This is a genomic window from Rhodothermales bacterium (assembly GCA_040221055.1).
GTDB lineage: Bacteria > Bacteroidota > Rhodothermia > Rhodothermales > UBA10348 > 1-14-0-65-60-17.
Window position 1 is genome coordinate 57,672 of sequence record JAVJVN010000016.1, and the last position, 57,671, is coordinate 115,342.

50 protein-coding genes and 4 tRNA genes (2 of these 54 cut by a window edge) are annotated in these 57,671 nt (G+C 63.5%); 26 read left to right on the top strand and 28 right to left on the bottom strand.

What is annotated here, in order from left to right; genetic code table 11:
• The 3 genes from RIE53_10615 to RIE53_10625 form a co-directional block, all read left to right on the top strand.
• A protein-coding gene (locus tag RIE53_10615) for an ATP-binding protein (GenBank protein MEQ9105140.1) crosses the window boundary here: on the top strand, positions 1-2,491 show its 3' portion. The gene continues 1,679 nt to the left of window position 1, outside the view; 2,491 of the gene's 4,170 nt are visible here — the last part of the coding sequence; the start codon falls outside the window, past its left edge; the stop codon is at positions 2,489-2,491.
• Entirely contained in the window at positions 2,488-3,645 is a 1,158-nt protein-coding gene (locus RIE53_10620; GenBank protein MEQ9105141.1) for a hybrid sensor histidine kinase/response regulator, read from the top strand. The genes RIE53_10615 and RIE53_10620 overlap by 4 nt, the downstream gene beginning before the upstream one ends.
• Positions 3,646-3,954: 309 nt before the next feature.
• Positions 3,955-4,749 carry a GntR family transcriptional regulator gene (locus RIE53_10625; GenBank protein ID MEQ9105142.1) on the top strand — a complete coding sequence of 265 codons (795 nt, stop codon included), beginning with the start codon at positions 3,955-3,957 and terminating at the stop codon, positions 4,747-4,749.
• Between the two features lie 7 nt (positions 4,750-4,756).
• Here the strand turns inward: RIE53_10625 and RIE53_10630 are convergent, their stop codons facing one another.
• Positions 4,757-6,061, bottom strand: coding sequence for a molybdopterin molybdotransferase MoeA (locus tag RIE53_10630; GenBank protein MEQ9105143.1), 1,305 nt, complete (start codon positions 6,059-6,061; stop codon positions 4,757-4,759).
• A 78-nt stretch (positions 6,062-6,139) separates the two neighbouring features.
• On the opposite strand from RIE53_10630, the gene RIE53_10635 reads away from it, so the two are divergent.
• Both RIE53_10635 and RIE53_10640 read left to right on the top strand, forming a co-directional pair.
• Positions 6,140-7,414, top strand: coding sequence for a glucose-6-phosphate isomerase (locus tag RIE53_10635; GenBank protein MEQ9105144.1), 1,275 nt, complete (start codon positions 6,140-6,142; stop codon positions 7,412-7,414).
• A 396-nt stretch (positions 7,415-7,810) separates the two neighbouring features.
• Positions 7,811-8,650: a universal stress protein gene (locus RIE53_10640; GenBank protein MEQ9105145.1), complete on the top strand. Its 840-nt coding sequence runs from the start codon at positions 7,811-7,813 to the stop codon at positions 8,648-8,650.
• Here RIE53_10640 and RIE53_10645 read toward each other — a convergent pair.
• Positions 8,644-10,914: a DNA internalization-related competence protein ComEC/Rec2 gene (locus RIE53_10645; GenBank protein ID MEQ9105146.1), complete on the bottom strand. Its 2,271-nt coding sequence runs from the start codon at positions 10,912-10,914 to the stop codon at positions 8,644-8,646. The two genes, RIE53_10640 and RIE53_10645, sit on opposite strands and share 7 nt — an antisense overlap.
• Positions 10,915-11,105: 191 nt before the next feature.
• On the opposite strand from RIE53_10645, the gene nusB reads away from it, so the two are divergent.
• Positions 11,106-11,561, top strand: coding sequence for a transcription antitermination factor NusB (gene nusB / locus RIE53_10650; GenBank protein ID MEQ9105147.1), 456 nt, complete (start codon positions 11,106-11,108; stop codon positions 11,559-11,561).
• 5 nt (positions 11,562-11,566) lie between these two features.
• Positions 11,567-12,223, top strand: a complete 657-nt coding sequence (locus RIE53_10655) for a metallophosphoesterase family protein (protein MEQ9105148.1) — start codon at positions 11,567-11,569, stop codon at positions 12,221-12,223.
• Positions 12,224-12,241: 18 nt separating this feature from the next.
• On the opposite strand, the gene RIE53_10660 is transcribed toward RIE53_10655, so the two are convergent.
• Complete coding sequence (locus tag RIE53_10660) at positions 12,242-12,751, bottom strand: hypothetical protein (protein MEQ9105149.1); 510 nt, start codon at positions 12,749-12,751, stop codon at positions 12,242-12,244.
• 197 nt (positions 12,752-12,948) lie between these two features.
• On the opposite strand from RIE53_10660, the gene ychF reads away from it, so the two are divergent.
• Complete coding sequence (ychF, locus tag RIE53_10665; GenBank protein MEQ9105150.1) at positions 12,949-14,043, top strand: redox-regulated ATPase YchF; 1,095 nt, start codon at positions 12,949-12,951, stop codon at positions 14,041-14,043.
• On the opposite strand, the gene RIE53_10670 is transcribed toward ychF, so the two are convergent.
• A complete protein-coding gene (locus RIE53_10670; GenBank protein ID MEQ9105151.1) occupies positions 14,033-14,602 on the bottom strand; it encodes a hypothetical protein in 570 nt (189 codons plus the stop codon). The genes ychF and RIE53_10670 overlap by 11 nt on opposite strands.
• A 224-nt stretch (positions 14,603-14,826) precedes the next feature.
• Here RIE53_10670 and RIE53_10675 point away from each other — a divergent pair, with 224 nt between their 5' ends.
• The 9 genes from RIE53_10675 (at position 14,827) to RIE53_10715 (ending at position 19,206) form a co-directional block, all read left to right on the top strand.
• On the top strand, positions 14,827-15,663 hold the full coding sequence (locus tag RIE53_10675; protein ID MEQ9105152.1) for a hypothetical protein: 837 nt from the start codon (positions 14,827-14,829) through the stop codon (positions 15,661-15,663).
• Positions 15,664-15,709: 46 nt separating this feature from the next.
• The gene (locus RIE53_10680) at positions 15,710-16,924 is read left to right on the top strand and encodes an ABC transporter permease (protein ID MEQ9105153.1); all 1,215 of its coding nucleotides are present in this window, start codon (positions 15,710-15,712) and stop codon (positions 16,922-16,924) included.
• Positions 16,925-17,059: 135 nt separating this feature from the next.
• On the top strand, positions 17,060-17,296 hold the full coding sequence (gene rpmB / locus RIE53_10685; protein ID MEQ9105154.1) for a 50S ribosomal protein L28: 237 nt from the start codon (positions 17,060-17,062) through the stop codon (positions 17,294-17,296).
• A gap of 10 nt (positions 17,297-17,306) precedes the next feature.
• On the top strand, positions 17,307-17,477 hold the full coding sequence (gene rpmG / locus RIE53_10690; protein MEQ9105155.1) for a 50S ribosomal protein L33: 171 nt from the start codon (positions 17,307-17,309) through the stop codon (positions 17,475-17,477).
• A 12-nt stretch (positions 17,478-17,489) separates the two neighbouring features.
• Complete coding sequence (locus tag RIE53_10695) at positions 17,490-17,666, top strand: hypothetical protein (protein MEQ9105156.1); 177 nt, start codon at positions 17,490-17,492, stop codon at positions 17,664-17,666.
• Positions 17,667-17,679: 13 nt separating this feature from the next.
• A tRNA-Pro gene (locus RIE53_10700) sits at positions 17,680-17,757 on the top strand.
• A gap of 20 nt (positions 17,758-17,777) precedes the next feature.
• Positions 17,778-17,851 (top strand) — tRNA-Arg (locus RIE53_10705).
• Between the two features lie 15 nt (positions 17,852-17,866).
• A tRNA-Cys gene (locus RIE53_10710) sits at positions 17,867-17,940 on the top strand.
• 267 nt (positions 17,941-18,207) lie between these two features.
• The gene (locus RIE53_10715) at positions 18,208-19,206 is read left to right on the top strand and encodes an acetamidase/formamidase family protein (protein MEQ9105157.1); all 999 of its coding nucleotides are present in this window, start codon (positions 18,208-18,210) and stop codon (positions 19,204-19,206) included.
• A 135-nt stretch (positions 19,207-19,341) separates the two neighbouring features.
• Here RIE53_10715 and RIE53_10720 read toward each other — a convergent pair whose 3' ends face one another.
• Entirely contained in the window at positions 19,342-19,761 is a 420-nt protein-coding gene (locus RIE53_10720; GenBank protein MEQ9105158.1) for a hypothetical protein, read from the bottom strand.
• A 113-nt stretch (positions 19,762-19,874) separates the two neighbouring features.
• Here RIE53_10720 and RIE53_10725 point away from each other — a divergent pair, with 113 nt between their 5' ends.
• A complete protein-coding gene (locus RIE53_10725; GenBank protein MEQ9105159.1) occupies positions 19,875-20,255 on the top strand; it encodes a helix-turn-helix domain-containing protein in 381 nt (126 codons plus the stop codon).
• 2 nt (positions 20,256-20,257) lie between these two features.
• On the opposite strand, the gene RIE53_10730 is transcribed toward RIE53_10725, so the two are convergent.
• Entirely contained in the window at positions 20,258-21,181 is a 924-nt protein-coding gene (locus RIE53_10730) for a serine hydrolase (protein ID MEQ9105160.1), read from the bottom strand.
• A gap of 53 nt (positions 21,182-21,234) precedes the next feature.
• Here RIE53_10730 and RIE53_10735 point away from each other — a divergent pair, with 53 nt between their 5' ends.
• Positions 21,235-22,311 carry a response regulator gene (locus tag RIE53_10735; protein MEQ9105161.1) on the top strand — a complete coding sequence of 359 codons (1,077 nt, stop codon included), beginning with the start codon at positions 21,235-21,237 and terminating at the stop codon, positions 22,309-22,311.
• Here the strand turns inward: RIE53_10735 and RIE53_10740 are convergent.
• Genes RIE53_10740 through RIE53_10760 form a run of 5 tightly spaced genes read right to left on the bottom strand, consistent with a single transcriptional unit; the run spans position 22,301 to position 30,788 of the window.
• Complete coding sequence (locus tag RIE53_10740; protein MEQ9105162.1) at positions 22,301-23,533, bottom strand: T9SS type A sorting domain-containing protein; 1,233 nt, start codon at positions 23,531-23,533, stop codon at positions 22,301-22,303. The genes RIE53_10735 and RIE53_10740 overlap by 11 nt on opposite strands.
• Positions 23,526-24,626, bottom strand: a complete 1,101-nt coding sequence (locus RIE53_10745) for a hybrid sensor histidine kinase/response regulator (GenBank protein MEQ9105163.1) — start codon at positions 24,624-24,626, stop codon at positions 23,526-23,528. Before RIE53_10745 ends, RIE53_10740 begins: the two co-directional genes overlap by 8 nt.
• A gap of 4 nt (positions 24,627-24,630) precedes the next feature.
• Complete coding sequence (locus RIE53_10750) at positions 24,631-26,868, bottom strand: ATP-dependent Clp protease ATP-binding subunit (protein MEQ9105164.1); 2,238 nt, start codon at positions 26,866-26,868, stop codon at positions 24,631-24,633.
• Positions 26,861-29,221 (bottom strand): protein kinase, encoded by a 2,361-nt coding sequence (locus RIE53_10755; protein MEQ9105165.1) that lies wholly within the window; start codon positions 29,219-29,221, stop codon positions 26,861-26,863. Before RIE53_10755 ends, RIE53_10750 begins: the two co-directional genes overlap by 8 nt.
• A complete protein-coding gene (locus RIE53_10760) occupies positions 29,205-30,788 on the bottom strand; it encodes a response regulator (GenBank protein MEQ9105166.1) in 1,584 nt (527 codons plus the stop codon). Before RIE53_10760 ends, RIE53_10755 begins: the two co-directional genes overlap by 17 nt.
• 140 nt (positions 30,789-30,928) lie before the next feature.
• On the opposite strand from RIE53_10760, the gene RIE53_10765 reads away from it, so the two are divergent.
• Positions 30,929-32,314 (top strand): deoxyribodipyrimidine photo-lyase, encoded by a 1,386-nt coding sequence (locus tag RIE53_10765; protein ID MEQ9105167.1) that lies wholly within the window; start codon positions 30,929-30,931, stop codon positions 32,312-32,314.
• 2 nt (positions 32,315-32,316) lie between these two features.
• On the opposite strand, the gene RIE53_10770 is transcribed toward RIE53_10765, so the two are convergent.
• A complete protein-coding gene (locus RIE53_10770; GenBank protein ID MEQ9105168.1) occupies positions 32,317-36,327 on the bottom strand; it encodes a S8 family peptidase in 4,011 nt (1,336 codons plus the stop codon).
• Positions 36,328-36,645: 318 nt separating this feature from the next.
• Between RIE53_10770 and RIE53_10775 the strand changes: the two genes are divergently transcribed.
• A complete protein-coding gene (locus RIE53_10775) occupies positions 36,646-37,371 on the top strand; it encodes a TerC family protein (GenBank protein ID MEQ9105169.1) in 726 nt (241 codons plus the stop codon).
• A 5-nt stretch (positions 37,372-37,376) separates the two neighbouring features.
• Here RIE53_10775 and RIE53_10780 read toward each other — a convergent pair whose 3' ends face one another.
• The 14 genes from RIE53_10780 to rplM form a co-directional block, all read right to left on the bottom strand.
• Complete coding sequence (locus RIE53_10780) at positions 37,377-38,573, bottom strand: PP2C family protein-serine/threonine phosphatase (protein ID MEQ9105170.1); 1,197 nt, start codon at positions 38,571-38,573, stop codon at positions 37,377-37,379.
• A 69-nt stretch (positions 38,574-38,642) separates the two neighbouring features.
• Positions 38,643-40,133, bottom strand: coding sequence for a replicative DNA helicase (gene dnaB / locus RIE53_10785; protein MEQ9105171.1), 1,491 nt, complete (start codon positions 40,131-40,133; stop codon positions 38,643-38,645).
• The gene (locus RIE53_10790) at positions 40,130-40,984 is read right to left on the bottom strand and encodes a uracil-DNA glycosylase (GenBank protein ID MEQ9105172.1); all 855 of its coding nucleotides are present in this window, start codon (positions 40,982-40,984) and stop codon (positions 40,130-40,132) included. The genes dnaB and RIE53_10790 overlap by 4 nt, the downstream gene beginning before the upstream one ends.
• 50 nt (positions 40,985-41,034) lie before the next feature.
• Entirely contained in the window at positions 41,035-42,252 is a 1,218-nt protein-coding gene (gene coaBC / locus RIE53_10795) for a bifunctional phosphopantothenoylcysteine decarboxylase/phosphopantothenate--cysteine ligase CoaBC (protein MEQ9105173.1), read from the bottom strand.
• Positions 42,249-42,806, bottom strand: coding sequence for a guanylate kinase (gene gmk / locus RIE53_10800; protein ID MEQ9105174.1), 558 nt, complete (start codon positions 42,804-42,806; stop codon positions 42,249-42,251). Before gmk ends, coaBC begins: the two co-directional genes overlap by 4 nt.
• Positions 42,807-42,822: 16 nt before the next feature.
• Complete coding sequence (locus RIE53_10805; protein ID MEQ9105175.1) at positions 42,823-43,704, bottom strand: YicC/YloC family endoribonuclease; 882 nt, start codon at positions 43,702-43,704, stop codon at positions 42,823-42,825.
• 87 nt (positions 43,705-43,791) lie between these two features.
• Positions 43,792-46,746 carry a VCBS repeat-containing protein gene (locus tag RIE53_10810; protein MEQ9105176.1) on the bottom strand — a complete coding sequence of 985 codons (2,955 nt, stop codon included), beginning with the start codon at positions 46,744-46,746 and terminating at the stop codon, positions 43,792-43,794.
• Between the two features lie 291 nt (positions 46,747-47,037).
• A tRNA-Ser gene (locus RIE53_10815) sits at positions 47,038-47,127 on the bottom strand.
• An 18-nt stretch (positions 47,128-47,145) separates the two neighbouring features.
• The gene (frr, locus tag RIE53_10820; GenBank protein MEQ9105177.1) at positions 47,146-47,715 is read right to left on the bottom strand and encodes a ribosome recycling factor; all 570 of its coding nucleotides are present in this window, start codon (positions 47,713-47,715) and stop codon (positions 47,146-47,148) included.
• Complete coding sequence (gene pyrH / locus RIE53_10825) at positions 47,712-48,446, bottom strand: UMP kinase (protein ID MEQ9105178.1); 735 nt, start codon at positions 48,444-48,446, stop codon at positions 47,712-47,714. Before pyrH ends, frr begins: the two co-directional genes overlap by 4 nt.
• Positions 48,446-49,276, bottom strand: coding sequence for a translation elongation factor Ts (gene tsf, locus RIE53_10830; GenBank protein MEQ9105179.1), 831 nt, complete (start codon positions 49,274-49,276; stop codon positions 48,446-48,448). The genes pyrH and tsf overlap by 1 nt, the downstream gene beginning before the upstream one ends.
• 39 nt (positions 49,277-49,315) lie before the next feature.
• A complete protein-coding gene (rpsB, locus tag RIE53_10835) occupies positions 49,316-50,164 on the bottom strand; it encodes a 30S ribosomal protein S2 (GenBank protein MEQ9105180.1) in 849 nt (282 codons plus the stop codon).
• Positions 50,165-50,315: 151 nt separating this feature from the next.
• A complete protein-coding gene (rpsI, locus tag RIE53_10840; protein MEQ9105181.1) occupies positions 50,316-50,717 on the bottom strand; it encodes a 30S ribosomal protein S9 in 402 nt (133 codons plus the stop codon).
• Positions 50,718-50,732: 15 nt separating this feature from the next.
• Positions 50,733-51,176 carry a 50S ribosomal protein L13 gene (gene rplM, locus RIE53_10845; protein MEQ9105182.1) on the bottom strand — a complete coding sequence of 148 codons (444 nt, stop codon included), beginning with the start codon at positions 51,174-51,176 and terminating at the stop codon, positions 50,733-50,735.
• A 352-nt stretch (positions 51,177-51,528) separates the two neighbouring features.
• On the opposite strand from rplM, the gene RIE53_10850 reads away from it, so the two are divergent.
• Both RIE53_10850 and RIE53_10855 read left to right on the top strand, forming a co-directional pair.
• Positions 51,529-52,167 carry a sigma-70 family RNA polymerase sigma factor gene (locus tag RIE53_10850; GenBank protein ID MEQ9105183.1) on the top strand — a complete coding sequence of 213 codons (639 nt, stop codon included), beginning with the start codon at positions 51,529-51,531 and terminating at the stop codon, positions 52,165-52,167.
• Between the two features lie 57 nt (positions 52,168-52,224).
• On the top strand, positions 52,225-53,040 hold the full coding sequence (locus tag RIE53_10855; GenBank protein MEQ9105184.1) for a hypothetical protein: 816 nt from the start codon (positions 52,225-52,227) through the stop codon (positions 53,038-53,040).
• On the opposite strand, the gene dnaN is transcribed toward RIE53_10855, so the two are convergent.
• Together dnaN and dnaA are read right to left on the bottom strand one after the other, a co-directional pair.
• Entirely contained in the window at positions 53,037-54,158 is a 1,122-nt protein-coding gene (dnaN, locus tag RIE53_10860; GenBank protein ID MEQ9105185.1) for a DNA polymerase III subunit beta, read from the bottom strand. The two genes, RIE53_10855 and dnaN, sit on opposite strands and share 4 nt — an antisense overlap.
• A gap of 56 nt (positions 54,159-54,214) precedes the next feature.
• Positions 54,215-55,669, bottom strand: coding sequence for a chromosomal replication initiator protein DnaA (gene dnaA, locus RIE53_10865; protein ID MEQ9105186.1), 1,455 nt, complete (start codon positions 55,667-55,669; stop codon positions 54,215-54,217).
• Positions 55,670-56,194: 525 nt separating this feature from the next.
• Between dnaA and RIE53_10870 the strand changes: the two genes are divergently transcribed.
• The 3 genes in view from RIE53_10870 to plsX are tightly spaced (at most 27 nt apart) and all read left to right on the top strand, a layout consistent with a single transcriptional unit that may run on beyond the window.
• Positions 56,195-56,692, top strand: coding sequence for a DUF177 domain-containing protein (locus tag RIE53_10870; GenBank protein MEQ9105187.1), 498 nt, complete (start codon positions 56,195-56,197; stop codon positions 56,690-56,692).
• Positions 56,693-56,708: 16 nt separating this feature from the next.
• Positions 56,709-56,900: a 50S ribosomal protein L32 gene (gene rpmF / locus RIE53_10875; protein ID MEQ9105188.1), complete on the top strand. Its 192-nt coding sequence runs from the start codon at positions 56,709-56,711 to the stop codon at positions 56,898-56,900.
• A gap of 27 nt (positions 56,901-56,927) precedes the next feature.
• Positions 56,928-57,671: the 5' portion of a phosphate acyltransferase PlsX gene (plsX, locus tag RIE53_10880; protein ID MEQ9105189.1), read on the top strand. 264 nt of this gene lie beyond the right edge of the window; 744 of the gene's 1,008 nt are visible here — the first part of the coding sequence; the start codon lies at positions 56,928-56,930; its stop codon lies off the right edge, out of view.

Here is a 57,671-nt window from a genome sequence, read left to right on the forward strand (position 1 = left end):
CATCCGCTTCGTGGGCACCGACGACACGGGAGCGCGCTGGGTGTTTTCCGATTCCTTCACCGGGCGGATCCGGATGGAGCCCGACGGCACGCCCCGCATGGAGCGATTCGACGATCTTGAGCGGCTTTCCGACGCACGCATAAAGAACCTCTTCTGCGACGTTCTGGACGGCTGCTGGATTGCCACCGACCGAGGCCTGTTCCACTTCAATCCGGCCGGGTCCCGGCCGACACCGGACACGAGGGCCCCGCTCATCCGGCAGGTCGCCACGGGACAACGCATCCTGTTCGGGGGCATGACGGCCGCTGCGGACTCGCTTCCCTCGTTCGTGCTCCCCATCGAGGAGAACGGGTTCCGCGTCTCGTTCGCTGCGCCCAACTTCGACCAGATTGCCGATGTCCGCTACCAGACCCGCCTGGTCGGAGCCGATGCCGACTGGTCCGAGTGGTCGTTGAACCCGGCCGTCTCCTATACGGGACTCCAGGAGGATGTCTACACCTTCCAGGTGCGGGCCAGCGGCGCCCGCGGCGGGACGAGCGGAATCACCTCCATCCAGGTGGAAATCCTGCCTCCGTGGTACCGGACCCTGTGGGCGTTCGCCCTCTACGGCCTCTTCCTGAGTACGACCATCATCCTGGCGGGTCGGGCCCTGGCCGGTATCCATGTACGCCGGCTGGAAGCCTCCAACCGGCGCCTGGAAGAGCGGTTGGGCGCCCAGGCTGGAGCCGTTGAGCAACAACGGCGCGAACTGGCCGGCCGCAATGAACTCCTCACGCAGTACAACGCGGAGGTCCAGCAGCATCAGCGCCAGCTCGAAATCCGGTTCGAGGAACTGCGCAAGTCCAAGTCCCGCATAGAGGAACAGGCATCCCAGCTGGCGGCCAAGAACCAGGAACTGGAAATCCAGCGGCGCGAGGTGGAGCGCCAGCGGAAACTGCTGACCCGCGCCAACGAGGCCCTGGAGCTCAGCTCCGAGCGGGCCGAGCGCTTTGCCATCGCCGCCGAGCAGGCCACCCAGTCGAAAAGCCGCTTCCTGGCCAACATGAGCCACGAAATCCGGACGCCCATGAACGCCATCCTGGGATTCACGGAATTGCTGTCCAACCGCGTTTCCGATCCCGAACAGAAACGCTACGTGGAGCACATCCTGACGTCGGGCCAATCCCTGTTGACCCTCATCAACGACATCCTGGACCTGTCCAAGGTGGAAGCCGGGAAGATCGACATCGATCCGGGCCCCACCGACATGGCGCGCCTGGTCGGTGACATGGACGTGATGTTCCGCCAGAAGGCCACGGACAAGGGCATCGGACTCGAGCTGGACATCGGCAGCACGGTCCCCGGGACGGTCCTCATGGACGAGCACCGGGTACGCCAGGTCCTCATCAACCTGGTCGGCAACGCCATCAAGTTCACTGCCAAGGGCCAGGTCACCCTCCGGTTGCACGCCAGGCGGGCCGGTCCGGAGCAGTGCGCGCTCCGGCTGGACGTGGAGGATACCGGAATCGGGATCCCGGACGACCAGATCGGTACCATCTTCGGTGCCTTCGACCAGGTGTCCGGACAGTCCTCGGCGGAATACGGCGGTACGGGCCTCGGGCTGGCCATTTCAAAGCGACTGGTCGAGTTGATGGGGGGTCAGATCGGCGTGAAGAGCCGTGTGGGCAAGGGATCCGTCTTCTCGGTGGTGTTTCCGGCGGTGCCGATCCTGGCCGATGGGCAGGCCCGCGGGGCCGCCTCCGACCCCACGTCCCGGTCCCGCTTCCTTCCGGCCACCCTGCTCGTGGCCGATGACCAGTCCGCCAATCGGGAGCTCATCCGGGGCATGCTCGAAGGGTTCGATCTGACCATCCTGGAGGCCGCCGACGGGAACGATGTGCTGGAACTGTTGGCGTCGAAACGACCCGATATCATCCTGTTGGATGCAAAGATGCCCGGCATGGACGGCATGGAGACCGCGCGGCGCATCCGAAGCGCCCCGGCGTGCGCCGACATCCCGATCGTGGCCATTTCGGCGGCGGTCATGAGCCAGGAGGTTGATGCCCTGCGCCAGATGGCCGATGCGTATCTCCCGAAACCCATTACCCGTGCCGATCTCATTGCGACCCTGGCCCGCTTCCTGGCACAGGAAATCGTGGAGCTGGCTGACAAGGCTCCTCCCGGGAAGGAGCACGTTGACGCGGCAGGAACGCCCGCGCTCGGCGCAGGCTCGGCGGCCGCGGGACCGGCGCCCCTGAAGGACCGTTTCCCGGAACTCCACCGCGCCCTTTCGGACCTCCAGCCGGAGTGGGCCGACGTCCACGACCGACTGACCATCAACGACGTGGAAGCCTTTGCCGCGAAGGTGGAGGAACTGGCCGCCACGCACGGTCACGACGGGCTGGGCGATTGGGCCCGCAGCCTGGGCGCTGCCGCCACGGACTTCGACCTGGATGCCATGGGCCGACGGCTCGCCGAGTTCCCGGATTTCATTGACGCGAAGACGACATGACCAAGCCGACAGCGAATCCGAATCCCGGCCACATCCTGATTGTGGACGATACGCAGAAGAACATCCAGGTGTTGGGCTCCATATTGCGCCAGGAGGGCTATGCCATCAACGTGGCCACGAACGGGCGTCAGGCCCTTGAGTCCCTGGCGCGCATCCATCCGGACCTGATCCTGTTGGACGTGATGATGCCGGAAATGGATGGATTCGAAACGTGCCGGCATCTGAAGGAAGATCCGTCCACGGCGGATATTCCGGTCATTTTCCTGACGGCCAAGGTGGAAACGGCCGACCTCGTGCGCGGGTTTGAACTGGGTGCCGTCGACTATGTGACGAAGCCCTTCAACGCCACCGAATTGCTGCGACGGGTGGAAACGCATTTGATGGTGGCCCGGCTCCGCCGCGAGCTCCAGGGGCGGGTGGACAGCCTGCAACAGGCACTCGAGGAAATCGAGCGCATGCAACGCGAGCAGGATGCGTTCCTGCGGCACGAAGTGAACAATGCCGTGGGGCCGATATCCGGATACGCCTACCTGCTGGAAGAGCAGGCCGGTGCCGCCCTGTCCGATCAGCAGAAGGACTGGCTCTCGAGGATCCGCACCGGAACGACCTCCATCCAGTCGCTGCTGGAAGACATGCGGCGCCTGCAGACGTTCGAGCGGCAGGACGTCGCGCTCGATCGACGCCCGGTGGACCTCGGGGAGGTGCTCGGTGATGTGGTCCGGGACCTGGTGTCGGCCCGGCGCCGGGAGCAGTCACGCCCCGTCGAGGTGCAGGTGGACATGCCCGATGACGCCGTGCGCGTGCAGGCCGATCCGTCGTTCCTGCCCGGCGTGTTCACCAATCTGGTGAAGAATGCCATGGAGCATGTGGACGGGGAGGGGACGGGCGACGGCGAAGGGTCGGCCCGGGTCCGCGTCCAACTCTCGGTGGAAGACGGCTATGCCGTCGTGCGCGTCCGGAACGGGGGAGCGCCCGTGTCGGCGGAGTGCCTGCCCACGTTTTTCGACAAATTCAACTCCACCAAGAGCGACCGCGGGGGCACGGGCCTCGGTACGTCCTATGCCGCCCTGGTGACGCGCGCACATGGGGGACGGATCGAGGTCGCTTCAAACGCGACAGACGGCACGACCGTCACGGTCCGGTTGCCGCTCTGAGATTCCTCCGGGGCCGACAAAAAAGGCCCGGAAGGCGCAACCTGACCTTCCGGACCCTGTTTCGGGTGCGCCCGGGAGTCTTTACAATTTGTAACCTGGCAGGTTACATTTAAGAACTCCTGATCACCCCGACCTGTGCCATCGCGCACGGCCTACTTGTAATTACAAGTGGGCGCGTTGGCGAACCATCGGGCCGGATCCTTGATCCAATGCCATGTAAGCCCCGCATGGTGTGTCGGGCGGGCCCTGACGCCGGATCCTTATGCCGGGTTGCTTGTACTGACAAGCAGAGCCAAACCCATTCCACTCATGAGCAGCGTCCACATGGCGGGCAAGCCCCGCCACGAAACCGTCAGTACCTGGATTCGATCGAAAATTGAAGCCGGAGAGTGGACGGAAGATCATCAACTGCCTTCGGAGAGTCAGCTCGGAAAGCAATTCGACGTGAGTCGAATTACCGTGCGACGGGCCCTGCAGACCCTGGAAGCGGACAATCTGATTTATCGCCGACAGGGACTCGGCTCTTTCGTCAAGGACAACCGGATCCATCAGGGGCTCGTTCGCCTGACGGACTTCGTTGAGGACATGGAAGCGGCGGGCCTGGTCCCTGCCAGCCGCATCCTGCACTACGAGCAGGAAACGGCATCGACCCGGATTTCCGAACAACTGGAAATCGAGAACGACAGTCCCGTCATGCGCATAGACCGGCTCCGGACCGGTGACGGCGAACCGATGGCTTTCGACCGTACCTGGCTGCCCATGTTCTACGCGCAGTTGCTGTCGGACTTCGACATGGAAAAGGAGACCATTTTCACGGTGCTGGAACGGGAATACGACATCTGTGTCTGTCGTGGCCGTTTCCGTATTGAAGCGGTCAACGCGCCCAATGATGTTGCCCAGTTCCTGGATGTCCCCTGGGGCCGGGCGCTGCTCGTGATCGAGCGGACCTCCTACACGGAACAGAATCGTCCCATCTACTACCAGCAGCGGTTCTACCGCAGCGACCGGGTTGCCTACGACATCGAGTTGAAGCGATCCCGGAACGGATCGGCCCTGTCACCGGGGTTGCCCCTCACGGAATTCGAGCCCGTATTCAAGAAGTAGGGCCTGTTCAGACGACCGGGATCGCCCACGGCAGCCACTGGATGGAAACCTTCCATCCGGCAGCGGGAGCGGCGACCCCCTCGGGAACGTGCACCACGCAGTTGGCCTGCAGTACGGATCCGTACAGGTTGGACCCCTGGGCTCCTGTGGTGCGCACACGCCATCCTTCGTCACCGGGCCGCGCCACACCGCGCACGAACGTGTGCAGTCCTTCCGGCTTCCGGATGTCCTCCTCCAGGATGGCCGTCACCAGACCCTCACCGGCGGACCAGTCCGCGGGCGTCCGGCCGGCCATCGTTTCCATGAGAGGGCGGACATACATCTCGAACCCCATGGCGGCGCTTACCGGATTGCCCGGCAGGCCGAAGACGTGGCAATGGCCCGCACGGCCATACAACAGGGGTTTTCCGGGTCGTTGGCGCACTTTCCAGAACAGGAGTTCGACGCCGGCCGCGCGCAGCGCGTCCTGCACGTGATCGTGGGCGCCCATGCTGACGCCGCCCGAAAGAACGACGACATCCGCCCGGCGCACGGCCTCTGCGACCTGTCCGGTGAGCGCCTCCAGGTCATCCGGCACGTGCGTCCACGCCCGCCCGTCGCCCGCGAGTCGTCCTCCCGCCAGCAGCGCCTGGGCCGCCAGGCCTGGCCCGTTCGTATTGCGCACCTGTCCGAACACCGGGTCCGACGCCGGATCCACGATTTCATCTCCCGTCGAGACGATCCTGACGCGGGGTTGGAACTGCACGGCCAACCGGTCTACGCCGAGTCCGGCCAGGACGCCCACCACCGGCGGTGTGATCACGGTCCCGGCGCGCAGCACCCGCTGCCCCGCGCGCACGTCCTCGGCCGCCGGGCGCACATGTTTGCCCGCCTCAATGCCGCGGTCCACGATGACGGACCCGTCGACGGAGGCCCAGCCCTCTTCATCGTTTCCTTCCACCTTGGTCCACTCGACCGGTACCACGGCATTGGCGCCCACCGGCACCGGCGCCCCGGTCATGATCCGCACGGCCTCGCCGGCCGTGAGTGGCCGGGCCGTCGGTCGTCCGGCCGCCGCATGCGACACCACCCGCAGCACGCCGCCATCCGGTCCCAGGTCCTCATGACGGACCGCGTATCCATCCATGGCCGAACTCGCGAAATCCGGGACATCGACCGTAGCTACCACATCCCGCGAAATCCGCCGCCCCAGAATGCCGTGCAGTTGGTCTGCATCGAGCCAGGCGCCCGGCTCCAGCCATTCATCATCTCGCTTGCGGACATCGTCCAGGACCAGGCGCAGGGCGGGCCCCACGGACAGGAACGTTCTCATTTCTGACGGTATTTCGTACTACTTTGGCATGCTCCGACTCCCGGGCATACGCACCAGTTTACAACCCTGCTCCGCACCATGCTTTCCTTCGATTTCACGGGCAGCAACGCCCACCTGCCGGAACCGGATCGCCAGCGCATGCTGCCCCGTGCCCGGGCCGCCCATCGCGCCCTGCTCCAGGGGACCGGCGCCGGTCCCGAGTGGCTGGGATGGCGACGCCTGCTGGCCGAGCCCGACGATGCCCTGCTGGACCAGGTCGAACAGGTGGCCCTCGAAATCCGTGAGCGGGCCGATGTGCTGGTCTGTATCGGAATCGGGGGATCCTACCTCGGCGCCGATGCCGTCATCCAGGCCCTGACGCCCGCCTTTCCGGACGCCGGACGGACACCCGTCGTTTTTGCAGGCCATCACCTGTCCACGGAATACCTGGCCGGCCTGCTGGAATGGCTGAAGGGCAAGTCGGTCTATGTGAACGTAATCTCGAAGAGCGGCACCACGCTCGAGCCCGCCCTGGCCTTCCGGTTCATCCGCGCGTTCATGGAGGAGACGTTCGAGGATGCCGATCGCCGCATTATTGCCACGACCGATGCCCACCACGGTGCCCTGCGCACGCTCGCATCGGAAAAAGGCTACCGCACATTCACCATTCCGGGCGACGTAGGGGGCCGGTTCTCGGCCCTGACGCCCGTCGGCCTGTTGCCGATGGCCGCGGCCGGCATCGATATCCGAACGCTGTTCTACGGATCGGTCACGATGATGCGCACGTTGGCATCGGAGGACGACAATCCCGCCCTGGAATATGCCATGCGCCGTTGGCTGCTGCATGAGGCGGGCTATACGACCGAGGTGCTTTCGGTGATGGATCCCCGAATGACGCGGATGGGGGCCTGGTGGCAACAACTCTTCGGGGAATCGGAGGGCAAGAACCATCAGGGACTGTTCCCCTCGGTCTGCACCTTCACGACCGACCTCCACTCCGTGGGTCAGTTCATCCAGGAGGGGCGGCGTACGCTCATCGAAACCTTCCTGACGGTGGAGTCGGGCTCGTCAACGCTCCGTGTGCCGGGTGATCCGGCCGATCTGGACGGGCTTTCGTACCTGGAGGGCCGCAGGATGCGGGACGTCAACCGCGCCGCATTCGAGGGTACGCTGAAGGCCCATATCGCCGGCGGCGTTCCCGTCACCCATATCGGGATGCCGGCCGTGAGTGCCGAGTCCATTGGCCAACTCATGTACTTCTTCGAACACGCCATTGCCGTCATGGGGTATTTGCTTGGCGTCAATCCGTTCGATCAACCGGGGGTCGAAGCCTACAAGAAAGAGATGTTCACCGCGTTGGGCAAACCGTGTTGAAACCGCGTTGGTAATTGGTGGGAGATGGGATTCCCGGCGTACGGTTGTTGGAAACCACCGACCTTCGCACAATCCATGAGACGGCTTTCCACGGACAACCCGGATGGAGTTTCCAACAAGCCCCCGGCAACGCCTGTTGAAAGATCCGGGACAACGGGAAGGAACCCGTTCCATCCATGCACAGCGGCATCCGTCAAGTCCGTTGACAACTTCCGTTGGCACCGGGTGAAGCTGTGGATGGAGGAAACGTTTCCACATATCCACAGGCCCTACTACAACTATCCTTTCCAATAAATTTCCAATCAATACTCGGAAAGCGTGTGGACAGTCTGTTTGGCAGGACCCTTCGGATTGTATACTTTCACCATCTGCAATCCCACATTCGTCCTGCCTGCCATGATCAAACGCATCCTGGTTGCCCTTGATGTCGATTCCGACACTCCTACCGCCACCAAATACGCCATTGACATCGCAAAACGCTCCGGTGCACGCCTGACCGGATTGGCCGTCGTGGACATGGGGGGCATTGAATCCACCAGCCGGGGCGGCGGCATCGGATCCATGTACTACATGGAAAAACTGCGGGAGAAGCTGACGGAAGAGACCCGTCAGAAGGCCCGTTCCCTCCTGGAGTCGTTCCGGAAGACCGTGGATGCCGCAGGATGTGAGCATGTGGAAACCGTCGCCGAAGGCGTCCCTTTCCAGCGCATTGTGGAGGACATGAAGTACCACGACCTGTTGGTCATCGGGAAGGATCCCCACTTTTTCTATGCGCACCCGAAGCAGGATACGAACACCCTGGCTCACGTCATCGAGTCCACCATCGGCCCCACACTGGTGATTCCGAAGACGTACCGGCCCATCAAGAAGGTGCTTTTTGCGACGGACGGGTGCAATCCGTCCGCGCGGGCGCTTCGACGCTTCATCCATCTTGCGCCATTCGGACCCGACATCGAGTTGACCGTGCTGCACGTGGACGATGAGGATCCGACGGACAGCGACCTGTACCTGACGCTGGCCAAGGATTATCTGTCGGCCCACGGCTTTGCGGCCAACGTGCTGCGGATGCAGGAGCGGGATGTGGATACGTGCATCCTGACGCAGGCCAAGGCCATGGGTGCCGATTTGATTGTGGCGGGAGCCAAGACGAAGCGGTCGCTGCGAAGCCTGCACCTGGGCAAGTCCACGGAGCATTTGCTGAAGGGCGCGCCGGTTGCGGTATTCATTGATCACTGATCCGGTGGTGAAATCCACGCGCCGTCGCTGAACGTAACGTGGACCCGGGCTCCTGAGCGGGCCCATCGGTCAACGACGGACGGGTCGGGATGCGCGAACCGGTTGTTCCTGCCGGCGCTGATGAGGGTGGTGGCAGCCGATGCGTGCGCGATCAGTTCCGGCGTGCTGCTGGTGGCCGAACCGTGATGGCCCGCCTTGACGACATCCACGTCCAACATCGGGCCCATGTGACGGACCAGGCTCCGCTCGGCGGGTGCCTCGGTGTCTCCGAGGAAAAGCCATGAACGGCGTCCGACCTGGAGGCGCAGGACGACGGAGTCGTTGTTCGCGTCGCGTATCGGGTGCCGTGCCGGGCCGAGCACGTATAATCGTGCGCCAGGGCCCACGTCCACGGTATCGCCCCGCCGGAGGGTGTGTTGGGATGCGAACGTCTGAACGGGCAGGAGATGCGCCAGGCGCGGCGTGCCCCCGGTATGATCGGCGTGTTCGTGGGAATGGATGAGCCCGTCGATGCGTCGCCGCCCCCATCCCGTGATGTGTGCCGCCACGGTTTCCCCCGACCGGTTCGATGGGCCGGAATCGATGACGAGGGTACGTCCCGGGAGCATGATGATGGATGCATCGCCCTGCCCCACATGAAGTTGCTGCACGATGGGGGGATGCTGGCGGGGCGTCAGGACAAGCAGCAGGATGCTCACCCATATCCCGATCGTGGACCGGCGAGTCCGGGCACGCGGCGGTCCCGGACGCAGCGCCCACAACCCCATCCACGGGAGCAGCAAGAGCGGAGTGAAGACCCCGGGCGGGGCTGACCAGCGCGTCCAATCCGGCCACGAGGATCCGAACCGCGCCATGGCATGGAGTGTGGCCGCCAGGGCTTCCGTCAGCAACACGGACAGGGGTCCCGGATCCACGAGCGCGGAGAGGGAGGTCAGGAGCATGGGGGCCATGAGGGGTACGGCCAATGGGCTCAGGGCGGCGCCGGCAGCCGGGCTCTGGCCGAAGCTCAGTACGAGTACCGGCGCCGTCCCGAGCCACGCCGCTGCCGTGACGACGAGCGCCGAGGCCGCCGGCCGCCTGCGGAGCCGGGACAGCCACGGCAGAACCAGGAGGATGGCGCCGACCGCGCTGAAGGACAGCTGCCACCCGACCGAGCGCCACGCGGTCGGCGTCATGAACAGGGAGAGCAGTATGGCCCAGGCAAACGCAATCCGCGGTGAGGGCTTGCGGCGGAAGGCGCCCGATACCAGCAGCGCCGCTCCCATGATGGCTGCCCGTTCCACCGACGGAGCAGGCCCCATCCACCAACTGAGCCCGACCAGTCCGACGGCCGCCATGGTTCCCGTGACGGCGCGGCGGACGCCCTCGGCCACCTTGACGCGGCGCAGTACCATGCGGAGGGCCGCCACCAGTGCCAATGCCACAAAGCCGACATGCAGTCCCGATACGGCCAGTACATGGGCCAGGCCCGAATCCGCGAAGGTGGCCTGCACCTCCTCCGGAATGTGCGACCGGTCTCCCAGCCAGAGCGCGCGGGCCAGGGCGCGGCTGAGGGGTGTGGCCAGCGTGCGGTCGAAGGTATTGGCCGCCTGCCGGTGGAGGTGCATCCGGACCGTCTGAATCCTGCCGGCGCCATGGATGGAATACAGGCCGGTGACCTCGTCAATGACCCCCACGGCGCCCAGGCCCCGCAGCCAGGACGCCTCGTCGAAATCGAACGGGTTCAGGGGATGCGCGGCGGCCCGGAGACGGCCACGCACGACCACCCGGCTCCCGGCGGCAAAGATCGGGAGGGTATGGGAAGAGGAGGGAATGCTTCGGGCCGGGGCGGGGTAGGGCTGTGGCAGGCGGACCAGCACACAGGCCTTCCGGCGGCAGAGCAGGAATCCGCTCCCGCCGCCCGTCACCCGCTCCACGGATCCCTCGACCACCTGCAGGCGCGGCTCCTGCCGGAACGGGGCGGGAGTCGCCCCGGAATGGAAGCATCCCAGGACAAATCCGGTCAGGGCCATGACCGCCACGCCCAGCAACGGAAGGAGAGTGTGAGCGCCCGTTGCAGGACCTTGTGGATGGGTAGAGCCGGGGCGCTGGCGGCGAAGAGCCAGTACCAGCCCCAGCACCGCCCATCCGGTGCCCAGCGCGAGGACAGGGACGGCACCCGTACCCGTCCACACCAGCCTGCCGGATGAACCCCCCAGAACCAGACCCCCGCTGACGACGAGTGGAAGCCACGTGTGGGGCGCAATGCGGGGAACGAGTGGCATGACGGGTGGGCCTGCTCGGGTCGGTATACTGACGGTAGACCCGCGCCGCTGTCCGGCATAACGCATCCACCGGGCCAGGACGTGTCAGTCGTGTAAAGGAACCCTTCATGAATCCGGGAACGCCGATTGCATGGCAGCCGGAAACCGCCCTATCCTGTGATTCTGTTTTTTGACGAACACGGTGTCCACCCATGAGTACGCGACGCGAAGCGCGTGAGCGCGTCATGCAGGCGGTTTACGCATTCACGGTAGGCGTGGACAATGCGGATCACGTCATCAAGACCATCATCGATGGGCAGATGGATGACCGCGAGGGCATTGCATTCGCCACGAAACTCTTTCTCCGGACCCTCGACGCCACCGATGAGACCAACGCGCTGCTTGAGAAATACACGCAGAACTGGGACATTTCCCGGATTGCCCTGGTCGACCGCATCGTACTGCGGATAGCCATTGTCGAATTGAAGTACTTCCCGGACATCCCGCCCAAAGTGACCATCAACGAGGCCATTGAAGTCGCCAAGCGCTACTCCACGGAACGTTCCGGTCAGTTCGTCAACGGCATCCTGGACGCCATCCTGGCGGACCTGAAGGCCGAAGGGCAGCTCAAGAAATCCGGCCGCGGCCTTATCGGGCTGGAGGGCTGACCGGCATGGGATTGATAGCCATCGGTGACATCCACGGTTGCGCACGGTCCCTGAAGGCCCTCCTCACGCAGCTCGACGTCCAGCCTGACGACCACCTGGTATTCGTGGGCGACTACATCGACCGGGGGCCGGATTCGAAAGCGGTCATCGACCACTTGCTGGAGCTCCGGAAAACCATCACGTGCACGTTCCTCCGGGGCAATCACGAGGACCTGTTCCTGGGGTGGTTGGACCGCGACGAATATGAGTTGTTCGCCATCAACGGGGGAACGACCACGCTGGAAAGCTACCGGGACGACACCGGGACGATTGTCATCCCCGATGAACACATCGCGTTCATCCGGGAAACGGATTTGTGGTACGAGACCGACGAATTCGTGTTTGTCCATGCCGGACTCAATCCCACCATGTCGGTGGCCCAGAACCTGGAACTGGCCGATCCCCAGGTGTTCATGTGGGAACGGTCCCACATGAAAACGGACATGCTCCTGTGGGAAAAGACCGTTGTCTGCGGGCATACCCCGGTCAGTATGCCCATCAACCGGGAGCGGCTCATCAACATCGACACGGGGTGCGTCTTCCACGCGAATTCCGCGCTGGGTATGCTGACGGCGGTGCGTCTTCCGGAGCGCGACTTCGAACAGGTCCCGTTCTCGGGCTGAGGGCAGGCCGTAAGCACCCTACAACGGCAGCCAGAGTCCCATCCGGAACGAGGGCCCCACGGTCCCCAACTCCGCAAACCACACGCGGCCGGGCCGCGTGGCGCTCTTCCAGGGCCGGGCATGGGTAATCCGGACGGCCGGTTCCAGCAGCAGCGCGAAACGGTTGTTGCGGGCCACAAGGTCATCCCGGGTGGAAAACGAAACGGCGGGGCCGGCGCGCAGCGCCACGTCCACGTCGAAACCACGGTACGGCACGTTTCCGATGGTGCGTTCAATCCCGTAGACCCGCACGGCCACGCCCACCAGCAGGGCAACGCGTGATTGGTCCTCGCTCTTGCGGAACAGCGGCTCGATATCCCCGATGAAATGCACCTCCCGGGTGAACATGCGTCCGGCCATCACCCCGCCCACCGCGACGCCCTCTCCGCCCAGCACGGCGGGCCCCACCTGCACGAAGGTCCCCTCCGGAGCCCGGCTCAGTCCGAGGGACGTGGTCTGGGCGTGGACGCCCGGCGCCAGGGCAGACAAGAGGGCGAGCCACCCGAGCAGGGCCGCGCAGATATACGCGCAAAAGGCCAGGCAAAAGGCCGCGCACCGGGTCCTCACCGCCACGTGGTCCTGAACGCATTTTTTGTGCAGTTGAAACAAAGTTGACCTTTCATGCTTGATGCGGGCGGCCCGAAACACACAAGAATCCGCCCCGCTTTCCCCTACCAACGTTCATCATGGCACTCCGTTGCGGAATCGTCGGCCTACCCAATGTCGGCAAATCCACGCTCTTCAATGCGCTCAGCCAGGCCGGCGCTGAATCGGCAAACTATCCATTCTGCACGATAGAACCGAATGTCGGCATGGTCCCGGTGCGCGACGAGCGCCTGGAGCGGTTGGGAGAGATCAACAAGTCGGTGAAGATCGTCGCCACGACCATCGAGTTCGTGGACATTGCCGGTCTTGTGGCCGGAGCATCGAAGGGCGAGGGCCTGGGCAACCAGTTCCTGGGCCATATCCGCGAAGTGGATGCCATCGTGCACGTGGTCCGCTGCTTTGAGGACGACAACGTGGTCCACGTGTCCGGCCGGGTGGATCCGGCTTCCGATATCGAGGTCATCGAAACGGAACTCCTGCTGAAGGATATCGAGGCGGTCCAGAAGCGCATTGAGCGCACCATGAAAGTGGCCCGCAGCGGGGACAAGAAGGCCAAGGAAGAGCTGGCGTTCTACGAGCGGCTCCTGGACTTCCTGTCGGACGGAAAGGCCGTACGCACGTTGCAGACCACGGACGCCGAGGCCGAATGGCTGGCGTCGCTGTTCCTGCTCACCGCCAAGCCTGTGCTGTACGCGGCCAACGTGAGCGAGGACGACATCCACACCGGCAACGCCCATGTGGAGAAGGTCCGGGAGATTGCCGCCGCCGAGGGTGCGGGCGTGGTCATCGTATCGGCCGAACTGGAGTCCCAGATGGCCGAGCTCGACGATACCGAGCGGGCGGAATTCCTGGCGGACCTGGGCTTGGACAAGGGCGGCCTCGAGCGACTCGTCGTAGCGGCCTATGACCTGCTCGGGCTCATCACCTATTTCACCTCCGGTCCGAAAGAGACGCGTGCGTGGACGATTGCCCGGGGAACGAAGGCCCCGCAGGCCGCCGGTGCCATCCACAGCGACTTCGAGCGGGGCTTCATCCGCGCCGAAACCATTGCCTACGACGACTATGTGCGGCTCGGCGGTGAATCCAAGGCACGCGAAGCAGGCGTCCTCCGGTCCGAAGGCAAGGAATACACGGTGAAGGACGGCGACGTCATCCTGTTCCGCTTCAACGTATAAGGCGTCCGAAGTAGACCAGGATCATGGGCGTCATGAGGACCTGGTCGGGCGGCTTTATGCTGCGCTCCAGAAGCTCGACGGGTTCGTGGAACCGGGATATCCGGAATCCGATGCGAACCCCCTGCGAGGCGCCCTCGAGTTCGCCGAAATTGGCGCCGATGGATGCACTGGCGGACAATCCGGGTACAGCCCGCCCGCGGGTGACCCCGGACAAGGCGCCGTAGGTGCGCTCCCCGCTGTCGAAGGTGCCGTTGTTGTTGTCGTCCCCGAAATACGGGTAGACCCAGCCCAGTACCGGACCCGCCGAAACGTGGAAGAAGGGCCGGAAGTTGTCCTCGATGCGGGAACGGAACAGGCGCCGCTCCAGGCCCAGCTGCAGGGGAATTTCCAGGAGATAGTTCGCCTTGTTGGGGACGTCCTGGCGGCCGAACCGGTCGAAGAAGGCGACCTCCCGCTCGTCCTTCGTGTTCGATACGTTTACTTCGACGGTGAAGACCTGGTCGTCCCGGAGCAGTCGCCGCACGTATCCCCCGAGTCCGAAACCGGAATTGGTCAGCATGACCTGGGCACCGATTCCCCGGGGGGCTTCCTGGTGGCCCGGCTCACGCTCCTGAGCGTGTGCCAGGGGCGCGACGAAGGCAAGGGCAACACATGCCACCCCGAGTACTCGTCGATATGCCGCGCACGCATCCATTTCCGGCACAAACCCGGCAGGCACCGGTATTGTTCGGGTAACGCCGTACTTTCGCATCCTCCGAAGATTCCACCCGACCGGCTCATCCCATGCCATCCATTCCGCGCCTGCCCCAGATCTTGCCTCTGCTCCCCTTCCTGTTCCTGGCGGCTTGCACGTCCCCGTCCACCGAGACGCCACCTGCGGGCGTGACCATGGACCTGCCGCCGCTCGAGACGCAGGCCGACTCGCTGGCCATGGATGTTTTCCATGCGGTCGGCGGGCCCGATGCCTGGTCCCGCGTCCGGTACATCCGGTTCGACTTCGGCCGGGCGGCCGATTCCACGCGCACCGTGTTCCGCAGCCATCTCTGGGACCGGTTCACGGGCGACTACCGGGTGGAGCGCGATGTGGAAGGCGGCCGGGAGGTTGTTTTATTCAACGTGAATACACAGGAGGGATCGGCCTTTGTGGACGGCCAGGCGGTCGCCGCCGATACGCTGGCCGATTACGTGTCCCGGGCGTATGGCGCCTACATCAACGATACGTACTGGCTTTTGGCGCCCATCAAATTGCTGGATCCGGGTGTTTCACGGAGTTTTGTGCCCGACTCGTCGGACGCGGAATTTGCCGTCATCAAGACCACCTACGACAATGTGGGCCTGACGCCGGGCGACCAGTTCTGGTTCTGGATTGAACGGGAGTCGCGCATGCTGGATATGTGGGGATACATCCTCCAGGGCCGGACCGACCGGCCCATCACGAAATGGCGATGGGAGGACTACCAGGCCTTTGTCGTGGAGGGCGGCGATACGGTCCGTGTGGCCCCGCGCAAGACGAACATGCCGGGGACGTCGGCCATCGTGACCGATCACGTGGACCTTCCCCGCACGGTCGCTCCCGATGCCTTCACGCGCCCGACGTCCCTGCTGGACCAGGATGGGTGACTACCGCCTGTTCATAGCCCGCCGGTACCTGTCCGGAAAACGATCCATGCCCCTGATTTCCCGGATTACCGGGATATCGGTCATCGGTGTGGCACTGGGCGTGGCGGCGTTGATCGTGGTGCTGTCGGTCCTGAACGGTTTTTTCGATTTCGTTCGGGACATGCTGGTGTCCTACGACCCGCACGTGCGGATTGAGCACGTGGAGGCCAACGGTATTGCCCATGCCGACTCCCTGCTCGAACTGGCCGGGACCCACCCGGCGGTGGTCCAGGCGGTTCCCTACATCGAAGGCAAGGCCCTGCTCTTGCATGAGGGCGCGGGAGACGTGAACAAGGTGGTTGTCGTACGGGGGGTCGATCCGGCGCGGCTGCAGGCCGATGAAGGCGTGGTGGCCGGCACGACCTTTGGGTCGTTCAATCTGGCACGCGACGGCGGAAGTGGCGGCATCGTACTCGGCCGCCGGCTCGGCGAGCGGTTGCTCTTGTCGCCGGGGGGGCCGGGCCAGGAAGCTTCGCGCGTGGCGCTGGTGTCCGCCCCGGCCATTGAGCGCATGTTTACCCGCGTACTCTCCGGAACCCCGTTGCATCAGTTCGAGGTGCGCGGACTGTTCCAGCTCGAGTCGGTGTTCGACGAAAGCCACGCGTTCATCCACATCGATGAAGCCCGGCGACTGTTCCGCATTCCGGACGCCGTCTCGGGCATAGATGTCCGCCTGTCGGACCTGGACGACGCGGCCGCGGTCAAGACCTGGCTCGAGGCCCGGCTTCCGGCCGGCCAGTACCGGGTCCAGACCTGGTACGACCTGCAGCGATCGCTCTACGAAGTCATGCAACTCGAGAAATACGGGGCCACGCTGCTGCTCATGCTGATCGTGCTGGTGGCGGCCTTCAACATCGTGGGCGCGCTGACCATGATCGTGATCGAGAAACGGCGGGACGTGGGGGTCCTGCGGGCCATGGGCGTCACCCGGCGCAACATCCGCCGCATTTTCCTGGCCGAGGGGCTGTATATCGGTCTGTTGGGCAGCGGGGTGGGGGTGATGCTCGGTGTGGGTCTGGCCTGGGCGCAACAACGGTTCGAATGGGTTCCGTTGGCCGATGCGGGCTCGTTCCTGATCGATGCGTATCCGGTGGCCATCCGTCCCCTGGATGTCCTGCTCATAGGCTCCCTGGCCCTGGCATTGTGTATTCTGGCGGCTTGGTACCCGGCCGTCCGCGCATCCAAAATCAACCCCGCAGAAGCGGTCGCTGTGGACGGCTGAGCCGCATTCACACAAATCAGATGGAACCCCGGGTCACTTCTGCCGGTTTGGCGTTTGCTTCGGGCACGATCTGTGCGCTATATTTACCAGTCTGTGCTGTTTGACAGCTACCCCCCCGAACACAGTTACAACACCATGTCCAGAAAAGACCAGCTGACGGGAAAGGGCCCGGTTGCGGGGAACCACGTGTCCCACGCCAATAACAAGGCCAAACGTCGCTTTGAAGTGAACCTGCAGAAAAAGCGGTTCTACATTCCGGAAGAAGATCGCTGGATCACGTTGCGCGTCTCGGCAACAACCATCAAGACGATCAACAAGAACGGAATCACTGCCGTATTGAAAGACGCCCGTAAGAACGGCGTCAAGATCTGAGTAAACCACCATGGCAAAGGCAAAAGACGTTCGCCACAAAGTCATCCTGGACTGCACGGAAGCTCCCGGCTCCTCCAGGTACTCAAGCATGAAGAACCGGCGCAACACGCCCGGACGGCTTGAGCTCAAGAAGTACAACCCCGTTCTGCGCAAGCACACGCTGCACCGCGAAACGAAGTAACGCTGACGAACAATGGCAAAGAAACAGGCATTCGGTGACAAGGTCCTCCGCCAGAAAGCGGAAGCCAAAAAAATGGCCAAACTGGTCGTCTCCGAGAAAAAATCCAATGGTCAGTACGCGTTCCGTTACAAGATGGTACACGTGGATGACGTACAGAACGAACTCAAGGAAGCCAAGAACCGGCTCTAGTTCGACGACACTTCGGGGTGTAGCGCAGCCCGGTTAGCGCATCTGCTTTGGGAGCAGAGGGTCGCAGGTTCGAATCCTGCCACCCCGACCATTTTGAAACGGAAGGCTCCTGCGCCCGTAGCTCAACCGGATAGAGCAGCGGTCTTCTAAACCGCAGGTTGCAGGTTCGAGTCCTGCCGGGCGCGCCCAACACGGATCCTGGTGACGTGGCCGAGTGGCTAGGCAAGGGTCTGCAAAACCCTGTACGGCGGTTCGAATCCGCCCGTCACCTCCAAAGAAAAGGCCCCCTCGTGGGGCCTTTTTCTTTGGAGTGATGTGGCAGGGGTCGAACCGCCGAGGCGGTTCAAACGAGGGCCCCGTCAGGGGCCCGACTAACGAGCAAACCATGCTCGGCGGTAGTCGGATGGTTGGGGTGTTGATGTTTGCGAGTAAATCCGCCCGTCACCTCATGGATGAGCACCGCCGACACCGGACCGTATCAACTTTGCCCGGGATGGAATACTTTTCAGGCGGTCGTCGCTCATTCAACCCCGGAACCGTCATGCCCCGCTTTCTTCTCGTCCTGCTGCTATCCGCTTCAGTCGGTTGCAGCCCTTCTCCGTCCACCGAATCACCCACCTCGACGCCTGAACCGGCCTACACCATTACGGCTGAGAACGGTCACAACAAATGGAGCCGGACGTTTGAGCCGGTGTTGACCGTGGAGTCGGGTGCCGTTATTGAAGCGTTCCTTGTGGAAGCGTCGGGCGGGTACATGACGCCGCAAACGACGGCGAGCGAGCTTTCGTCCATCCTCGCAGCCGACCCGTTTCACGCGCTGACCGGCCCCGTGTACGTGCAGGGCGCCGAGCCCGGTGACTTGCTGGCTGTCACGCTTCATGAGATCGAGGTTCAGGACTGGGGTTGGTCAGCCGTTTTCCCCGGTTTCGGTTTTCTCGCAGATGAGTTCAATGAACCGTTCCTCAAGATCTATGAATTCGAGCCGGGCGATACGTCGGCCGACTTCGGTTACGGTATTGAAATTCCGTTCAGGCCGTTTCCGGGCGTGATGGGCGTCGCGCCGGCAACGGACTCCCTGCTCTCGACCGTTCCTCCACGGGCGAACGGAGGCAACATGGATGACAAGGACCTGGTCGCGGGCACGACGGCCTACTTCCCGGTGTTCGTCGAAGGGGGCCTGTTTTCCATCGGCGATCCACATGTAGCCCAGGGTGACGGTGAGGTGTCCGGAACCGCCATCGAGGGCCCGCTGCGTACGGTTTTTGAGATACGCATCATAAAGGGAGCGGGTGATATCCCGTCTCCCCAGTACGAAAACGACGAGTACTATGCGGTAACGGGATATGGCACGACGATAGACGATGCGGCGCGGATGGCCACGCGGGCGATGGTTGACCATATTGCCGGGAAGTCGGGCATGTCGCGGACGGAGGCGTATGTGCTCGCCTCGACGGTGGCCGACCTGAAGATCGCTGAGACCGTGGACGTGCCCCACATGCTCGTGACCATGCGGATTCCGAAGCACATTCTCGGAGAGTAACGGGTGTACACGTGAGAATCGCACGGGTACAATTCGTATGATCATCGGGGCCTTCCTGATGGTATGGGCAGGCCTGGTCGGACCCCGGCTCATCCTGGGCGTATCCGGCGTCCACACCGGTGTTCTGGCCGAAAATCAGGGCTTAGCGTCCCTCGGCGGGTGGGGCGGACGAACCGTGTCCAGGCGCTCGGTGACCCGCGCCATCAACTCGTCCAAGGACGTACAGGCGTTCATGTCCGACGCCGACAACAGGATTTCACAACGGTTATCCTTGTGGTTGTCCTTGTGGTTGTCCTTGTCCACAAGTACGCCCACCGGGAGCGCGGGCAGCGGCTGGCCGTCCGGGAGCGCGGGCATGCGGTCAGGATAGGTGAAGGCAACCTCGACCGGAAGCGATTCCACGAAGTCCGCCCACGCCCGCTTCATTCCGAGCGGTCCATACGTCAGTCCACACAGGGAGCACGCATACGTATCGGGCGAGACGATCTTGTGGACGAAGTCCAGCGCGCCGTTCAGGAGCCCGCTCTTGGCGTTGTAAATGAAGACGAGTCGCATCCAGCAGTATACCTGTGGAATTTTTGAAAAGGGAGAACCAAACGGGTCCATGCCCGGGTTGATATGGGCTTGGGTATTCCACTCGGCATATCCGTTTCAGCTGAACGCATCCCATGCCTGTTGATCCAATCCAGATAGTTGCCGCCTGGGAGGAAGGCCTCCGCGTACCGGATATCGCCGAGGCGTTTGGCGTATCGAACGAAACCGTGCACGGACACCTGACGCGGGCCGGTATCGCATCCCGCGAAGCAGAGCGGGAGTCCCGCGAGGAGGAGAAACGCCGCATGCGGCAACGCATCATGTCCATGGCGCGCAAAGGGTTTCGGACCATCACGATTGCCCGGATGACGGGCGTATCGCATGCCCAGGTCCGCAGCCTGATCACCTCCGCGTACATCATTACGCGCGATCATACGGGAAGCGAAGTCCTGTTGCCCAGGCACGAGAAGAACCGGATTGAGCGCCCGGGCCGGGACATCCGGTTCAGGCGATAGCCTCAGTAGGCCGGCTCGAACGTGTTCCAGACGGCGCGGGTGACATCCCGGATGAGGACATACCCGGCATTGTCGGCTTCCCAGCGGCGATCCTCCTGGTTCTTGGTCATGATGGTCAGCACGAAATCCCCGTGGGGCGCGTTCACCAGCAGCACCTCGGATTTGCTGGCGCTGACCGCGCCCTGTTTCGAGGCCACCTGGACTGTGGGCGGCAGGACGGACAGCGCCTCGTCGTTCCAGTAGGTGCGGGTCAGGACCCGGTACATTTCTTCGCTGGCGGACGGACTGACGGCCCGTCCTTCCCGGATGGACACCAGGATGTCGGACATTTCGCGGGGTGTGGTCTGTCCCCACCCATAGCGCTCCCAGTCGCCCCGGCGGCCTTCGGTGCGCGAGTTCACCCGCGTATGCGCGTAGCCGTTCTCGGCCAGCCACGCGTTGATGGCGGTCCCGGTGCCGGCCGTTTCCTGCAGCCACAACGAGGCCGTATTGTCGCTGAGCGAAATCATGAGCATGACCAGCTGGTCCAGCGTGGTCGTGGCACTGTCGCGCAATTCCCCGGTCAGGTCCTCGTCGGAATAGAACAGGGAATCCCGATAGACCATTTCCTGGGTGTAGTCCAGTTCGCCCTTCTCCATCCGGTCGAAAATGCCGAGCATGATGGGCACCTTGACTAGGCTGGCGGTCGGGAAGAGGGTGTCGGCCCTTATGCCCCACTCGTAGCCGGATTCCAGGTGACGCACGTGGATGCCGACGTCTCCGTTGAAAGCCTCCGCCAGGTCCTGGAGATCACGTTCCAGCCGGGCGGTGTCAGGAGCGGGCGTGCACGCGGACAGGCCGACCATCAGCAGGACGGGAATGCACAGGACGACCAGGAATGGGGTGGCGCGGGTGTGCGGGACCGGAGACGGCGTGGTTCTGTTCATGGCGACTATTGAACGTTTTGAAGTATCATGCCAGCGCATCCTGCCAAGATACCATGCCGACGATCGTAATCATTGACGACAACGAGGAACTCCGCGAACTCGCTGCTGAAGTGCTGCGGGAGGAGGGGCACATCGTGGAGGTCGCTGCCGATGGCCTGGCGGGCATGAGTGCCATTTCAAAGCTCGTTCCGGATCTCATCATCTCGGATATTTCCATGCCGGGCCTGGACGGGCTTGCGCTCCGGAGCCGACTGAATGACCTGCCGGGCCTGGCCGAGATCCCGTTCCTGTTCATTTCGGCCCACCGTGAGCCGGAGACCATCCGACGTGGCATGATGCTGGGCGCGGACGACTACCTGACGAAACCCTTCAAGATCAACGACCTCCTGACGGCCGTCGGGAGCCGACTGAAGCGTCGGGATCTGACACTGGAGACCGAGCGCCGACGGGTATCGCACCTGTCGGAAAGCCTGCAACTCATTTTCCCGCACGAAATCAGCACGCCGCTCAGCCAATTGATGGTGGCGGCGTTGTTGCTGAAAGAGGTGGAGCCCTCGGAGGCGGGGGAGTTCGTGGACATCATCCAGCAGGCGGCCGAACGCCTGAACCGGTTGACCCAGGCCTTCCGGGACGTGACCACGTTGTCCATGCGCGATGAACACGGAATGGCGGATTTGCCCATCCGTGTACCGGAGGCCGTGGACCAGGCCGCCTCGTTGGAGGCGTGGACGACCGAAACTGCCGCAGACCTCGAGGCGACGGACCGGGTCAGGATCCACCTGTCCGGGTTCCGTACCGATGTCAATCCGGCCTATCTGCAGCGTCTGTTGATAGAGCTCCTCCGGAATGCCATCCAGTATTCCGACGGGATCGTGGAGGTGGAGGCGGCCATCCAGAACGATCGGGCCGTCCTCTCCGTTCGTGACGAGGGGCCGGGGTTCGATCCCGCGGCGCTGGCCATACCCACGCCGTTTGTCCAGATTGACCGTCGGACGTCCGAGCGGCAGGGCCTCGGGCTGGGGCTGTTCCTGGTCCGTCGGATGGTCGCGCTCATGGACGGCACCCTCGGAATGAACCATCGGGACGGAGCCGGAATGGACATGCGGATCGAGATTCCCGCTACGGCATGATCAGGACGCGGGCGGTGATCGGAGGCGCTCCCGATTCCTGGCCGCTCGTCGACAGCAGATAAACGCCCGCAGGCCACGAACCCACGTCCAGGCTCGTCCGGGCCTGGTCCAGGGGCATGCGAACGCGCAATCGTCCCAGGCTGTCATGAATCCGGAGTACGCGGTCCCGGTCCGGAATACCGTTGCCCGTGGACCGCAGCGCGATGTCCAACCGCGACGAAGCCGGGTTGGGCCACACGTCGAGCAAGGGATGACCATCCACTCCTGGCTGCGCCCCATCCTCCACACCGGTATTGGTGGTTACGGTGACTGTGGCCGAAACGTAGGTGGTCGAAATACCATCCGAGGCACCCACACGGATGATGTGGGAGCCGACCTGGCTCGGTCCCGGAACCCAGCGGAGCACGCCATTGGTAGGGGCAATAACGGCTCCCGATGGTAATTGCGAAGCCGTGAACAGGACCGTCTGCCCGTCCGGGTCCGAGGCCTCGTACCGGAAATCCAGCAACGCACCCACCGGCAGCGTCGTATCGGGCAAGGCGCGGGAAAACGTGGGGATGTTGTTCAGGATGCCCGTCACCGTGAAGGGAGGCAGGGCCAGATTCAGATGATGGGCGTTCTGACATATCCAACCCGCGGGATTGGCAATCCAGATGAGCAGCTCGGCCTGCCGCCCGATGGCCACGCCCGTGTAAACGACGTTTCGGCACCAGGGCAGGGATACGGCCGTGAATCCATTGATGAGCTGGGTGGGAAGCGTCGTATCGTGATCCGTCACGGCATCTTCCTGCCACCCGTCCCCCGGGGTGTTGTTGATGCCGAAGATGAAGCGGGGGGAGCCGTCGGCCGCGACCTGATACGCAAAGAGCTGGTCGCCGGACGATGCGAGCCCGGGTACTTGCCCCACGGTGCCGTTGATGACCACGACCGTGCCGCGGTTCAGGTCCACGGGCGCAGTGTAGATCATGACATCCTCTTCTTCCCGGAACGTGCCACCGGATGTCCAGCCGTTGTCCGTGAACCTGATTTCGGTGCCGGCCGGTATGTCGACCAGCGCGACGAACGAGAATTCGTTCGGGTCGGTCATGTTCATGCCTACGATGGCCAGGTCGCCCGGTGACAGGAACTGGGCCCGTACTTCCACGGAACCGGCCCAGGCGAGCGCCAGCAGGACAGCGACCGTCCGGCAGGCTGCGGCGTATGTACGAAGAAGATTACGCATGGGACCGACGGGGCAATTCGACGGAGGCCCGGGTCTTGTCGCCCAACTGGGAGCGGATGAGCAGCGCACCACCATGGAGGGAGGCAATGCGGCGCACGATGGCCAAGCCCAGTCCCAGCCCCGGTTGCCCGGACTCCATCCGGTCGAACTGCATGAAGGCATTCAGGGCGCCCAGTTGGTCCGCGGACATGCCCCGTCCACGGTCCGTCACGGACAGACCGAACCGGTCCTTGCTGAACGCCGCCGTGATGGTTACGGGTGTCCCCGCCTCGGAAAACATGAATGCATTGCTCGTAAGTTCGTCAATCACACGTACCATATAAGTACGTCCAATTGCTGCGTTTCCGCTCGACACGGATACGGTCAGATCCGATTCGCGTCCGAAAGCCGCTGCCATGGCCCGGGTCCGGGCTTCCACGAGACGCCCCACGTTCGGTGTGGTCTGGGCCCGCAGATGGGTCAGTGCATGGGTGTCACCGTCCATGGCCATCAATTCCGCGTACAACAGCACGTTGTCTACGGATTTCCGGATGCGCAGCGCCGAACGCTCCATATGGCGGGCCATGTGCCGGATATCGGTCACGTCGGTGGTCGTACCTGCCCGGTTCAGGATCTGCGTGAATCCGAGGATGGACTGAACCGGGTCGTGGATTTCAGCGGCGAGCATGGACGCCGCAAACCGGCCCACGTGTCCCCTGGCGAGGGTCCGGTCCGCCGAAATCCGTTCTTTCTTGGCCAGCTGCGTTCGGACCGCATCGCACAACTCCGTTGCGTTGAACGGTTTGGCCAGGAAGTCATCGGCGCCCAGCGACATGCCTTGCCGTTGGCGCCCCTTGGAGGACCATCCCGTGATCATGATGAACGGAATGGACGCCGTGGTCGGATCGTTCCGGATGGCGGTCAGCAGTTCGTATCCATCCATGCCTTCCATGACGACGTCGCACACGATCACATCCGGCACATAGGCGCGCGCCCGGTCCAGGCCGACGCGGCCGTTTTCCGCAGGAATGGTCTCATATCCCTCCTCCACGAGGGCTTCCTGGATCATCTCCCGGTAGAGGACATCGTCGTCTATGACCAGAATGCGTGCCATGGAATCAGTCCACCGGTTGGAATTCAAGGCCGGCGTCCATGACCCAATCCGGGGATTCCTGGAGACGGCCAGACAGGTGCAGGCGGCTAAGGGGCATGCGGACCCTGCGTTCCACGGTCCGGTCCAATTCCCGGGCACCATACTGTTCACTGTAGCCCTCTGTCGCCAATTCAGTGACCGCCTTGCCCGTGAACGTGAGTCCGGTGTTCCACTCTTGCCGTACGTGGGTCCGGATGTCTTCCAGGCGATCCAGGACGATCTGCTGTACCGCGGATCGGGACAGTGGGCTGAATGTGACAATTTCTCCGATCCGGTTCAACAGTTCCGGCCGGAAGAAATCGGCCAGCCCGTCCTTCGTCCGGATGTTGGTCGTCAGGATGAACAGGTTGTTGCGGGCGTCGCACGTCCGGCCCTTGGCGTCCGTCAGTCGCCCCTCATCGAACAGTTGCAGGAACAGGTCATAGACCCGATCGTGGGCCTTCTCCACTTCATCCATCAGGACCACGGACCAGGGCTTGCTGCGGATTTCCCCGGTCAACTGGCCCTCCGCCTCGGAACCGACATAGCCGGGCGGCGACCCGATGAGGCGGGCCACGGTGTGCTCCGCCTGGAATTCGGACATGTCGAGTCGGATGAGATTCCGGTCGCTGCCGAACACGGACTGGGCAAGGCGACGGGCGACTTCCGTCTTGCCGACACCCGACGGCCCGAGGAACAGCAGGACGCCCAACGGACCCCGGCGCGCGGTGACGGGCGCATGGGCCACCAGCACGCGTTCAGCGATCTGGTCGATGGCCGCATCCTGGCCGCGGACATGCTGTTTGAGTCGATCCGCCAATTCGAGGAGATGCGTTGCGTTTTCCTTCCGGACGGAGCCGGACACCCGATCGGGAGGCAGACCCAGCTTGCTGGCGAGGACGTCGGCCACGGCGGACACGGTAACGTCCTGCGGCACCCTTGCGCTCCCGTCCGGGGCATGGAGATCCATGCTGAGTGCCGCGACCGTGGCGGCGGCACCGGCGCGGTCAAGCAGGTCGATGGCTTTGTCGGGAAGCCGGTGATCGGTGTCGAACTGCATGGACAGGTCGACGGCCGCGGTCAGGCTGGCATCCGGAAAGTGCAATCCGTAATGGGCCTCCAGGTCCTCGCGCAGGCCCTTCAACATGGCCAGCGTAGCGTCCCGGTCGGGTTCGGGCACCAGGATCCGCTCGAAGCGCCGGTCGAGTGCCGGGTCTTTCTCGATGTGCCGGCGGTACTCGGCGGTCGTGGTGGCTCCAACTAGGCGCATGGTGCCACGGGCGAGTGCCGGCTTCAGGATGTCTGCCATGCCCGGAACGCTCATCACGGTGTGTATTTCGTCCAGGAACAGGATGAGCGTCGGGTCCGCTTCAGCCTGGGCCACTATGTGTTGCAGGCGCTCTTCCAATTGACCGCGCACTCCGGCTCCGGCCAGGAGGGAGGGCATGCTCAATTCCACGATCCGGCATCCCCCAAGTACCTGCGGGTCCTTGCCGGCGACGGCGCGTTGTGCGAGCGCCTCCACGATGGCCGTTTTCCCCACGCCGGGGTCCCCGGTCAGGACGGGATTGTTCTTGCGCTGGCGGGCCAGTGCCTGGATGGTCTTCAGGATTTCCTCGCGCCGGCCGATGACCGGTCGGAGCGCCCCCTTCCGGGCCAATTCCGTCAGATCCCGTCCGAATTCCAGGTACGGTCCGGATTCCCCGACTGCTTTGGCGGGCGCGGACGTTGTTTCGGTGGGAGGGGACGGCGCGTCTGGGCGGTATTCCGGCAGCACGAGGTGGCGTCGCATGCGGGCGACCCGCCCACCGGCAGCCAGGATCCCCTCCAGGACACCCGGCTCCCCGGGCACGAGACACGCGGTCAACACATGCATGGCGGCCACCGGCTGTCCTCCGGCCAACCTCGCGGCCTCGTGGAAAACGCCCCGGGACGCCCGGCTCCGGTGCACCACAGTGCCGTCGGGAAGGCCTGGCGAAGGCACGTGCACCGCACGCAGGCCTTTGCGCAGGGCACTCGGGGAGACCCCGGATGCATGGAACACCCGCGCGAGCGATGCCACTTCCACGCCATCCAGTTGCACCTGACCTGCTGCGGCCGTTGTCACCACGTCCAGCACGCCCAGGCACAGGTGGGCGGGCTCGATTTCACGCGAGTGACCATCCGCGGCTTCCCGGGCTGCCGTATTCCAGGCCAATCTGGCCGAATCGGAGAGATCATTCATGGGCATGCAACATTGATGGCGGAATCCAGGCGGGCCAGAGCAACACCATGGGCCGGACCCACGGAATCCTGAACCGAGGCTCGAATCCATTGCTCAATACATGGGCCAGACGTTCCGGTTGCACGGGCCAGACCCGATCCCGGAACACGACATGCCACGGCGACGGATTCGGAAGGGGTCGCATCCGGGTCGTATGGGCGCTGAGCAGCCAGTTGCGGGCAGCAGGCAGGTCGCCCAGCATGAGGGCGGCTGCCCCGGCATTATGGATGGCATCGGGCCACGCGTGGCGTTCGGTCAGCGCCATGAACAGCGCGCGTGCTTCCTCCGCCTGGCTGGCGGCAAGGAGCGCTACCCCAACGTTGAAATCCCGGATGTCCTGCCAGGGCTTTTCGGGGCGCACTTCCCGCAGTACTCCCAGACCGTCGAGGTCCTGGCCGAGATGCAGCCGTGCGGCGCCCAGCAGGAATGCCGCCGCGATATTGTCCGGGTGACGCGACAGGATGATGGTCGCCCTGGCAGCGGCCTCGGCATGCCGGCCTTCCACATGATGGAGGATGGCGCGATGGGTGGCAGGAACGGGCCAGGCCCCGTCATCGCCGGCAGCGTCCAACTCGGCCGTTACGTGCGACCATCGGCCCAAGCGGACCCATGCCGTGGCCCGGACCGCGTGCGCCGCTTGTGGTGCGGCTCCCTGGGCCAGGGCCAGGTCCCGGATGGCCGGGTGGACTCGGTCGGTCTGTGTGCGCATGACGGCACGGAAAATCCGCTCCAGGGGCTTCAGGGGGCCGTGCCCCCGCAGCAGACGGAACTGATGGTCGGCTTCGTCAAACGCTCCGGCACAGACCAGCCAGCATGCCCGATGGGCCGTGGCCTGCCTGTGCTGTGGCACGCGTTCCAGGACCTGGTTCGTCGCATCGAGTGCCTCGGTCCAGGACCCGATACCCGCCGCGAGGCGCCCCAGCAACAGCCACGCCTGGAGCAGCGACGCATCGTATTCAACGGCCCGGCGCGCGGAGGCCACGGCCGAGTGGACCTCTCCGTTCCATCCGTGCACCAGCGCCTGCCCGAAATGGGCATGCGCAGACGCTGGATCCCGGTCCAATGCCTGCCGGAAAAGATCGGCCGCCTGGTCCACACGGTCGGCCAGGAAACGGGCGTGCCCCCATCGGGCCAGGATGTCGGCCCGGTCCGGGGCACCTGCAGCCGCCTTCAAATGCGCCATTTCCGCCCCCTTGTGGTTTCCAAGATGGGCCAGGCATTCGCCCAGGTGGCTCCAGGCTTCGGACCGCGCCGCATCCCGTCGGACAACATCCCGATAAATGGAGGCAGCCCCCGTCCAGCGTTCCAGACGCCGGAGGGAGTCTGCACGTACCAGCAGGACCTCCACCGGCTCAACCGGGATGTCCGGACGGTAGGGCCTGCGTCTCCATTGCCGATGGCCCAATTGCTCCAAGGCCTCGCGAAGGACCTTGAAATCCGGATAGCGGTCGGTCGGTTGTTTCCGGAGGCACCGGGAAATGACGGGTGACAGGCTGAACGGTACCTCGGGCAATTCCGTTGTGCGGTGGGCCTGCTCCATGGCGCGCCACCAGCGGAGTCGGTTCTCCATGGAGGGATTCCCGGGCGGGGCCACATGGACGGCTTTCTTTCCCGTCAACAGCTCGTACAGGATGATTCCCAGTGCGTAGATATCCGTCCGTGCGTCACTCGCAGCGGCGTCCCCGAACTGTTCAGGGGGCATGTAGGCTGGCGTTCCGAATCCGATTCCGCGCACCGTCTGTCCACGGAACAGGTGGGCTACCGACCCGCTTTCCGGAAGTTCGGGGGTCCCCTCCGTCAGGAAGGGGTGTGTTGCCAACCCGAAATCCGTGATCTTGATGGATCCGGAGGCATCCACCATGAGGTTGGCCGGTTTCAGATCGCGATGGCTCCGGATGCCTCGTTGCGCCGCATATTCCATGGCATGGCACACCTGGATGGCCCATTCGGCGGCCGTCCGCTCGTCCACGGCACCCCTGGCCAGCCATCCTTCCACGGTATTGGGATGCGGTCCGCTGGCGGTCACGTATTCCATGGCGATGAACAGGCGCCCCTCCATGAGGTCCACCCGGTAGGCCTGTACGATGTGGGGATGGGAGCCGAGGGCAATCCAGACTTCGGCCTCCTGCTGGAAACGACGGATGGTCCGCAGATCGGCACCGTCGTGTGTCCAGGTTTTCAGCGCGAGCTCGTGTCCTTCGGGGATGGACGTGGCCCTGTGCACGACTCCGAATCCGCCCCGGCCCAGAACTGCTCCTACCCGGTACCGACCACCTATGGTGTGTCCTGGTTCGATGTTACCAGGAATCGCCATGTCCGAACAACCGTTCGAACCCCGAGTCGGTCAGCGTATCGTCTGCTGGCTGCATCGTGGATGTCGCTTCCTGGATGAGGGTGACCAGCTGGTCAATCCCGTAGGGTTTCTGCAGTACCTGGATGCCGTCCAGGCCGATGCCTTCACTGAGATGATGCTTTTCCGACAACCCGCTGACGGCAATGATGGGAATATCCGGTCGGATGTTCCGGATGTTCCGGATCATTTCTCCTCCATTCATGACCGGCATGCTGATGTCGGTCACGACGACGGCGAAGGCCGATGGGTCGGCCGCGAAAGCGTCGAGTCCGGCCCGTCCGTTCTCTGCCGTGGCGGTCCGGTACCCCATGCTCTCAAGCAGGTCCGCATTCATTTCCAGCATCATCGGCTCATCGTCCACGATCAGGACCCGGAGAGCGTCGCCCTCAGCGGACTCGGCGGCAACAGCCGGGGGCGGCGCCACCGCCGTCGTGTCCTCAACTGCGTGCAGGACCGGCAACCAGACGGAAAACTCCGAACCCGTCCCCGGCGCACTTTCCACGGTGATGTCCCCACCGTGGGAGCGGACAATGGACAGTGACGTGGACAGCCCGAGTCCGGTCCCCTGGGATCGGACCTTTGTCGTGAAAAACGGCTCGAAAATCCGGTCGATGTCTTCGGCGGCAATGCCGACGCCCGTGTCCCGGATCCGGATCCGGACCCACGACCCGGCATGGCCCTGGACCGGCTGCCGTCCGGCTGCGGCCTCCTCCAGCGACCGGTTGTCGGCCGCGAGCGTCAGTGTGCCGCCGTCAGGCATGGCATCGCGGGCATTCACCATGAGACTCAGCAGCATCTGGCGCAGGAGGGAAGCGTCGCCCACCACCGTGTCCAGTTCGGGCGAAAAATCCGTCACAATGCGGATGGACTTGCTGAACGTGTGTTCCGCGAATTGCACCAGTTCCTTCAGGATGTACCGCGGTTGGACCACGATTTTCTCCCCCTCCGTACCTCTCGAGAAGTCGAGGACCTGTTTGACGATCTCGGCCCCCCGTTGTGCACTGGCCTCGATGCCACTCAGCTTCTTCAGGATCCACGGGTCCTCCACGCGGCGCCGGATCATGTCGGCGCCGATCAGGATGGGTCCGAGGACATTGTTGATGTCGTGTGCAACACCCCCCGCCAGCGTGCCGATGCTTTCCAGGCGCTGGGCCCGGACGATGTTCTCGTCCAACAGCCGGCCGCTGGCATCGTTGATTTCATAGACGAACCAGGCCGGGCCATCCATGCCACTACAGGACGGGATCGGGCTCCAGCGCGCCTCCAGGGATACCCGGTTGCCGTGTACGTCTTCCCGCACGTGGTTCCCCGCCCAGGTACCCTGTTCCAGGCACAGCCGGACGATATCCTCGTAGTCGTGGGCGTCTCCGGGGTCGACGGGCGTCACCCCGTCCGCTTCGGGCCACCCGAACAACGCGCGGGCGGCTTGGTTGGCATAGAGCAGGCGACCATCCGACGTCCGGACGTGCACCAGGTCGGCGACATCGTCCAGCCAGTCCAACCGACAGGCGTTCGAATTCTTGTCCATGTCTGGGTGAAGTGTATATCCAACCGGATCCCCCGACGCTTCATCCGCATCCGCTCGCTGAACGGCTTCACGGAGGACCACCGTATTCTTTCCAAAGTAAACGATTCATACCCACTTTTCCAGATTCAGGTACAGATCCCATGAAAGCGCTCGTCTGGATGCACCGCGACCTCCGGCTGGCCGACCATCCGGCCCTCGCACATGCGTCCCGCATGGCCTTGGATGTGGAGGTGGTGTGGAGTTGGTCCGATGCCGTCCATGGTGCCTGGATGCCCGGGGCTGCGGCCCGCTGGTGGCTGCACGAACATCTTCTTGAGGTGGCCGCCGGCCTGGCCCGACTCGGCATCCGGTTCACCGTGACCGACGGGTCCCCGCAGGCGGCCCTGACGGAGCGGCTGCGGGACGGGAAGGTACAGGCCGTCTTCTGGAATGAGCCGATTACCCCGCACGCCCGGAAGACCGCTTCGGACATGACCCGACTGCTGGACCGTGCGGGCGTCCGGCACCAGGTGTTCCAGGGCGACCTGTTGCACGACCCGGATGCCATCCGGACCGGGAAAGGGGATCCGTACCGGGTGTTCACCCCGTTCTGGCGATCGTTCCAGGAGCAGGTTCCGGCGCCCGGGGTGACGGCCGCACCCGGGAATCATCCGGAGCGCCCGGAAATCGATCCCGCCAGGGCGGAAGCCGTATGCTCGGCCATCCATGCCCTCCAGCTGGTCCCGGACCATCCCTGGGTGGATAAATTGCGGCGCCACTGGACCCCCGGTGAAGCCGCTGCGCAGGCCCGACTGGGTGCATTCCTGGACGGGCCCGTGGACCAGTATGCCGAAGGGCGGGACCAGCCCTCGGAAGACGGAACCAGCCGGATGTCACCGTGGCTGGCCGTCGGTGCCATCAGCCCCCGCCAGATCTGGACCCGGGCCATGGAACGCGCAGCCGAAGGATCCATCCAGGCGTTCCTCCGGGAAATCGGATGGCGGGAGTTCGGATACCATCTGCTGTACCACTTTCCCGCGACGACGGCAGCGCCGCTCAACCCGTCGTGGATCGGCTTCCCGTGGAAGGAGGATCCGGAAGGTCTGGCCCGGTGGGCGCACGGCCGGACCGGCTTCGCCATGGTGGACGCCGGCATGCGGCAACTGTGGGAGACCGGATGGATGCACAACCGGGTCCGGATGATCGTGGCCTCGTTCCTGACGAAGGACCTGCTCATCAACTGGCAGGAGGGCGCGGCCTGGTTCTGGGATACGTTGATCGATGCCGATCTGGCCAGCAATACGCTCGGTTGGCAGTGGGCCGCCGGAAGTGGGGCCGATGCGCAGCCGTTCTTCCGGATATTCAACCCGACCACGCAGGGGGAACGGCATGATCCGCACGGCATCTACGTGCGTCGCTGGGTACCGGAGCGGCAGGGACGGCCCGGAAAGGCCGTTCACGCTCCCATCCATCCCATGGTGGACCACGACGAAGCCCGGAAGCGGGCACTTGCGGTGTACGAGGCGCACCGCCGGGGCCAACGCTGAGGTCAGCGGGTGATGACGATGGAACGGTGGACCGGTCCCGTCGGCATCGTGATATGGAGCAGGTACACCCCGGCAGGGTGACCCGTCAAGTCCACGTCCAGCAGGGAGGTCCCGGCGGGATGGACCACAGGCGGTTGGATGGCCGTACGCCGACCGTCCACGCGGTACACCGTGACCCCGACGGCTCCGGGCGCCGCAAGGGTCACGGGGATCCGGAAGCGTCCGGTGGTGGGCGAGGGCCACGCAGACCCGACCGAGGCGGTCCGCTCCGGGAGTCCATCCCATCCGGTGTCTGTGGTGACGGCGGAGCCGGCCCAGGGACCCGACCCCGCAAGCGTGCGCGCTCGGACCCGGGCCGAGACAGGAACGGGATCGTTCGGACCGATCGTCACGGTCCATACCGTGTCCGGTGTCGATACGGATGAGACGAGCAGGCCATGATCGTCAAGCACCTCGGCCTCGTACGTGGCAAACGGATGTGGGGACCACGATACGACCACGTTTCCGTCCTCGAGGGACAGGCTCACACCGGCAGGAGCGCGGGGTTCGGGCACGACCGTCGGGAGACCACTGGCCGCATGGAGCAGGCGGCTCACGTAGCCCGAACGGTGCGCGGGAACGGGCAGCACATCCGGGGCGGGAACCAGGGTGGCCACCACGTGGGCACCGGACTGCACGACAAACACGTCCGGTCCCGTATCCACCAGGGGTTCCGGGGCGACCGGCGACCCGGGGCGCAGGCCGAGGGCCAGCGCGGGGAGGGTCGCCGGCCGCCCCGGCCATCCCTCGAAACTGCTGACCAACCGGGAGAAGGGGGGGACTTCGTTGGCTCCAGAACCGGAACGCGGCACCACGTCCACGCCGAACGTGTCGCGAATCCAGTCCTGTCCCTCCGTGGGCGGCGCCGACGACAGGATAAGGACCACATGGGCGCCCGCCGCCATCGTGCGTTCGACCTCGGCACGGATGTCCGCGCGGGCCAGGTCGTCCGCGGAAGGCATCCACAGCAGCACGTCGTGCTCGTCGAAACGGCCGTTCGGAGGTCCGCCCCGCATGAACGTATCCCATCCATCGAAGGCAATGCCCGCGTGGCCCAGATCACTCCAGAGGTCGGCCGTGGGGACCGCGAACCAGGCCGAGGTCCAGACGGCCACGTCCGACGACCGCGAGAACGCGCGCGATGAATAGACCCCGTTCGTCAGCACCACCGTCCGGTTTCCGATCGCGTCCACCGCTTCCACGCGCAACCGGTAGTCTGCCTCCCCGGGCGGCCGGAACCGACCGGTCCAGACGCCATCCCGGTACGACAGGTCGCCGTGCGTACCCAGTACCCCGTTGTCCGCAAGGGTCATCCGGCCGATTTCCGAGGCCGGGTTGCGGGCATCCAGCAGGATCCCCGTGGCGGAAGCCACAGGCGAGCCGTCCCAGATGAGCGTCTCAATGTCCAGTCGGCCGCCCGGTAAGGCGTATCCGAGCCCCGTTTTCCGGGCGTGGGTGCGTACGATGGGCGCCTGATTGTCGGGACCGGTGATCGGAATCCGGAGCGTATCGGCCGCCAGCACCAGGTTCCGTTCCGGGTGCAGGATGCGCCAGGGAATGACCGCTTCCGTTCCGGGTGGCGCATCGCCTGAAAACCAGATCATCGGGACCCGCTTGGACCAGAATGTGCCCCATGACGGGGTCAGCAGCCAATCCACCGAAGCCGACAACCAGGCGTCCGCCTGATCGCCCATCCATGGGACGGCTGAATCCGTGTCGAGGACCACCCGTGCTGCGGCCAAGCCACGCGGGACCTGCTCCTCGAACGTCAACGACACGCCGTACAGGCCGCCGGCAACGGCCGTCGACTCCCACTGCCCGGCCGCCGACTCGCCGACGGAAAGCAGGTTGGGTGAGCGGAGCAGGGCATAGGAATCCAGCCGGAACGCTGCCGGCACCGCCACGTCCACGGGGGATCCCCGGGGAAGGACAACATCCGTTGTGGCCAGAAGCGTCCCCGCGTCTTCCACATGGAGCGTCCAGGTCCCACCGGGGGCCGTGTAGGGTATGCCGTCCAGCAGGAACGTCCCATCCCGGCCCGTACGGGTCTGCCGCTCCTCCATGGCCGGGCTGGAGGGCGCCGTGGAGACGAGGCGTATGACCACGTCGTCCAGCCCGGCGCCCCCCGTGTGCACGCGTCCGGCCAAGGTCGTGGCTCCGGCCGGAGCGTCGTTGCCCGACCCCAGGCCGAGCAGCAGGGAATAGGCCTGGGCGCCGCTGTCGAGTCCGCCCTTGTGGCGCACCGACACCCGGTAGGTCCCGGCTGGCAGACCGACACGGCTCACCTGTTCGACCACATCCACCCGGTTGTCCCCGAATCCGGCAGCCGCCGCAGGCCGGTCCGGGTCCAGGACCCAGGGGGACAGCACGTCGCCGGAAGGCGTGGTCACGCGGAGGTCCAGATCGTTCACCAGGCGGGGCGTCCGGTCATTCATAACCGGGTGGTCTTTCGCCCAGGGATCCTGGCCCGGAACAGGTACCGGGTCGGTCCACGCCAGGGTGACATGCAGCGGCTCCCCGTCCTGCAGGAGCAGTTCCCAGGCATCCTCCGTGCCTTCCTGCAGGACGGCTTCGTGCAATCGTCCCCGGGAAACCACGTGGGCGGCCCGCTCGGCGTTCACCAGTCCCCAGCCGAACCCGTAGTCCGGGCCCGGTGCCGGACCGGCCTCGTCGGTCGTATGGATGAGCAGCCCCTTCATGCTGGCGGCCGTCATGGGCACACCGAAGGTCGTGCGATGGAGGGATTGCAACAGGCCGGCCAGTCCGGCGACGGCAGGGGAGGCATGCGACGTCCCCGACGATGTGCCGTAGGCCGCGTCGCCCCACGTCATGCCGGACAGTACGAGTTCGCCGCTCGCCACCACATCGGGTTTGATGCGGCCGTCATCGGTGGGCCCGCGGCTGGACCCGTCCAGCAGCTGGATATCGGCCAGCGACCGGTCGGCATGGGCGATGTCCCGCACGGCGCCGACCGTCAACACATTCTTGGCCACCGATGCGTCCACCAACGTATCGTAACCGTCCGTTCCCCCGTCGGGAAGCCGGGGCGTGTCCACGAGCCGCCACGCACCATCTTCCAGGACGTGATACGGCTCGCCCCGCGACGGTCCGGCCTGCAGGGCCTCGTTGCCAGCGGACTTTAAAATCATGTAGTAAGGAGCCGCTGCCGCGAGAGCATCCCATGCCGCGGCCAGGTCATCGTAGAATCCGAAGCGGTAATCCTCCCACGCATCCACGGAAGGATCGCCCTGCCACACCCAACGACCGTCGCCGAGGGCGTTGAACACCCAACCGGCGGTCTGTCCGTAGGAGTGGTTCGACACGAGCCCTCCCTCGGCCGCCCACGCCGCCATTTCGGCGGTATCGTTGTTCCAGTCCCAGGCGTTCAGGGTTGCGGCCGGCGCCGCACCCCGGGCTTCCGGGCGGACGCCGGCCGCAACCATGGTGCCCGCCACGTGGGTGGCGTGATTCAGGTAGTGCCACGGCGCATCGCGTTGCACGACCCGCCCGACCAATTCGACGTGTGTCCGGCGCACACCCGACGCATCCCACAACCCGATCGTTTCTCCGGCCCCATCCAGATTCCAACCCGTCGGGGATGCGGTGTGGAGGCGATCCACGCGGATGGTGGCCATGGCCCGATGATTGTGCGTCTGGTACCACCGGGGTCGACCACCGACAACGTCCACGAGCTGCAGCGTTCCATCCGGCGTCTCATGGAATCGCGGCACACTGAAGGGTTGGGCCGCCAACCACGCAGAGACGCGCTGATCGGCGGTTTCGGCGCGGAGACGGTGCCCGTCCGCCATCAATGACAGTGATTGCGTCTGCCCGTGTGCCCCTACCGGTGCCAGTACCGCGGCCGCGGCAGCACACGCCAGCAGCAGCGCTCCCAGACCGAGCCGGCCGGCGCTGTAAGGGATGGCGCGGTGACGGAAGGAGGGACGCCGTGAACGCGAGTGTCGAACGGGCATGCAGTCGGAAAGGGTACGATTCGGGCGGAAGAATACCACCTTCCGACCTCTGACCGCAACCATCTGCTGGATGGGACCCGTACAAGGCACCACTCGGAGCGGAGTTCGCAATCCGCTGACTGCCCTTTGCGCCGCCGGCCCTGTGCCGTCGGACAGCCCCACGAAACGGATGTCCCATGAGTCTGCTGAAACGTCTCTCGCGCGCCCTGAAGGCCCGGATCTTTTTCTGGCGTCGTTCTTGACCGCCTGTTCACCTATCTTCGACCCATCCGTCCCGCCCGCGGATGGTCTTGAGAACCGAAGAAGGTGAACCGCATCATGTTTGACTGGATTGCCGATCCGAATGCCTGGGTCGCCCTGGCCACGTTGACGGCCCTGGAAATCGTACTCGGGGTCGACAACATCATCTTCATTTCCATCCTGTCGTCGCGTTTGCCTGCGGATCAGCAGCGCAAGGCGCGGATAATCGGCCTGGCCCTCGCGCTGTTCGGCCGACTGGCCCTGCTGTTGTCGCTGGCCTGGATCATGCGACTGACCGAACCGGTATTCACCGTCCTCGAGGCCGCCATTTCCGGCCGGGACATCATCCTCATCCTGGGCGGTCTGTTCCTGTTGGCCAAGAGTACCCGTGAAATCCATACCAGCCTGGAGGGCGGCGGGGGTCACCTGGCGTCCACCAAGGCGGTCACCTTCCGCAGCGTGCTCATCCAGATCCTCATCCTGGATGTCGTGTTTTCCCTCGACTCGGTCATCACGGCCGTCGGGATGGTCGACATCGTGCCCGTCATGGTGACGGCCATCGTAATTGCCATCCTGTTCATGATGTGGTCCGCCGAAGCCGTGTCCGAGTTCATCGAGCAGCACCCGACCGTCAAGATGCTGGCCCTGAGCTTTCTGTTGATGGTGGGCGTGGCCCTGATCGCCGACGGATTCGCATTGCACATCCCGAGGGGATACATCTACTTCGCCATGGCCTTCTCGGTACTGGTCGAAATGCTGAACCTGCGCGTCCGTGCCCGCTCCAGGGCAAAGGCTGAGGCGTAGAAGGCTTACGGATCCCGCCGGATGATCATGAGCGTGGCATCGTCCTCGAGCAGGTCCGATTCGTGGTCCAGGCTGAGGGCCCGCTCGAATACGGCATCGACAATTTCCGGCACGGGAAGGTCACGCACCGACTGGATGAGGTCAATCAATCCGGCTTCTCCGAACTCCGATCCGTCTTCCAGGAGACGCTCCGTGATGCCGTCCGTGTACAGGATGAAGAGACCGCCCGGGGGCAGCATGGCGTAGGCCCGCTCGAGTGGAATGTCCGGCAGCGGACCCATGATGGTTCCGGTGGGCTCCATGATCTGAACGTCATCGCCGGAAAGGATGATGCCCGAGGTGTGGCCGGCATTCGTGTAGAGGATGCCGCCGTGCGCCTCCAGTTCGGCGAAGAACACGCTGATGAACCGTGTCGAGTAGGTACTCTCGTGGATGACCCGGTTCAGCTTCTTCATGGTGTAGAGCATCTTCAGGTTGGTCCCGATGCCCATCCGGATGCCCATGATGACGTCGCGGACCAGGAGGGCGGCCGGCAATCCATGTCCCGAGGCATCGCCCATGGCAATGCCCAGGATGTCGTCCCCCAGATCCAGGAAGTCATACATGTCGCCGCCCACGGCCTCGGCCGGCTGCGTCCGGACGGCGATTTCGTAGCCCTTGAAGACCGGCGGTTTGGTGGGCAGGAGACTCCGCTGGATGGCAGCCGCCTTGTCCATGTCGGATTGGGCTGCCTCCGCCTTCAGGCGGTAGTTCATCGCGAAGCGCGCACCGTTCAGACAGAAGGCGATTTCCTCGCGCTCCCACCCGGGCTGCAATCCGTAAAGGATGATGGCCGACATGCCCGGCGGACCCTGTATCTGGAACCCGACGAAGGCATTGAACGCGCCCAACCGGTAGAACCACGCGGGAGCCACATCGCGATCGTCGAAAATCACGCCGCCTTCGGCCTCGATCATGAGGACGACCTTGTCCTCGAACGGGAGCACGTCCGGGAAGATGGCCGGAGGATGCGTGGCCTCCACCAACCGGTATCCTTCCGTGGATTCCTGGTAGAGGTGGCCGCTGGCAAAATGCAGCTCTGCCCCGAACGCATTCTCCAATTCCACCAGGATGTGGCCGACGAATGCGCTTCCGGATCCGGTCTCGGCAATCTGCCCGAGTACCCGGTCCATCTTCCGGTAAAATTGTTTGGGGTCAATCATTGGGAGGAATGAACCCGCATGGGGGTTCGGGGATCCATCCGTATGCGGGACACAACGTTCGGCCCTCTGTCAGAAGGGTGCGTCGTCTCCACTGGTGAGGCTGGCACCGTCGCCGCTGTCTTCGGGTTTGAAATCGCCCGGAGCGTAATAGGTCGTCAGGTTTTCGAAACGGGCGTACTGATCGACCCAGGCCAGGGTTACATCCCCGATCGGACCGTTCCGCTGCTTGCTGACCAGGATTTCGGCAAGGCCTTCCGTGGAATTGCCGTTTTCGTCCACGGTAATGCCGTATCGGGCCGCCCGGTAGATGAACGCCACGACGTCCGCGTCCTGCTCGATGGATCCGGATTCACGCAAATCGGACAATTGAGGGCGCTTGTCGCCCCCGCGCGTCTCCACGGCCCGGGACAGCTGGGACAGGGCGATGACCGGGACATTCAGTTCCTTGGCCAGCCCTTTCAGCGACCGGGAAATCCCGGCGATTTCCTGTTCGCGATTCGAGTTCTTGCCCATGCCCGATCCGTGCATGAGCTGGAGGTAATCCACCACCACGAGTCCGATGCCGTGCTCGGCCTTGAGGCGGCGGCATTTGGCCCGCAGTTCCAGCGCGGTCAAGCCGGGCGTGTCGTCAATGAAAATCGGCGCATCGGACAGGCGACCCGCGGCCCGCACCAGTTTCGGCCAGTCGCCATCGGACAGGCGGCCCGTACGGGCGGCTTGCGCATCGACCCGGGCTTCGGAGGTCAACAGGCGCTGCGCCAGCTGTCCGGCGCTCATTTCAAGCGAAAAAATGACGACGCCAACGGGCTTGGCCGCGTGCATGGCGGCATTGCGCGCCATGGCCAGCGTAAGCGCCGTCTTTCCCATGGAAGGCCGGGCCGCGATGATGATGAGGTCCGACGGTTGCCAACCGCCGGTCATCTGATCGAGCCGCGAAAAACCGCTCGGAACCCCGGTAATGCCCCCTTCTCGCCCATGGATGGACTCCAGGCGGGCAATGGTATCCTTGAGCACGTCGCGCATGGACGTCGCCGACCGGCGCAATTGCGAGTCGGATATCCGGAAGATGTCTCCCTCGGCCGTGTCCAGCAACTCGAACGCATCGGCGCCCGGATCGTAGGCCTGGCCGATGAGTGTGCTCATGGTCTCGATCATCTTGCGCAACAATGACTTCTCGGCAATGATGCGGGCGTGGTATTCCACGTTTGCCGCCGATGCCACCGCCGATGTCAATTCCGACAGGTAATAGGATCCCCCCACCGAATCCAGCTCGCCCCGCCGCTTGAGTTCGTCCGACAGCGTGATCATGTCCACCGGGTTGCCCCGGTCGAACAGGTTCAGGATGGCCGAATATATCTTGTTGTGCCGCTCGGAGTAGAACGCGTCCGGAGCCAGGATCTCGATGGTCTTCGGGATGGCGTCGCGTTCCAGGAGCATGGCCCCGAGGACGGATTGCTCCACCTCCGTGGCCTGCGGAGGTACGCGCCCTGCCGGCAGCTGCGCGCCTCTCGGGATCGTGGTGATCGCTGTTTCCCGGGGTATGTGGGGATGATCGCTCATGGGTTGGACACCAACGCGTCATAGTGCTGGCGCAGCAATTGCACGTCTTCCCAGGTCGGTCGTTTCCAGTTCGGGTTGCGCAGCAACGCGGCGGGATGGTACGTCACCATGACGGGAATCCCGTGGTAGTCGTGGAAACGGCCGCGCATGTCGGCCAGCGAGGACTCGATGCCCAGGAGCGAGGTACCGGATGTGCGCCCGACGCACAGGATGAGTTTCGGTTGGATGAGCGCGATCTGGCGATGCAGGATGGGAAGATGTGCCTTGACCTCATCGGGCGTGGGGTTCCGGTTGTCGGGCGGCCGACTCTTCAGGATGTTCGCTATGTAGACGTCCTCCCGGGCGAACTGGACCGCCTCCAGGATCTTGTTCAACAGTTGGCCCGCGCGGCCCACGAACGGTTCACCCTGGCGGTCCTCGTCGGCACCGGGGGCTTCACCGATGACCATGAGGTCGGCATTCGGATTGCCCACGCCGAAAACGGGCTTCGTCCGGGATGCGTCGAGGGGGATGAGGACGGTGCTGGCCACCCAGGCCGACATCTCCTCGAGGGACCCCATGCCCCGGAGGGCGGACCAGGGTTCGGTTTCAGGGACAAGGTCGGCTATGCGGTCGTAAACAGTCATGGAACGGGTGGATGCGGGAGCCGGTTCAGGCTCGGCCGATGCATGCGAATGGGGCTCGTCGGCCGGAAGGAACGCACCGTGAACGTCAACCTGATGCTCGAACAAGCGCCTCAGGTCGTGCAATTCGCGGATATCGGGCATGGAGAAGGACGGGAAACGGGATGGCCCGGGTGGAAGGCCGGGGTAGGGGCCTGAAAAATAGGGGATCCGGAGTCGATGGGCCATGCCGTGCCACTGTAAACCGGCGCACACACTGCCAACACCTTATCCACACGTCAGCCGATCACGGTGTACAACCAGATGGCGTCTGCCAACTCCGCTTTCGGCATGACCGGGAGCGCGCGTTCCGAACCGTCCGCCCCGAGGATGGTCACCTTGTTGGTACCGGGACCGAAACCGGCGCCCTCATCGGCGAGGTTGTTCAGGACGATCCAGTCCAGACGCTTGCGTTGCAGCTTGCGGCGGGCGTTGTCGGGGCCGTCTTCGGTCTCGAGAGCGAATCCGATGAGCATCTGCCCCTCACGTTTCCGGGAGCCGACATCGGCCAGGATGTCCACCGTGGGCTTGAGCGTCAGGGTCAGGTCGGCCGTTTCATCGGTTTTCTTGATCTTCGACCGGGCGGGATCGGCGGGCGTGAAGTCGGCGACCGCAGCCACCATGACAATCACATCGGCGTCTTCATGCTCACGGACAGCGGCATGCATGTCGGCCGTGGATTCCACGTCCACGCGTCGGACTCCTGGTGGCACCTCCAACGCGGTTGGGCCGCTGACCAGGACGACGTCGGCGCCCCGTCGGGCCGCGGAGGCTGCAACCGCGTAACCCATGGTGCCGGATGAATGATTGGAAATGTACCGGACCGGGTCCAGGCGCTCCTGCGTAGGCCCGGCGGTTACCAGCACGCGCTTTCCGGCCAGAGGTCCCTCGCCCGACTGGCGGGTGTGCTCCAATACAGATACCGTCCGGGTCAGGATTTCCGCCGGCTCCGGCAGCCGTCCCTGGCCGATCAGACCGCTGGCCAGCGCCCCGAAGGCCGCCTCCATGATGTGATCGCCGCGGCCCTCCAGGGTGTCCAGGTTCGCCTGTGTGGCTGCGTGGACGTACATGTCGTGGTCCATGGCGGGACAGACCAGCAGCGGACACCGTCGCGACAGGGCGACCGCCGTCAGCATGGAATCGCACACGCCGTTGGCCAGCTTGCTGATGGTCTGGGCAGTGGCCGGGGCGACTACCATGATATCCGCCCAGAGCCCGATGGCGACGTGTTTGGTCCAGCTGCCGGCTTCATTTTCCGGGAAGACATCCACCAGGACCTCGTTCTCCGACAGCGTCCCGAGGGTCAGGGGTGTCACGAACCGGGTGGCCTCGCGTGTCATCAGGACGCGCACCTCGGCCCCGGCCTTCCGGTACGCCCGCACCAATTCGGCGGTCTTGTAGGCGGCAATGCCGCCACATACGCCCAGAACGATATGTCGTCCGGCCAGGGCGCTCATGCCGTTCTCCGGCAGGCGACCAGGAAATCCCCCACGACCGTCACCAAGCGCTCGGCCGCGGTATCCAGGTTGTCGTTCACAATGACCACATCAAAGTGGTCCTCCCAACCCAGTTCATGTGCCGCGCGATCCAGCCGGACGCGGATAGCCTCATCGGAATCGCTGGCCCGTGCCCGCAAACGGTGCTCCAGGACATCCAGGGAAGGCGGACGGATGAACACCGTCAGAACCCGGTCCCCATGGATTTCCTTGATGCGTGATGCACCTTTCACGTCGATGTCCAACAGGATGGGATGGTCGGCATCCGATGCGTCGATCTCCGAGAGGAGGGTTCCATACCAGCAACCGGGATAGACTTCCTCGCATTCCGCCAGCCGTCCTTCCTCCCGTGCCTGCTCGAAGGCTTCCGGTGACAGGAAGTGGTAGTCCCGCCCGTCCACCTCCCCCGACCGCGGTGCCCGCGTCGTGGCGGAAACGGAAAACCGGATGTTCGGCAGGGCGGCCATGAGCCGGCGCGCCAGGGTGGTCTTTCCGGACCCTGAGGGCGCCGTCACGACCAGGATGCAGGGACTATTCGACATTCTCGATCTGCTCCCGGATTTTTTCGAGGTCCTCCTTCATTCCGACAACGAGATGGGCCATTTCGGCATCGTTGGACTTGGACCCGATGGTATTGACTTCGCGGTTCATTTCCTGGGACAGGAAATTCAACTTGCGCCCCACCGGCTCGCTGCTGCCGAGGGCCTGCCGGAAGAGGTGCAAGTGCGAGTGGAGGCGGACACACTCTTCCCGGACATCCAGTTTGTCCGCCAGTACGGCCATTTCGAATTCCAGTCGACTGCGGTCCAGTCGCTCATCTTCCATGAACTCCCGGAGGCGATCCACCAGGCGCTCGTGGGTGCCGGTTACGCGTAGCGGCGCCAGCCGCTCGATTTCCGCCAGGTTGGTCTCTATGCCGTCCAGCCGCTCCCGGAGCTCCCGGGCAAGCGCCTTTCCCTCGTCCAGGCGCATGGTGCGCATGCCGTCACCGGCCAGGTTCAATGCGGCCACCGTGGCGTTCCAGACGGCGTCCTCCGAGGGTTCCTCGGGGTCGACCGGCGTCAGGATTTCGGGGAAGCGAAGGATCTGATCCAGGGTGATGACCGGTTCCAGGCCCGCGGTTTCGGCTACGTGCTGGAGCAAGGCCCGGTATTGCCGAACGGCATTGTCGTTGACCACCACTGGCACCTCGTCCGCGGTCGGATCCTCGATCTGCACCTGCAGACTGATCCGACCCCGTGCGAACCGGTCCTTGACCAAGCGCTGCAATTCTGCATCGCGTGCGTTCAGCGAGCGCGGCAGCCGCGTACTGACTTCACAATACCGGCTGTTCACGGACCGGAGTTCGACGGTGGCCGTGTATCCGCCCGATGTGGCTTCTCCGCGGCCGAAGCCGGTCATGCTCGCTATCATGTAGGTGGGGATTGGATGCGATGATCGAAGCTCATACGCAGCCGGACGGCACGCGATCCGCCAGGTCCGGGTGCGGACGCCATTCCTCTACTGAGGAGGCAGTCGCTCGGGGAACTGGATGTTCATCCAGAACCGGGTTATCGACGCCCCCAGGGCATCGGTCCCGATGATGACCAGGTCCGCGTCGCCGTCTCCGTTGTAGTCCCCGGCCGCGAACCGGCCGAACAGCGAGGTCGAAAGGTCCAACTCCGGAATCAGAGTGCCGTTGTCATTGCGGTACAATCGGGCGATGGCGGCCGAAAACGGCTCGGGGGCACCCTGTACGATCAAATCCAGGTCACCATCCCCTTCGTAGTCGACCCATTGGACGTCACCATGCACGGCACCGACGAAGACGCCGGATTCGACCGTGAACCGATTGCCGTCCATATTTCGCACCAACACAGCCTGGGATGAAAGGAGGTCAGGGGTTACTTGTCCGCCCGTGAGGAACAGATCGGGGCGGCCATCCCCGTCCATATCTCCCCAGGACAGACTGCTCGCGAGGAGCGGGGGCAGGTCCGCACCGATGTCCACAAACGTGCCATTGTCGTTCCGGAAGATCCCGGAAAACGGCCGTCCATTGCCGACGTCGCCGGAGAGCGCCACGTCCAGATCCCCGTCGCCATCCATGTCGGCAAGACGGGCCTCGCCCCCGACGATGCCGGGAAGCAGGTCGGTGTGTACCGTGAATTCGGACCCGGTACCGTACGCGACAACGGTTACCGGCTCATAGGGCGGCACCGTACTGTGCGTACCGGTCAGGAGCACGTCCAGGACTCCATCTCCGTCAATGTCCCCCGTCTCCACGCTGCCGTTCCACAGGTTCGGCAGCGAAGACGGCGTCAGCTCTTCCACGGATGATTGCCGGTTCAGGTACACGAGGGTCCTGGGCTCGCTGGATTCCGGTTCGAGTCCTGAATAGACGATATCCGGGAACGCGTCCCCGTCCACGTCGCCAAAGGCCACTTCGGAGAAGGCCAGGGGCAGGATGACCATTTCCATGGGGCTGTACGTCTTGAACACGAACGTGGCTCCTTCCGCATTGGGTATGGGATACACGGCATCCTCCAGACGCAGGACCCGAGCGACATGTCGGTTGCCCGTGAATCCGCTGACGAACAGATCCAGGTCCGTGTCCTGATCAAGATCGAAAAAGGCCACCGATCCCCGTCGCACGTTCGGCAGACCATAGTTGAAGTCCAGTGGAGCCTCCAACGTCGGATTCGGGCCCTGGGGCTGTCCGAAACTGAAGACGGCGGACTGCGAGCTCCGAACCGAATGGCCGTCGGTGGCCACCACGGACCAACGATAGATCTGGTTCGGGATCAGGTTGACCGTGGCCAGCTCGATCCGGGGTTCGGAAATACCCTCGAAGGCAAGTTTCGTACTGCGTCCCTCCAGATACAGGTTCCAGGAAACGTCGTCGCCATCAGCATCGGCCGGGTTTTCCCAGGACAATTCAATGGTCTCCGTGATGGTCTCGAAAAACGCCCCGTTGGACGGTTGCACCAAACTGAACGGAGGAGGTGGCTGATTCGGGCCTACGCCCTTGACCAGCCGGACGCGCTGGTTCGAAGCAAAGGGTCCGGGAAACTCCTCGACATCCCCGTCCGGCCAAGTCACCCGTATGGCATTCACCTGGGCTTGCGTACCGAGCCCGAAATAGGCCGTCAACTCGTCCGACTGGGACGACAATCCGGAACCGCTGGCAATCGTCCGATACCGGGAGCCTTCATCGGTCACGATTTCTATGCGCGCGCCGATTCCGAGGCGATTGCCACCGGCCGCGCGCACGTCCACCGACAGCCATTGGTTCGACCCGCCGGCGTTGTACCACAGTCGGTGACCGGTCGGGCTGGGGAAGGCCAGATCCACATATCCGTCGCCGTTGAAGTCGCCCGACACCACCAGTTCGGCGGAAATCTCCTCCGGAAACGCGGTTCCCGCCACATCCGTGAACGTACCGTCGCCGTTGTTCCGGTACAGCCGGGACGGGAAGCCGCTGTTGGCGACGAATACGTCGACCCAGCCATCATTGTCGAAATCGGCCGGAATGGCCACATTCGATGCTTCATTCGGTTCGCCGCCCAGTCCCGACTCCTCGGAGCGGTACTCCAGCACGACCGTGGAAGATGTGGGCGAGACCCGGCGGACGCGGTAAAAATCGTTGGTGCCAATGGCGAAGCCGTTGCGTTCGTTCAGCACATACAGATCGTCCATTCCGTCATTGTCGGCATCGAACCAAGCCGATGAACGCGATGAGCGTCCGGTCTGGATGCCCAGCTGACTTTCCGAAAACCGGCTGGCGCCGCTCGACTTCAGCTTGAAGTTGTTGAAGGATCCGTCCTCGGCGCATCGGCTGACGAACACGTCAAGGTCACCATCCTGATCGACGTCCCTCACGGAGGTGGAACAGACAGGCGGCGCGGTTCCCGCGAGCATAGGGCCTGCCAGGTTGGAAAAGGATCCGTCCGGCGTCGCCGTGAACACGTGGGCATCGCCCGTGCGGCGCATCACATACAGATCCAGGCGACCATCATTGTTGAAATCCCCCCAATGTGCGCTCCGGACCTGCGGTCCAACGCCGAGGTTCAACGATGATCCTGCCACCGCAAAGGAAGAACCGGACTGGTTGATGTAGGTGCGGCTTGCCGGATCCGTGGCAATGATGAACAGGTCCAGCATGCCGTCGGCGTTCACGTCTCCGAAAACACCGCCCTGGGGCAACTCTCCATCCACGAGGATGCCGGCCTCGTTGATGACATTGCGGAACGTCCCGTCGGGTTGCTGCTGGTAGAGGCGCCCGGGATGATACAGGTCCAGGAGTCCGTCCGCATTGTAGTCGCCAACAGCGGCGCCGACGAACGAAACACCCAGCTCCGGGCCAATCTGGAACCGGTCCGATACGTCGACGAAGCGTTGCGCGAAGCTCGCGGAGGGGACGACAATCAGGGCAAGGAGGAGTGCGCTGAGCACCGGGCGGAATCGAAAGAAGGCCATATATCGGGGGATGCGTGCTGAGGGTGCGCGGAAGCGGACACAGCAGGTCAAAGTACAGCCTTTTACGGACAGGGGACAGGTAAAAAAGTGACCCTTATTCTGTGCGGAGAGGGAGGGATTACTCCTCGCTTCGCTCGGCGTTAGCCTGAGGGGGAGCCTGCACAAGAGAAAGCCCGGTCGGCTCACTTCGTTCGCCGCTTTGGTCTTTTTCGTTCGCTACTCATTCGAGCAAGCTCGATTCGTGCGAACGAAAAAGCCCAGCACGCTTGCGCGTGCCGGGCTTTCCTTGCGCGGAGAGGGAGGGATTCGAACCCTCGATACAGGGTCTACCTGTATACTCGCTTTCCAGGCGAGCCCCTTCAGCCACTCGGGCACCTCTCCGTTGGGGTTGGAGGTCGGTCAGACCTCCATGATTTCGGCTTCTTTGTGATCCAACAGCTTGTCGATCTTGGCAATGTGCTTGTCGGTCAACTGCTGAAGCTGCTCCTCGGCCTCGTACTGCATGTCTTCGGGGAGGTTTTCCTCCGTCTGGGCCTTCTTGATCTCTTCTTTGGAGTTCCGGCGCACATTGCGGACTGCGATCTTGGCATCCTCTCCACGGATGCGGGCCGCTTTGGCCAGTTCGACCCGGCGCTCCTGGGAAAGGGGAGGCACGGGCAGTCGGATGAGCGATCCGTCATTCGACGGATTGAGTCCGAGGTTTGCCGACTGGATGGCTTTCTCGACCTCGGCCAAGGCCGAACGGTCCCAGGGCTGTACGACCAACAGATCGGACTGTGGCGAGCTGATGCTGGCCATCTGGTTCAGCGGCGTGATGGAGCCGTAGTAATCCACCCGGATATTCTCCAGCATGGCAGGTGTGGCCCGGCCGGCGCGGATGGTCTTGAGTTCACCCAGCAGGTGCTCAATACTGGCATCCATGTGCTCTGACGCATCGTCCAGGATCAGTTGCAGTGATTCAGAAATCATGATGGTTCACTCCAATAGACGGTAGTTCCGACGTTTTCACCTTGTACAACCCGCTTGAGGTTGCCTTGCGTATTCATGTTGAACACGATGATCGGCACGTGCGATTCCCGGCACAACGTGAACGCCGTCATGTCCATGACCCGCAGGTTCTTGGCAATGACTTCCTCTCCGTCGACCGAATCGTATTTCCGTGCGTCGGGATCCTGCTCGGGGTCGGCGGTGAATATACCGTCCACCCGTGTGCCTTTCAGGATGACATCGGCGTCGATCTCCAGCGCGCGGAGGGCGGCGGCCGTATCGGTGGTAAAATACGGATTTCCGGTTCCCGCGCCGAAGATCACGACCCGACCCTTCTCCAGGTGGCGGATGGCCCGGCGGGGAATGAAGGGCTCGGCGATCTCGTTCATGTTGAGTGCCGATTGCAGGCGGGTCTGCAGTCCATGCTGTTCCAACGCGTCCTGCAGGGCCATGGCGTTGATCATGGTGGCCAGCATGCCCATGTAATCCGCATGGGAGCGGGACATCCCGGCCGAACCATTGTGTACACCCCGGAAGATGTTGCCTCCACCAATGACAATGGCGACTTCCGTCCCCATGGCCACTACTTCCCGGATATCCTCCGCATAGCGGTTGATGACCCGCTCATCGATACCGAAGTTCTTCTCACCGAGCAGCGCTTCGCCGCTCAGTTTGAGGAGGATCCGGCGGTATGAGGGTTCCGGGTGGTCCACTATTCACCCAAGGCGAACCGGGTGAAGCCGTGCACATCCACGTTGCGCGCCTTCAGCATCTGGGAGACCGTCTGGGAGGAATCCTTCACGAACGGCTGCTCGAGGAGGACGTTGTCCTTGTAGTACCGCTCCACCTTGCCCTGGGCAATCTTGTCGACGATCTGCGCCGGCTTGCCTTCGTTGAGCGCCGCGTCACGGGCGATTTCCATTTCCTTCTGTACCAGCTCGGCCGGGACATCGTCACGGGACGTGGCCACGGGGTTCATGGCTGCAGCCTGCATGGCTACGTCACGACCCGCGTCCTCGAGGTCGCCCGTTCCGGAAACATGGACCAGTACACCGAGACGGGAGCCGGGGTGGATGTAGGAAACAAGCTCTCCGTTGGAGACCGAGACCACGGCGACCTGCCGGACATCAATCTTCTCGCCGATCTTGCCGGTCATGTCCGTGAGGGCTTCACCCACGGTCCGGCCACCGGCCAGATCCATGGTCAGCAGGGCCTCCCGGTCGGCAGGCTTCTGCTGCATGACGACATCGGCAATGCTGTCGGCAAACGCCTGGAAGTCTTCGTTGCGGGAAACGAAGTCCGTTTCGCAGTTCACTTCAACCATGATGGCCGTCGTGCGGTCAGCCGACTGTCGGGAGACAATCAGGCCCTCCTTGGCATCGCGGTCGGCACGATTGGCCGCAACCTTCTGGCCCTTCTTGCGAAGCAGGTCAATGGCGGCATCGAAGTCACCGTTGGCTTCCTGGAGTGCTTTCTTGCAGTCCATCATGCCGACGCCGGTCACATCACGGAGTTTCTTTACGTCTGAGGCGGAAATGGCCATGGAATCAGAATCGGTTTCGTGTTCAGGGAAAGGCGGGCCTTATTCTTCTTCTTCGGAAGAATCGTCGGCATCGGAAGTCTCGGTCTTCGTGCGGCGCTTCCGCTTGGGGGCTTCCTTGGCTGCGTTGGCCTCCGCGGCCTTCTTTTCCTTTTCCATCTTGGCTTCGGCTTCGGCCATGGAGCGCTCCTTGTCTCCTTCCTGGATGGCCTGGCTGATGACGGATGTGATCAGGTCGATGGACTTGACGGCATCGTCGTTGGCCGGAATGGGATAGTCGACCAGTTCCGGGTCACAGTTGGTATCGACGATGGCGATGATCGGGATGCCGAGCTTCTGCGCTTCCTGGACGGCAATGTGCTCCCGGTTGATGTCCACGATGAAGATGGCGCCGGGCAGGCGGGCCAGGTTCTGGATACCGGACAGTACCGTCTGGAGCTTTTCACGCTCGCGGTTCTTCATGAGCCGCTCTTTCTTCTTGAGCTGGTCCATGGTACCGTCTTCTTCCATGCGCGCCAGGTCTTCCATGCGGCGGATGGACTTGCGGATGGTCTGGAAGTTGGTCAGCGTTCCACCCAACCAGCGCTCAACCACATACGGCGAATCGCAGGCTTCGGCGTGGCGGCGGATGACGTCGCGGCCCTGCTTCTTGGTACCGGCGAAGAGGATCTTCTTTCCGCGCTTTGCAAGGCGGGTCACCGCATCGGCAGCCTCATCCAGGTACGCCTGGGTGTGGTTGATGTTGATGATGTGGATCCCGTTGCGCTCCATGAAGATGTGATCGCGCATCTTCGGGTTCCAGCGGCTGGTGAGGTGGCCGAAGTGGGTACCGGCTTTCAGGAGATCTTCGATGGAGGCGCGGTGCGTCTCCGGGGCAGCTGTTTCGCTCATGGTTGTTGTATGTCGGGGTTGAGTCCGCTATACCTGTCATTCGCACGCCGAAACCCGGACGCGGAGTCCAGGCCACCCCGGTGTGCATCGAGGTATATGTGATGTAAGGAACGGGCCCATCGCAAAACGATCGGCCCATCCGGAAAAAGTCCTAGCGCTTCGAGAACTGGAAGCGTTTGCGGGCCTTGGGCTGTCCGTACTTCTTGCGCTCCACCATGCGCGGGTCGCGCGTCATGAAGCCGGCCGTACGAAGCAGGGGGCGAAGTTCTTCATTGAACTCCACGAGGGCACGGGAAATGCCCAGACGGATGGCTTCCGCCTGGCCCGTCATGCCGCCGCCGTGGGCGTTGACCACGACGTCGAACGAGCCGGTGGTGTCCGTCACGTCGAACGGTGAGGTCAGGTTCTTCTGACGCCACACCGTCGGGAAGTATTCCGTGTACTCCCGCTTGTTGACGACGATCTTGCCGGAACCTCCCGGACGAAGGTACACACGGGCGACGGCGTTCTTGCGACGTCCGACGGCAGTGAATTGCTGAGGTGTTGTTGCCATGGTATTCTGAGTCGGTTACAGTTCCAGCGCCTGGGGCTTCTGGGCCTCGTGGGGGTGCTCTGTACCGGCGTACACGTGTAGTTTCTTGATCATCTGGCGTCCCAGACTGTTCTTGGGCAGCATGCCCTTGACCGCGTTCTCCACGATGAACTCGGGCCGGATGTCGCGAACCTCTTTGGGCGAGCGACTGCGGAGTCCACCGGGATAGCGCGTATGACGGTAGTACACCTTGTCCGTTTCTTTCGAACCGGAAAAGCGGACCTTGTCGGCATTGATGACCACGACATGGTCACCCGTGTCGACGTGGGGCGTGAAGCTCGGCTTGTGCTTGCCGCGCAGGATGGCGGCGACCGTGCTGGCCAGTCGGCCCACGATCATGTTCTCGGCATCGACCACGTGCCAGGCACGTTGTACTTCGGCCGGCTTCGCGCTGAAGGTTTTGAAGCTGTTGACGTCCATCGGGACAACCTGTCTTTGTAAATCGTGCAAACGCGGCCTGGTACGACGGGGAGGCGTATCCAGAAAAAACCGCAGACAACTAAAATAGCCATTTCACCACCATCCGTCAATGTGTTTCGCGGGTCGGTGGGACGACAGGCGGAGAAACTGTCCGGAATGGGGGCAAATCGGGTCGGTATGCACGCTTCAGGGGGGCAAAGGTTTGGTGCAGCCGCGTTTCTTCCGGCAATCTTAGAAATCGGGCCCCGGGCAGGTTGCGTTCCGGCCCGGGATGTGTCGTGATGAAAAGTGGGCCTGCGTTTATCGGTGAGCAGGCGCCGGGACCGTCACGATCACTCTCAACCCATCGCCCATGTCGTATCGCACTGAACTGCGGTCACTCGACTCACTGGCCTCCCACCTGCCTTTTGCCCTGGATGAAACCGAGCGCGTAAACGAAGCCTACAGTCGGTACGTGGCCCACCCGGGACCGGCCGACGCCCGCCTCGTGGATTTGTGGACCTACTGCTATATCCGTCGCTACTTCCTCATCAAGTTCCTCCGGGAAACGGCGTTCCGCAGCTCCGAGCTGGAGCAGGTCGTGGAACGGACCTACAGAAAGGTCGAATCCCGTCGTCATCAACTGGAGCGCCTGGACAAATATGCCCAATGGGTCAGCGTCATCTGCCGCAATACGTATGTCAACTTCGTCTCGCGCCGCCGCACGGTTACGCCCCTCGAGTCGGTACCGCACCCTGCGGTCGAAATGCCAGACGTTGAGCTGGATGTCGATGCCGGTGCCGTTTTCCTTGCCTTGACGGCGGCCATCGGCCGGCTTCCGGGCTTCCTGCAGCCCACGGCGCGCATGCGCTACGTCGAGAACCTGTCCTACGAGGAGATTGCGCGCATTACCGGAAAGCGCGTGCCCACCATTCGTGCGTACGTCCACAAGATCTGTGCGCGATTCCGGAAGGACCAGGGACTGTCTGCCTGGGCAGATCGGTACCTGTGATTCATCAGGTTATGTTTCCCCGCGCACTGTGTCATACACGGGACAACCCCATCTGCCATGAAACTGTCTGACTCCATGCCGATCGCACTCTGGAACGCGGTACGTCGGGGCGCAATGCCATTCCGACGCCGGCGGGCATTGCGTGCCTTGCTCGTCGACGCGCGTCACCCGCTCGAGCCGGACAACGATGACAGGCTCATGGCATTCTGGGCCGTATTGGCCCGGACCGGCCTTCGGGACCACCAGGGTGAACTCCTGGATGCGGGTCGGCGGTTTGCCCGTCGCATGCAGCGGGATCCTCAGCGCCGGGCTGCCTGGACGCACATGCGACTGCGATTGGATGCACTGGAGGGGGCCCTCGACGCACACGCCCATTTCGAACGGATATCGGGTCATCGGATTGAACCCGGCGAAACCGTCACGAATCGTCCGGCAGCGCGACACCATGTTCGCTCCCGCAACCTCCGAAGCCCGGCACGGCGCGCCCTTCCGCGGCGCGGCATGCTCGCGACCCTGGCAGTCTGGCTGGTCCTGTTTACATGGACCAACACCACCGCCCCGGACCCCTTCGCGTTCGAACCCGTCGGGCAGTCGGGCTACGCGTGGGAGCAGGTAGGCGAACGGACACGGGGCGCCACCCCGCTGCCGGCCGGGGGGGGGACCGTGACCTATGCCGCGGCGCTGGAGCACGCCCGATCGGCGCGCTACACGTGGCTGGGACTGTTTCCCTCCTACGATGCCACCGTCCTCGGCGAGGCACGGGACATGATGGCCTTGGCCATTGAACAGGCGGATGGCGGGTATTCCGTCCCGGAGCAGGCCTACCGGACGCTGGACATCATAGACGGCCTGCTTGCCCAGGGCGCGCGTTAGGCGTAGGTGTTCAACATGACGGGCATGATGAGCATCATCATGGTTTCGCCGTCCTTCTGCTGGGCCGGCGTCACGACGCCTGCGCGATTCGGGGAGCTGAACTCGAACAGGACTTCCTCGGAATCCACGTTCTGGAGAACGTCCGTCAGGTACTGGGCATTGAACCCGATGACGAGCGCATCGCCCTGATAGTCACACAGCACTTCTTCATGGGCCGAGCTGGAGCGCTCCAGATCCTCGGCTGAAATCCCGACCGTACCGCTTTCGACGGACAACCGGATCTGGTTGGTCATGGTCGAGGAATAGAGCGCCACGCGCTTTACTGCGGCAAGCATGGAATCCCGGTCGACCACCATTTTCTTGTCGTTGTCCACCGGAATGACCGCCTGGTAGTTGGGATACGGCTCATCGATCAACCGGGCCAGGACGCGGGACGATCCGAAGTCGAATCCGGCATATCCGCTGTCCACGATCAGACTGCACGGCCCGTCGGTCGCCACCTTGGCGGCGAGCGACATGGCTTTTTCCGGGACGATGAAGTCAATGTCCTCTTCCGACGTAAGGGCATCGAGGGTAAGCTTCACGAGGCTGCGTCCGTCCGTGGCCACGGCGCGACCGGAGTTCTTCGAGATCTGGAAATAGATGCCCATCATGGCCGGCCGCAGGGCATCCCGGCTGACGGCGAACTGGGTCTTGTGAATGGCCCGCTTGACAAGCGCCCCGTCGGTCTCAATGCGGGCACTGTCCGCAAGCTCGGGCAGGGCCGGATAGTCCGCACCGTCGAACCCGGCCATCTTGTACTCACCCTTGTCGGTCGTCACGAGGACGTTGAACTCCCCATCGGCCGAAAACTGGATGGGCAGGTCGGGCAGCGCCCGGAGGGTGTCAATCAGTCGTTTCGCGGGCACGGCAACACGCGACGGTCCGGCGGTTTCCATGGTAACCGCAACCCGCTGGAGAATGGAGATCTCCAGGTCCGTTGCACTCAGGCGAAGTCCCCCGGCATCCTCTTCGAACAGGATGCATTCCAGGATGGGGAGTGTACTCTTGGACGGAACGGCTCCGCTGACAGTTTGAAGAGCTTTGAGCAGATCTGCGCTGGAAGCGGCGAATTTCATGGCGGGTACCACATGATGACAGGATGGTGCAAGTTAACGTTCCGCTGCGGCCATGTCTACCCTGATCGGACGTCCATTTTGTGACGGATTTCCTCGATCACGTCCCGGAAGGCCGCGTCGGTCTCAATCTGGTTCTCCACGCTCTGGTTCGCATGGATGACCGTGGAGTGATCGCGCCCCCCGAAATGCAGGCCGATGGTCTTGAGGGAATGCGGGGTGAGTTGCTTCGAAAAGTACATGGCCACCTGCCGGGCTTGCACCACTTCCCGTTTCCGGGTCTTGGCGCGTACGAGGTCTTCGGCAATGTTGAAATACTCGCAGACCATTTTCTGGATCTGATCGATGGTCAGTGTGACCCGGGAGTCGCCCATGAGGTCCTTGAGCACTTCGCGGGCCAGGTCCAGGTCGATCTCCCGGTTGTGCAGCGTGGCGTGTGCCAGCAAGCGGATGAGGGCCCCCTCCAGTTCGCGGATGTTGCTGACAATGTTGCGCGCAATGAACTCCAGCACATCGTGGGCAATGTCAATGCCGTCTTCGATGGACTTGCGCCGCAGGATGGCCATCCGGGTTTCGAAGTCCGGTGCCTGGAGATCCGCCGACAGTCCCCACTGGAACCGGGACAGCAGCCGTTCCTCGATGCCCTGGATGTCCCGCGGCGCCCGGTCCGCAGACAGCACGATCTGTTTGCCGCTCTGGTGCAGGGCATTGAAAATGTGGAAGAACTCCTCCTGCGTTTTTTCCTTTCCAGCGAAGAACTGGACATCATCAATGATGAGCAGGTCGATTTGCCGGTAGAACATGGAAAAATCGCTGACCCGGTTGTGCTGGATGGCCTGCACGAACTCGTTCGTGAAACGCTCGCTTGAGATGTAGAGGACCGTGTCACCCGGCTGATTGGCCCGGATGTAGTTTCCGATGGCCTGGATGAGATGCGTCTTCCCGAGCCCCACCCCTCCATACAGCAGGAACGGGTTGAAGCTGGTGCTGCCGGGTTGCTGGGCGATGGCGAGGCTGGCGCTGCGGGCCAATCGGTTGCAATCGCCCTCGATGAACCGGTCGAAGGTGTAGTTGGCATTCAGCTGGCTGTCCACCTGAACCTTGCGGATACCGGGAATGACGAACGGGTTCGAAATGCCGCCATCGGTCTTCCGGGGCGCGAACCCCGTGACCGGCCGGGGTTCATTGGCCGGCTTCCGCGCCGGAAGATGCATGGTCTTGCCTTCGACGCCCTGGGCGACGTCCTCCTTGTGGATCTGTACGTCGTAGAAGAGCTTGCCCGATTCGCCCAGGACCTTCGTGATGGTCTTGCGGAGCAGCGTGAAGTAGTGCTCCTCCAGCCACTCGAAGTAGAAGCGACTGGGGAGCTGGATGGTCAGCTCTGCGACGCCGTCGGATTGTTCCATCCGGATGGGCCGGAGTGGCAGGAACCACGTGCGGAAACTCTGTCCACTGACGTTGTCCCGGATGATCTCCAGGCACTCGTTCCAGACCTGTTCCGCGGTACGCTCCATGTTGACCCGCAGTCGGGAGGATGATTTACGTTTCAGTAAAAACTCTGGTCATGACAGGCAACCCACCGTGCGGCAACGCCTTGGGCGCTGAGGTCCCTTGTAAACGGGTTCCCCACAATGCACCGTGCCGTGCGAATTCCCGACCAGAGGAGGGAGCCGGCCCGGGATTCCGGAGCCGGGTTCACACGGATGACATGTCGAAAAGCCTGCAAAACCTTGTATAACAAGTGGTTGCGGGTTCACGAGAGATACCCCGCCCCCGGATGATCGTGCAGACACGCCGTGCGTCCAGCCTGCACGGACGGTCCGTACACACCGGCTGTCCACAGGTTATCCACATGCCTCGGGAGTGTAGTGAAGCGGTGTCCGAAATTCAAGAGCAGGGGTTCCTTCACACGCTTTTCGGTGTTTTCAGAGGGCTGGTGTCGTTGCTATCGGGAACGGGACTGGCGTATATTGGATGTTCTGTAGGTGCACGACGGAAGTCTGCACCGTGGGATCCATGCTGTAGACCAAGCGCCTGACATGTTGCGTATCGACATCCGATCGATGAAGCCGGGGGTCCACGAGCGTACGCTCGAACCGACGGCAGCGGATCTGGACGTCGATCCGGATGCGTTCAAGGATATCCGTGCGGATGTCCGGATGGACTATTCCGGAACGCGCATGCTGGTTTCCGTCAAGGTCTCGGCAACGGCCGTCCTGCGGTGCGATCGAACGCTCGTGCTGTTCTCCAAACATATTGAGGGCTCCTACGGTGTGCTTTTCGTGCCGCCGGAGTCCATTGATCCTGATACCGATGAGGACGACATCCGCCCGCTCCACGCGACGGATGAGGAAATCGACCTCACCGACATAGTACGGGACACCTTGCTGCTGGCCGTTCCGGTGCGGAAAATCGCACCGGGCGCGGAAGACGCTGAAATACCCACCGTATTCGGCGAGCCTGAAGAGTCGGAGCCCGATCCCCGTTGGATTGCGCTCCAGAAGCTTCGGGACCAGGGCGAAGAGTCCAACCCGTAAACAACCCCGACCAGTTATGGCACATCCCAAACGGAAACACTCCAAAGCCCGTTCACGCACACGCCGCGCCGTCTACTACGGTCGCCTGAAAGCGCCGACCACCATGGCCTGCGACAACTGCAATGAGACCAAGCTCATGCACCGGGCCTGCCCGAATTGCGGTCATTACCGCGGCCGGAAGGTCGTTGAGCGCGCCGAATCGCTTTAGGCCTCCTCAACTTTCCGCTGCTGAACCATGCCCACACGCGTTGCCATCGATGCCATGGGGGGCGATCACGCCCCTTCCGTAGTCATTGAGGGTACCGTGCGCGTTGTCCGGGAGCACCCCGACACCATCGCACCCATATTGGTCGGGCCGGAGAGCGTGATCGCCCCCCTGCTCGAGCAGCACGATCCCGAAGGTGCGCTCGGTATCCGCGTGCACCACGCTCCCGACGTCATCGGCATGGACGAGTCGCCGGCTACGGCCATCAAGACCAAGACCGGGTCGTCCATCCACGTGGGTCTCGGTCTGTGCAAGGCGGGTGCAGCCCAGGCGTTCGTCTCGGCCGGCAACACCGGGGCCGTCATGGGCGCCTCGCTGTTCCTGCTCGGACGCATCAAAGGCATTTCCCGCCCCAGTGTCATCGGGTATTACCCCACGTTGAAAGGAACCTGCATCCTGCTGGATGTCGGTGCCAACGTGGACTGCAAGCCCGAACACCTGGTCCAGTTCGCCTGGATGGGCCGGATCTATGCCCAGCGCGTGCTCGACGTTGCGGACCCCCAGGTGGCGCTCATGAACATCGGGGAAGAGCCCGGCAAGGGCAACGAAACCGCGAAACTGGCGCATGAAGCCCTGACGGCCGCCACGGGTCTCGGATTCGTCGGCAATATCGAAGGGCGTGACCTGCTCCGCCACGCGGCGGATGTGGTCGTGTGCGACGGGTTCGTCGGCAACATCCTGCTGAAGTTCGGCGAGAGTGTGGCCTCGGTCCTG

What these genes read in the sequence shown, in the direction of transcription:
- RIE53_10620 (MEQ9105141.1), top strand. Translation starts at nt 2,488, where the DNA reads ATGACCAAGCCGACAGCGAATCCGAATCCCGGCCACATCCTGATTGTG.
- RIE53_10625 (MEQ9105142.1), top strand. Translation starts at nt 3,955, where the DNA reads ATGAGCAGCGTCCACATGGCGGGCAAGCCCCGCCACGAAACCGTCAGT.
- RIE53_10630 (MEQ9105143.1), bottom strand. Translation starts at nt 6,061, where the DNA reads ATGAGAACGTTCCTGTCCGTGGGGCCCGCCCTGCGCCTGGTCCTGGAC.
- RIE53_10635 (MEQ9105144.1), top strand. Translation starts at nt 6,140, where the DNA reads ATGCTTTCCTTCGATTTCACGGGCAGCAACGCCCACCTGCCGGAACCG.
- RIE53_10640 (MEQ9105145.1), top strand. Translation starts at nt 7,811, where the DNA reads ATGATCAAACGCATCCTGGTTGCCCTTGATGTCGATTCCGACACTCCT.
- RIE53_10645 (MEQ9105146.1), bottom strand. Translation starts at nt 10,914, where the DNA reads ATGCCACTCGTTCCCCGCATTGCGCCCCACACGTGGCTTCCACTCGTC.
- nusB (MEQ9105147.1), top strand. Translation starts at nt 11,106, where the DNA reads ATGAGTACGCGACGCGAAGCGCGTGAGCGCGTCATGCAGGCGGTTTAC.
- RIE53_10655 (MEQ9105148.1), top strand. Translation starts at nt 11,567, where the DNA reads ATGGGATTGATAGCCATCGGTGACATCCACGGTTGCGCACGGTCCCTG.
- ychF (MEQ9105150.1), top strand. Translation starts at nt 12,949, where the DNA reads ATGGCACTCCGTTGCGGAATCGTCGGCCTACCCAATGTCGGCAAATCC.
- RIE53_10670 (MEQ9105151.1), bottom strand. Translation starts at nt 14,602, where the DNA reads ATGCTGACCAATTCCGGTTTCGGACTCGGGGGATACGTGCGGCGACTG.
- RIE53_10675 (MEQ9105152.1), top strand. Translation starts at nt 14,827, where the DNA reads ATGCCATCCATTCCGCGCCTGCCCCAGATCTTGCCTCTGCTCCCCTTC.
- RIE53_10680 (MEQ9105153.1), top strand. Translation starts at nt 15,710, where the DNA reads ATGCCCCTGATTTCCCGGATTACCGGGATATCGGTCATCGGTGTGGCA.
- rpmB (MEQ9105154.1), top strand. Translation starts at nt 17,060, where the DNA reads ATGTCCAGAAAAGACCAGCTGACGGGAAAGGGCCCGGTTGCGGGGAAC.
- rpmG (MEQ9105155.1), top strand. Translation starts at nt 17,307, where the DNA reads ATGGCAAAGGCAAAAGACGTTCGCCACAAAGTCATCCTGGACTGCACG.
- RIE53_10695 (MEQ9105156.1), top strand. Translation starts at nt 17,490, where the DNA reads ATGGCAAAGAAACAGGCATTCGGTGACAAGGTCCTCCGCCAGAAAGCG.
- RIE53_10715 (MEQ9105157.1), top strand. Translation starts at nt 18,208, where the DNA reads ATGCCCCGCTTTCTTCTCGTCCTGCTGCTATCCGCTTCAGTCGGTTGC.
- RIE53_10720 (MEQ9105158.1), bottom strand. Translation starts at nt 19,761, where the DNA reads ATGCGACTCGTCTTCATTTACAACGCCAAGAGCGGGCTCCTGAACGGC.
- RIE53_10725 (MEQ9105159.1), top strand. Translation starts at nt 19,875, where the DNA reads ATGCCTGTTGATCCAATCCAGATAGTTGCCGCCTGGGAGGAAGGCCTC.
- RIE53_10730 (MEQ9105160.1), bottom strand. Translation starts at nt 21,181, where the DNA reads ATGAACAGAACCACGCCGTCTCCGGTCCCGCACACCCGCGCCACCCCA.
- RIE53_10735 (MEQ9105161.1), top strand. Translation starts at nt 21,235, where the DNA reads ATGCCGACGATCGTAATCATTGACGACAACGAGGAACTCCGCGAACTC.
- RIE53_10740 (MEQ9105162.1), bottom strand. Translation starts at nt 23,533, where the DNA reads ATGCGTAATCTTCTTCGTACATACGCCGCAGCCTGCCGGACGGTCGCT.
- RIE53_10745 (MEQ9105163.1), bottom strand. Translation starts at nt 24,626, where the DNA reads ATGGCACGCATTCTGGTCATAGACGACGATGTCCTCTACCGGGAGATG.
- RIE53_10750 (MEQ9105164.1), bottom strand. Translation starts at nt 26,868, where the DNA reads ATGAATGATCTCTCCGATTCGGCCAGATTGGCCTGGAATACGGCAGCC.
- RIE53_10755 (MEQ9105165.1), bottom strand. Translation starts at nt 29,221, where the DNA reads ATGGCGATTCCTGGTAACATCGAACCAGGACACACCATAGGTGGTCGG.
- RIE53_10760 (MEQ9105166.1), bottom strand. Translation starts at nt 30,788, where the DNA reads ATGGACAAGAATTCGAACGCCTGTCGGTTGGACTGGCTGGACGATGTC.
- RIE53_10765 (MEQ9105167.1), top strand. Translation starts at nt 30,929, where the DNA reads ATGAAAGCGCTCGTCTGGATGCACCGCGACCTCCGGCTGGCCGACCAT.
- RIE53_10770 (MEQ9105168.1), bottom strand. Translation starts at nt 36,327, where the DNA reads ATGCCCGTTCGACACTCGCGTTCACGGCGTCCCTCCTTCCGTCACCGC.
- RIE53_10775 (MEQ9105169.1), top strand. Translation starts at nt 36,646, where the DNA reads ATGTTTGACTGGATTGCCGATCCGAATGCCTGGGTCGCCCTGGCCACG.
- RIE53_10780 (MEQ9105170.1), bottom strand. Translation starts at nt 38,573, where the DNA reads ATGATTGACCCCAAACAATTTTACCGGAAGATGGACCGGGTACTCGGG.
- dnaB (MEQ9105171.1), bottom strand. Translation starts at nt 40,133, where the DNA reads ATGAGCGATCATCCCCACATACCCCGGGAAACAGCGATCACCACGATC.
- RIE53_10790 (MEQ9105172.1), bottom strand. Translation starts at nt 40,984, where the DNA reads ATGGCCCATCGACTCCGGATCCCCTATTTTTCAGGCCCCTACCCCGGC.
- coaBC (MEQ9105173.1), bottom strand. Translation starts at nt 42,252, where the DNA reads ATGAGCGCCCTGGCCGGACGACATATCGTTCTGGGCGTATGTGGCGGC.
- RIE53_10805 (MEQ9105175.1), bottom strand. Translation starts at nt 43,704, where the DNA reads ATGATAGCGAGCATGACCGGCTTCGGCCGCGGAGAAGCCACATCGGGC.
- RIE53_10810 (MEQ9105176.1), bottom strand. Translation starts at nt 46,746, where the DNA reads ATGGCCTTCTTTCGATTCCGCCCGGTGCTCAGCGCACTCCTCCTTGCC.
- frr (MEQ9105177.1), bottom strand. Translation starts at nt 47,715, where the DNA reads ATGATTTCTGAATCACTGCAACTGATCCTGGACGATGCGTCAGAGCAC.
- tsf (MEQ9105179.1), bottom strand. Translation starts at nt 49,276, where the DNA reads ATGGCCATTTCCGCCTCAGACGTAAAGAAACTCCGTGATGTGACCGGC.
- rpsB (MEQ9105180.1), bottom strand. Translation starts at nt 50,164, where the DNA reads ATGAGCGAAACAGCTGCCCCGGAGACGCACCGCGCCTCCATCGAAGAT.
- rpsI (MEQ9105181.1), bottom strand. Translation starts at nt 50,717, where the DNA reads ATGGCAACAACACCTCAGCAATTCACTGCCGTCGGACGTCGCAAGAAC.
- rplM (MEQ9105182.1), bottom strand. Translation starts at nt 51,176, where the DNA reads ATGGACGTCAACAGCTTCAAAACCTTCAGCGCGAAGCCGGCCGAAGTA.
- RIE53_10850 (MEQ9105183.1), top strand. Translation starts at nt 51,529, where the DNA reads ATGTCGTATCGCACTGAACTGCGGTCACTCGACTCACTGGCCTCCCAC.
- RIE53_10855 (MEQ9105184.1), top strand. Translation starts at nt 52,225, where the DNA reads ATGAAACTGTCTGACTCCATGCCGATCGCACTCTGGAACGCGGTACGT.
- dnaN (MEQ9105185.1), bottom strand. Translation starts at nt 54,158, where the DNA reads ATGAAATTCGCCGCTTCCAGCGCAGATCTGCTCAAAGCTCTTCAAACT.
- dnaA (MEQ9105186.1), bottom strand. Translation starts at nt 55,669, where the DNA reads ATGGAGCGTACCGCGGAACAGGTCTGGAACGAGTGCCTGGAGATCATC.
- RIE53_10870 (MEQ9105187.1), top strand. Translation starts at nt 56,195, where the DNA reads ATGTTGCGTATCGACATCCGATCGATGAAGCCGGGGGTCCACGAGCGT.
- rpmF (MEQ9105188.1), top strand. Translation starts at nt 56,709, where the DNA reads ATGGCACATCCCAAACGGAAACACTCCAAAGCCCGTTCACGCACACGC.